The 56,478-nt window shown below is 65.0% G+C and carries 53 protein-coding genes and 1 pseudogene (1 of these 54 only partly in view); 19 read left to right on the top strand and 35 right to left on the bottom strand.

The features are described 5' to 3' along the window. Nucleotides 1-372: the beginning of a glycosyltransferase gene (locus tag DVH29_RS09170; protein ID WP_158541619.1), read on the bottom strand. The gene continues 1,467 nt to the left of window position 1, outside the view; only the first 372 of its 1,839 coding nucleotides appear in the window; it begins with the start codon at nt 370-372; its stop codon lies beyond the left edge, outside the window. A gap of 173 nt (nt 373-545) precedes the next feature. Here DVH29_RS09170 and DVH29_RS09165 point away from each other — a divergent pair, with 173 nt between their 5' ends. Beyond that, on the top strand, nt 546-1,325 hold the full coding sequence (locus DVH29_RS09165; RefSeq protein WP_114645876.1) for a transporter substrate-binding domain-containing protein: 780 nt from the start codon (nt 546-548) through the stop codon (nt 1,323-1,325). A gap of 15 nt (nt 1,326-1,340) precedes the next feature. Here DVH29_RS09165 and DVH29_RS09160 read toward each other — a convergent pair whose 3' ends face one another. Beyond that, nucleotides 1,341-1,739 (bottom strand): tellurite resistance TerB family protein, encoded by a 399-nt coding sequence (locus DVH29_RS09160; RefSeq protein WP_158541618.1) that lies wholly within the window; start codon nt 1,737-1,739, stop codon nt 1,341-1,343. A 158-nt stretch (nt 1,740-1,897) separates the two neighbouring features. On the opposite strand from DVH29_RS09160, the gene DVH29_RS09155 reads away from it, so the two are divergent. Both DVH29_RS09155 and DVH29_RS09150 read left to right on the top strand, forming a co-directional pair. Then, nucleotides 1,898-3,541 carry a lysine--tRNA ligase gene (locus DVH29_RS09155; protein WP_114645874.1) on the top strand — a complete coding sequence of 548 codons (1,644 nt, stop codon included), beginning with the start codon at nt 1,898-1,900 and terminating at the stop codon, nt 3,539-3,541. Between the two features lie 28 nt (nt 3,542-3,569). Beyond that, nucleotides 3,570-4,007, top strand: a complete 438-nt coding sequence (locus DVH29_RS09150; RefSeq protein ID WP_114645873.1) for an SRPBCC family protein — start codon at nt 3,570-3,572, stop codon at nt 4,005-4,007. 4 nt (nt 4,008-4,011) lie between these two features. Here DVH29_RS09150 and DVH29_RS09145 read toward each other — a convergent pair whose 3' ends face one another. After that, a complete protein-coding gene (locus tag DVH29_RS09145) occupies nt 4,012-4,653 on the bottom strand; it encodes a S24 family peptidase (protein ID WP_114645872.1) in 642 nt (213 codons plus the stop codon). A gap of 135 nt (nt 4,654-4,788) precedes the next feature. Here DVH29_RS09145 and DVH29_RS09140 point away from each other — a divergent pair, with 135 nt between their 5' ends. Both DVH29_RS09140 and DVH29_RS09135 read left to right on the top strand, forming a co-directional pair. Beyond that, nucleotides 4,789-5,133, top strand: a complete 345-nt coding sequence (locus tag DVH29_RS09140) for a DUF952 domain-containing protein (protein WP_114645871.1) — start codon at nt 4,789-4,791, stop codon at nt 5,131-5,133. After that, nucleotides 5,133-6,233: a quinone-dependent dihydroorotate dehydrogenase gene (locus DVH29_RS09135; RefSeq protein WP_114645870.1), complete on the top strand. Its 1,101-nt coding sequence runs from the start codon at nt 5,133-5,135 to the stop codon at nt 6,231-6,233. Before DVH29_RS09140 ends, DVH29_RS09135 begins: the two co-directional genes overlap by 1 nt. Here the strand turns inward: DVH29_RS09135 and DVH29_RS09130 are convergent. From DVH29_RS09130 to DVH29_RS09120, 3 genes are all read right to left on the bottom strand, one after another. After that, on the bottom strand, nt 6,230-7,564 hold the full coding sequence (locus tag DVH29_RS09130; protein WP_114645869.1) for an MATE family efflux transporter: 1,335 nt from the start codon (nt 7,562-7,564) through the stop codon (nt 6,230-6,232). The two genes, DVH29_RS09135 and DVH29_RS09130, sit on opposite strands and share 4 nt — an antisense overlap. A gap of 50 nt (nt 7,565-7,614) precedes the next feature. Then, nucleotides 7,615-8,382 carry an SDR family NAD(P)-dependent oxidoreductase gene (locus DVH29_RS09125; protein WP_114645868.1) on the bottom strand — a complete coding sequence of 256 codons (768 nt, stop codon included), beginning with the start codon at nt 8,380-8,382 and terminating at the stop codon, nt 7,615-7,617. Nucleotides 8,383-8,488: 106 nt separating this feature from the next. Next, entirely contained in the window at nt 8,489-8,785 is a 297-nt protein-coding gene (locus DVH29_RS09120; RefSeq protein WP_114645867.1) for a DUF6460 domain-containing protein, read from the bottom strand. A 92-nt stretch (nt 8,786-8,877) separates the two neighbouring features. Here DVH29_RS09120 and DVH29_RS09115 point away from each other — a divergent pair, with 92 nt between their 5' ends. The 4 genes from DVH29_RS09115 (at nt 8,878) to DVH29_RS09100 (ending at nt 14,054) form a co-directional block, all read left to right on the top strand. Further along, nucleotides 8,878-11,379 (top strand): ligase-associated DNA damage response DEXH box helicase, encoded by a 2,502-nt coding sequence (locus DVH29_RS09115; RefSeq protein ID WP_114645866.1) that lies wholly within the window; start codon nt 8,878-8,880, stop codon nt 11,377-11,379. Further along, complete coding sequence (gene pdeM / locus DVH29_RS09110; protein WP_158541617.1) at nt 11,354-12,061, top strand: ligase-associated DNA damage response endonuclease PdeM; 708 nt, start codon at nt 11,354-11,356, stop codon at nt 12,059-12,061. The genes DVH29_RS09115 and pdeM overlap by 26 nt, the downstream gene beginning before the upstream one ends. 178 nt (nt 12,062-12,239) lie before the next feature. Beyond that, on the top strand, nt 12,240-12,668 hold the full coding sequence (locus DVH29_RS09105; protein ID WP_114645864.1) for an FKBP-type peptidyl-prolyl cis-trans isomerase: 429 nt from the start codon (nt 12,240-12,242) through the stop codon (nt 12,666-12,668). A gap of 201 nt (nt 12,669-12,869) precedes the next feature. Then, nucleotides 12,870-14,054, top strand: a complete 1,185-nt coding sequence (locus DVH29_RS09100) for a GNAT family N-acetyltransferase (RefSeq protein WP_114645863.1) — start codon at nt 12,870-12,872, stop codon at nt 14,052-14,054. 9 nt (nt 14,055-14,063) lie between these two features. Here DVH29_RS09100 and DVH29_RS09095 read toward each other — a convergent pair whose 3' ends face one another. The 6 genes from DVH29_RS09095 to DVH29_RS09070 form a co-directional block, all read right to left on the bottom strand. Next, a complete protein-coding gene (locus DVH29_RS09095) occupies nt 14,064-15,215 on the bottom strand; it encodes a CaiB/BaiF CoA transferase family protein (RefSeq protein WP_114645862.1) in 1,152 nt (383 codons plus the stop codon). A gap of 5 nt (nt 15,216-15,220) precedes the next feature. After that, the gene (locus tag DVH29_RS09090; RefSeq protein WP_114645861.1) at nt 15,221-16,429 is read right to left on the bottom strand and encodes an acyl-CoA dehydrogenase; all 1,209 of its coding nucleotides are present in this window, start codon (nt 16,427-16,429) and stop codon (nt 15,221-15,223) included. A gap of 122 nt (nt 16,430-16,551) precedes the next feature. Then, the gene (locus DVH29_RS09085) at nt 16,552-17,655 is read right to left on the bottom strand and encodes an ABC transporter ATP-binding protein (protein ID WP_114645860.1); all 1,104 of its coding nucleotides are present in this window, start codon (nt 17,653-17,655) and stop codon (nt 16,552-16,554) included. A 5-nt stretch (nt 17,656-17,660) separates the two neighbouring features. After that, nucleotides 17,661-18,542 carry a carbohydrate ABC transporter permease gene (locus DVH29_RS09080; protein WP_114645859.1) on the bottom strand — a complete coding sequence of 294 codons (882 nt, stop codon included), beginning with the start codon at nt 18,540-18,542 and terminating at the stop codon, nt 17,661-17,663. Then, the gene (locus DVH29_RS09075; RefSeq protein ID WP_114645858.1) at nt 18,539-19,459 is read right to left on the bottom strand and encodes a carbohydrate ABC transporter permease; all 921 of its coding nucleotides are present in this window, start codon (nt 19,457-19,459) and stop codon (nt 18,539-18,541) included. The genes DVH29_RS09080 and DVH29_RS09075 overlap by 4 nt, the downstream gene beginning before the upstream one ends. A 61-nt stretch (nt 19,460-19,520) precedes the next feature. Beyond that, complete coding sequence (locus DVH29_RS09070; protein WP_199562559.1) at nt 19,521-20,774, bottom strand: ABC transporter substrate-binding protein; 1,254 nt, start codon at nt 20,772-20,774, stop codon at nt 19,521-19,523. 214 nt (nt 20,775-20,988) lie between these two features. Here DVH29_RS09070 and DVH29_RS09065 point away from each other — a divergent pair, with 214 nt between their 5' ends. The 4 genes from DVH29_RS09065 (at nt 20,989) to DVH29_RS09050 (ending at nt 25,277) form a co-directional block, all read left to right on the top strand. Further along, nucleotides 20,989-22,020: a LacI family transcriptional regulator gene (locus DVH29_RS09065; protein ID WP_114645856.1), complete on the top strand. Its 1,032-nt coding sequence runs from the start codon at nt 20,989-20,991 to the stop codon at nt 22,018-22,020. 77 nt (nt 22,021-22,097) lie between these two features. After that, nucleotides 22,098-22,706, top strand: a complete 609-nt coding sequence (locus tag DVH29_RS09060; RefSeq protein ID WP_114645909.1) for a uracil-DNA glycosylase family protein — start codon at nt 22,098-22,100, stop codon at nt 22,704-22,706. Nucleotides 22,707-22,796: 90 nt separating this feature from the next. Then, entirely contained in the window at nt 22,797-23,882 is a 1,086-nt protein-coding gene (locus DVH29_RS09055; protein WP_114645855.1) for a LacI family DNA-binding transcriptional regulator, read from the top strand. Between the two features lie 108 nt (nt 23,883-23,990). Then, entirely contained in the window at nt 23,991-25,277 is a 1,287-nt protein-coding gene (locus DVH29_RS09050) for an NAD(P)/FAD-dependent oxidoreductase (RefSeq protein WP_114645854.1), read from the top strand. Here the strand turns inward: DVH29_RS09050 and DVH29_RS09045 are convergent. After that, nucleotides 25,258-26,205: an ornithine cyclodeaminase gene (locus tag DVH29_RS09045; RefSeq protein ID WP_114645853.1), complete on the bottom strand. Its 948-nt coding sequence runs from the start codon at nt 26,203-26,205 to the stop codon at nt 25,258-25,260. The two genes, DVH29_RS09050 and DVH29_RS09045, sit on opposite strands and share 20 nt — an antisense overlap. Before the next feature lie 166 nt (nt 26,206-26,371). Here DVH29_RS09045 and DVH29_RS09040 point away from each other — a divergent pair, with 166 nt between their 5' ends. Next, nucleotides 26,372-26,887, top strand: coding sequence for a MarR family winged helix-turn-helix transcriptional regulator (locus DVH29_RS09040; protein WP_114645852.1), 516 nt, complete (start codon nt 26,372-26,374; stop codon nt 26,885-26,887). A 65-nt stretch (nt 26,888-26,952) separates the two neighbouring features. On the opposite strand, the gene DVH29_RS09035 is transcribed toward DVH29_RS09040, so the two are convergent. From DVH29_RS09035 to DVH29_RS08990, 11 genes are all read right to left on the bottom strand, one after another. Then, the gene (locus DVH29_RS09035) at nt 26,953-28,227 is read right to left on the bottom strand and encodes a TRAP transporter large permease (RefSeq protein WP_114645851.1); all 1,275 of its coding nucleotides are present in this window, start codon (nt 28,225-28,227) and stop codon (nt 26,953-26,955) included. Further along, entirely contained in the window at nt 28,224-28,700 is a 477-nt protein-coding gene (locus tag DVH29_RS09030; RefSeq protein ID WP_245944940.1) for a TRAP transporter small permease, read from the bottom strand. Before DVH29_RS09030 ends, DVH29_RS09035 begins: the two co-directional genes overlap by 4 nt. A 70-nt stretch (nt 28,701-28,770) precedes the next feature. Next, complete coding sequence (dctP, locus tag DVH29_RS09025; RefSeq protein WP_114645850.1) at nt 28,771-29,775, bottom strand: TRAP transporter substrate-binding protein DctP; 1,005 nt, start codon at nt 29,773-29,775, stop codon at nt 28,771-28,773. 450 nt (nt 29,776-30,225) lie between these two features. Further along, nucleotides 30,226-31,221, bottom strand: a complete 996-nt coding sequence (locus DVH29_RS09020) for an ABC transporter ATP-binding protein (protein ID WP_114645849.1) — start codon at nt 31,219-31,221, stop codon at nt 30,226-30,228. 2 nt (nt 31,222-31,223) lie between these two features. Continuing rightward, nucleotides 31,224-32,237, bottom strand: coding sequence for an ABC transporter ATP-binding protein (locus tag DVH29_RS09015; protein ID WP_114645848.1), 1,014 nt, complete (start codon nt 32,235-32,237; stop codon nt 31,224-31,226). Further along, nucleotides 32,234-33,202 carry an ABC transporter permease gene (locus tag DVH29_RS09010; RefSeq protein WP_114645847.1) on the bottom strand — a complete coding sequence of 323 codons (969 nt, stop codon included), beginning with the start codon at nt 33,200-33,202 and terminating at the stop codon, nt 32,234-32,236. The genes DVH29_RS09015 and DVH29_RS09010 overlap by 4 nt, the downstream gene beginning before the upstream one ends. After that, nucleotides 33,202-34,122 (bottom strand): ABC transporter permease, encoded by a 921-nt coding sequence (locus DVH29_RS09005; protein ID WP_114645846.1) that lies wholly within the window; start codon nt 34,120-34,122, stop codon nt 33,202-33,204. The genes DVH29_RS09010 and DVH29_RS09005 overlap by 1 nt, the downstream gene beginning before the upstream one ends. Before the next feature lie 19 nt (nt 34,123-34,141). Further along, nucleotides 34,142-35,629 carry an ABC transporter substrate-binding protein gene (locus DVH29_RS09000; protein WP_245944939.1) on the bottom strand — a complete coding sequence of 496 codons (1,488 nt, stop codon included), beginning with the start codon at nt 35,627-35,629 and terminating at the stop codon, nt 34,142-34,144. A 138-nt stretch (nt 35,630-35,767) separates the two neighbouring features. Further along, nucleotides 35,768-37,165 carry an amidase gene (locus DVH29_RS08995; RefSeq protein WP_114645845.1) on the bottom strand — a complete coding sequence of 466 codons (1,398 nt, stop codon included), beginning with the start codon at nt 37,163-37,165 and terminating at the stop codon, nt 35,768-35,770. Then, nucleotides 37,162-37,344 carry a hypothetical protein gene (locus tag DVH29_RS16190; RefSeq protein ID WP_147276046.1) on the bottom strand — a complete coding sequence of 61 codons (183 nt, stop codon included), beginning with the start codon at nt 37,342-37,344 and terminating at the stop codon, nt 37,162-37,164. The genes DVH29_RS08995 and DVH29_RS16190 overlap by 4 nt, the downstream gene beginning before the upstream one ends. A 53-nt stretch (nt 37,345-37,397) precedes the next feature. Continuing rightward, nucleotides 37,398-38,882 (bottom strand): ABC transporter substrate-binding protein, encoded by a 1,485-nt coding sequence (locus DVH29_RS08990; RefSeq protein ID WP_114645844.1) that lies wholly within the window; start codon nt 38,880-38,882, stop codon nt 37,398-37,400. 285 nt (nt 38,883-39,167) lie between these two features. On the opposite strand from DVH29_RS08990, the gene DVH29_RS08985 reads away from it, so the two are divergent. Further along, nucleotides 39,168-39,905 (top strand): sulfite exporter TauE/SafE family protein, encoded by a 738-nt coding sequence (locus DVH29_RS08985; protein WP_245944938.1) that lies wholly within the window; start codon nt 39,168-39,170, stop codon nt 39,903-39,905. A gap of 19 nt (nt 39,906-39,924) precedes the next feature. Next, the gene (locus DVH29_RS08980) at nt 39,925-40,692 is read left to right on the top strand and encodes an SDR family NAD(P)-dependent oxidoreductase (RefSeq protein WP_114645843.1); all 768 of its coding nucleotides are present in this window, start codon (nt 39,925-39,927) and stop codon (nt 40,690-40,692) included. Here the strand turns inward: DVH29_RS08980 and DVH29_RS08975 are convergent. The 3 genes from DVH29_RS08975 to DVH29_RS08965 form a co-directional block, all read right to left on the bottom strand. Continuing rightward, nucleotides 40,689-41,936 (bottom strand): NAD(P)/FAD-dependent oxidoreductase, encoded by a 1,248-nt coding sequence (locus tag DVH29_RS08975; RefSeq protein ID WP_158541616.1) that lies wholly within the window; start codon nt 41,934-41,936, stop codon nt 40,689-40,691. The two genes, DVH29_RS08980 and DVH29_RS08975, sit on opposite strands and share 4 nt — an antisense overlap. Continuing rightward, the gene (dapB, locus tag DVH29_RS08970; protein WP_114645841.1) at nt 41,933-42,733 is read right to left on the bottom strand and encodes a 4-hydroxy-tetrahydrodipicolinate reductase; all 801 of its coding nucleotides are present in this window, start codon (nt 42,731-42,733) and stop codon (nt 41,933-41,935) included. The genes DVH29_RS08975 and dapB overlap by 4 nt, the downstream gene beginning before the upstream one ends. Before the next feature lie 437 nt (nt 42,734-43,170). Next, on the bottom strand, nt 43,171-44,943 hold the full coding sequence (locus DVH29_RS08965; RefSeq protein WP_245944937.1) for a thiamine pyrophosphate-binding protein: 1,773 nt from the start codon (nt 44,941-44,943) through the stop codon (nt 43,171-43,173). A 220-nt stretch (nt 44,944-45,163) separates the two neighbouring features. Here DVH29_RS08965 and DVH29_RS08960 point away from each other — a divergent pair, with 220 nt between their 5' ends. Then, a complete protein-coding gene (locus tag DVH29_RS08960; protein ID WP_114645840.1) occupies nt 45,164-45,652 on the top strand; it encodes an Lrp/AsnC family transcriptional regulator in 489 nt (162 codons plus the stop codon). Between the two features lie 4 nt (nt 45,653-45,656). Here DVH29_RS08960 and DVH29_RS08955 read toward each other — a convergent pair whose 3' ends face one another. The 5 genes from DVH29_RS08955 to DVH29_RS08935 all read right to left on the bottom strand — a co-directional run bounded on the left by DVH29_RS08955 (nt 45,657) and on the right by DVH29_RS08935 (nt 51,751). Beyond that, nucleotides 45,657-46,544, bottom strand: a complete 888-nt coding sequence (locus tag DVH29_RS08955; RefSeq protein ID WP_114645839.1) for a LysR family transcriptional regulator — start codon at nt 46,542-46,544, stop codon at nt 45,657-45,659. Nucleotides 46,545-46,625: 81 nt separating this feature from the next. Further along, the gene (gene hglS / locus DVH29_RS08950; RefSeq protein ID WP_114645838.1) at nt 46,626-48,029 is read right to left on the bottom strand and encodes a 2-oxoadipate dioxygenase/decarboxylase HglS; all 1,404 of its coding nucleotides are present in this window, start codon (nt 48,027-48,029) and stop codon (nt 46,626-46,628) included. Continuing rightward, on the bottom strand, nt 48,026-49,534 hold the full coding sequence (gene amaB / locus DVH29_RS08945; protein WP_114645837.1) for an L-piperidine-6-carboxylate dehydrogenase: 1,509 nt from the start codon (nt 49,532-49,534) through the stop codon (nt 48,026-48,028). Before amaB ends, hglS begins: the two co-directional genes overlap by 4 nt. Before the next feature lie 18 nt (nt 49,535-49,552). After that, nucleotides 49,553-50,779 (bottom strand): pyridoxal phosphate-dependent aminotransferase, encoded by a 1,227-nt coding sequence (locus tag DVH29_RS08940; protein ID WP_199562558.1) that lies wholly within the window; start codon nt 50,777-50,779, stop codon nt 49,553-49,555. Nucleotides 50,780-50,911: 132 nt separating this feature from the next. Continuing rightward, nucleotides 50,912-51,751, bottom strand: a complete 840-nt coding sequence (locus tag DVH29_RS08935; RefSeq protein ID WP_114645835.1) for a PfkB family carbohydrate kinase — start codon at nt 51,749-51,751, stop codon at nt 50,912-50,914. 166 nt (nt 51,752-51,917) lie between these two features. Here DVH29_RS08935 and DVH29_RS08930 point away from each other — a divergent pair, with 166 nt between their 5' ends. After that, entirely contained in the window at nt 51,918-52,919 is a 1,002-nt protein-coding gene (locus DVH29_RS08930) for an SIS domain-containing protein (protein ID WP_114645834.1), read from the top strand. A 59-nt stretch (nt 52,920-52,978) separates the two neighbouring features. On the opposite strand, the gene DVH29_RS08925 is transcribed toward DVH29_RS08930, so the two are convergent. From DVH29_RS08925 to DVH29_RS08915, 3 genes are all read right to left on the bottom strand, one after another. Further along, a complete protein-coding gene (locus tag DVH29_RS08925) occupies nt 52,979-53,821 on the bottom strand; it encodes a sugar phosphate isomerase/epimerase family protein (protein WP_114645833.1) in 843 nt (280 codons plus the stop codon). A gap of 603 nt (nt 53,822-54,424) precedes the next feature. Beyond that, complete coding sequence (locus DVH29_RS08920; protein WP_114645832.1) at nt 54,425-54,874, bottom strand: RidA family protein; 450 nt, start codon at nt 54,872-54,874, stop codon at nt 54,425-54,427. Nucleotides 54,875-54,878: 4 nt separating this feature from the next. Continuing rightward, nucleotides 54,879-56,219, bottom strand: coding sequence for a pyridoxal phosphate-dependent aminotransferase (locus DVH29_RS08915; protein WP_245944936.1), 1,341 nt, complete (start codon nt 56,217-56,219; stop codon nt 54,879-54,881). Between the two features lie 26 nt (nt 56,220-56,245). On the opposite strand from DVH29_RS08915, the pseudogene DVH29_RS08910 reads away from it, so the two are divergent. Next, nucleotides 56,246-56,392, top strand: a pseudogene (locus DVH29_RS08910) (transposase); the annotation flags it as partial. Between the last annotated feature and the right edge of the window lie 86 nt (nt 56,393-56,478).

Below are 56,478 nucleotides of genomic sequence, written 5' to 3'. Positions count from 1 at the left end.
TCCCTCGCGCAGGGCGCGCGGCGGGACGACGCACAGCCTTTGGCGCCAGCGCGGATGGCTGCCCATGCCGGCCCGCAGGGCCATGACCTGGTCGAGCCTTGGCGTGAAGAACAGCACCTCGCGCCCGCCGCGCACTCCCCGGCAGCTCGCGATCTGCCCGAGCCGGTCGGTATCGGCGGTCTCCTCGAGCGTCAGCAGCTTGTCGGCCAGTTCGTCCTCGAAGGCGAGGCCGAGCACGGCGGCGGCACGGCGATAGATGAGATCGGGGGCGTCCAGGGCGAGATGGGCGGCGACGGCCAGCGGGTCGACCCGCAATCGTTCTGCCCGTGCCATGATCTCATCGCCGCGGTCGGCCAGGGAGGTCGGTGCCACGAGCCCGTCCAGAAATTCGGCCCTATCCTTGCGAGATATTGCACCCATCCTGCCCCCCAAACGGGACAAGTCTATCAATTGCCGGACGAATAGGCCATAAACACCACTTCTGCTCCCCGGCCCCGGACATCCCCGTGCCTCGACACCTGGCCCTTCTCCCTGCCCTCTTGATAATGCTCGTCATTTCGGCGGCAGGCTGGGCGCAGGACCTGCCGGTGCATGTGGACCCCGATGCCCGCGACGACGTTTTCGATCCGGCCGAAATCCCGGCGCTGCGGTTTCTGACCACCGACGATTTCCCTCCCTTCAACTATGCCGACGCCAATGGGCGGCTGGTCGGGTTCCATGTCGATCTCGCCAATGCTATCTGCCTGCGGCTGGGGGCGCGGTGCACCATCCAGGCCTGGCCCTGGAACCAGGCGCAGGATGCGCTGGCCGACAATCAGGGCGATGCGCTGATCGCCGGGCTCGACATCACCCGGGATGCGGCGGAACGGTTCGATTTCACCCGTATCTATCTGCAATTGCCGGCCCGCTTCGTCGCCCCGAAGGACAGCGCGCAGGATTTCCGCCCTGGCGCCATCGGCGGCAGGGTGGGCGTCTTGGCCGGCTCGCCGCACGCGGAGCTTGCCGAAACCAGCCTGCCCCAGGCCGAAATCGTCGGCTTCGAGAGCGATTTCGCGGCGCTGGAGGCACTGGAGGCAGGCGAGATCGGCTATTATTTCGGCGATGCGGTGCGGGCCTCGTTCTGGCTCAACGAGAATCCCGACTGCTGCGGCTTTGCCGGCGAGGCCTATTTCCGGCCCGACCTGTTCGGGGCAGGCTTTGCCATGGCCGTCCCCTCCGGGCTCGACAATGTGCGCCTGGCGCTCAACTGGGCCCTGATCCGCCTGCAGCGCGAGGGCCGGCTGGACGAATTGTACCTGCGCTGGTTCCCGGTGAGCTTTTACTGAGCGCTTCCGAGCCGCCTAGAGCTTGCGGTGGCGGATACGGGCCGAGGTCTCGATGGCGGCGGTGGTCAGCCTGTCGATGGAGAAGGCGTCGCGGATCATCTCGAGCATGCGCAATTCCTCCTGGTTGAGCGTGAGGTCCACCGTGGCGATCTCCACCGCGATGGCATAGGCGGTTTCCTGCAGGCGCGGCTCGAGGGTTTCGGCGATCTGGTTGAGCAGGGCATCGAGCCCGGCCCGGTTGATGGTCTCGACGCAGGCGCTCGCCACCTCGGACAGGCGGGCGATGTCGAACTCCTCGAAGATCGGCCAGCGCCCGATCAGCGCGGCGAAGCGATCCATCTCCCGCTCCGTCACGTCCTTGTCCGAGACAGCGGTCATGACCATGATATGGACGAGCGCGTCCGTTACCGACATCTGCATCACATCACCCTCGGTGCTGGTGGTCCGGAGACGATTCTAGGAATAGCCGTTGGCCGACGCAAGGGCGCCGTCATCGGCATTGACGTTTGCCCGGCGTTGGTGCAACACCGGCTGGTTTTCTCCACACCCCTTGCCAAAGGACGGGCCTTTTCGTGTCCCAGACCCTGCCCCCGCTCGACCCTTCCGCCATCGAAGCCGCGACCGGCGCCCGCGCCTGGCCGTTCGAGGAAGCGCGCAAGGTGGTGGCGCGGGCCGAAAGGCTCGGCAAATCCGAAGTGATCTTCGAGACTGGCTACGGTCCGTCGGGCAAGCCCCATATCGGCACCTTCGGGGAGGTGATGCGCACCACCATGGTGCGCACCGCGTTCCGGCTCCTGACAGGCGACGCCATCAAGACGCGGCTGATCTGCTTTTCCGACGACATGGACGGCATGCGCAAGATCCCCGACAACGTGCCGTCCCGCGAGGCGCTCGAGCCCTATCTGCAAAAGCCGCTGACGGCGGTGCCCGATCCCTGGACCAATGAATATCCCAGCTTCGGCGCGCACAACAACGCCATGCTGCGGCGTTTCCTCGACACTTTCGGGTTCGACTACGAATTCGCCTCGGCCACCGAATACTATACGTCCGGCAAGTTCGACGCCATGCTGCTGCGGGCGCTGGAGCGCTATGACGCCATCATGGAGGTGATGCTGCCCACGCTCGGCGCCGAGCGGCAGGCGACCTATTCGCCCATCCTGCCGATCTCCCCGGTCTCGGGGCGGGTGCTCTATGTGCCGATGAAGGAGGTCAACGCCAAGGACGGCACGGTGACCTTCGCAGACGAGGACGGGCGCGACGTGACGCTGCCGGTCACCGGCGGCAACGTCAAGCTGCAATGGAAGCCCGATTTCGGCATGCGCTGGGCGGCGCTGGGGGTCGATTTCGAGATGTTCGGCAAGGACCACCAGACCAATCAGGCGATCTATGACCGCATCTGCTCCATTCTCGGCGGCACCCCGCCCGAGCATTACGTCTACGAGCTGTTCCTCGACGAGGAAGGCCAGAAGATCTCCAAGTCCAAGGGCAACGGCATCACCATCGACGAATGGCTGACCTATGCCTCCTCGGAGAGCCTGGCGCTGTTCATGTTCCAGAAGCCCCGGACAGCCAAGCGGCTCTATTTCGACGTCATCCCCAAGGCGGTGGACGAATATTACAGCTTCGCCGCCAAGGCGCAGGCCGAGGATGCGGCCCAGCTGCTGGAAAACCCCACCTTCCACATCCATTCGGGCCGGCCGCCGGCCGTCGACATGCCGGTGAGCTTTGCGCTGCTGCTCAACCTCGCCACCGCCTCCAATCCCGAGAGCGCGGACGTCATGTGGGGCTATATCTCGGCCTATGCGCCGGGGACGACGCCCCAGAGCCACCCGCATCTCGACGTGCTGGTCGGCTATGCCATGCGCTATTTCCGCGATTTCGTCAAAAAGTCCTATCGCGCCCCCGACGCGGTGGAGCGCCAGGCGCTCGAGGCGCTGTCGGACGCCTTCGGCCAGCTGCCGGCCGACGCCGATGGCGAGGCCATCCAGAACGCGGCGCTCGACGTGGCGCGCGAGATCGAGCGCTATCAGGACCACAAGCGCCTCGGCCCGAGCGGTGGGCCGGGGGTGTCCGGCGCCTTTTTCCAGATGCTCTACCAGGTGCTGATCGGGCAGGAGCGCGGACCGCGCTTCGGCTCCTTCGCCGCGCTCTACGGCATCGAAAACACCCGCAAGCTCATCGAGCGGGCGCTCAGCGGCGAGTTGGCCAAGGCATAATACGTCCCCCGGCAGGAGGAGAGCCAAAATGAGCAACAACCATTCGGTGTCGATCGTGCGGACCTTCGAGGCCCCCGCAGAGGATGTCTATGCGGCCTGGACCGATCCGGACCGGCTGGGCACCTGGGTGGGGCAGGTCGAGCGGGCCGATGTGCGAGTGGGCGGTTCCTATCGGTTTGTCAATGACGACGGAGAGGGCGGCACATTCGTCCATGAAGGACGCTATCTCGAACTGATTGCCGACCGGAAAATCGTCATGACCTTCGGGGCCGCCCAGATAGCGCCGCAGGACAATCCCTATACGAACGAGACCATCACCATCCAGCTGCGCCCGCTCGATGCCAACCGCACCGAACTCACCTTCACCAATGCGTGGGAAGGGGAAGCCATGGATGACGAGGGGATCGAAGCGACCCGGCAGGGCTGGACCGCCTGGCTCGATCTGCTGGCCGAGGCGCTGGCCTGACCGCCTACTGGCTGGCCCACAGGATGCGGGCGATCCAGTCGATCTCCTGGGGCTGGAACAGGCGGGGCGGGTGCTCGGGATTGATCGAATGCAGCTCGATCTGCTTTTCCGTGCGGCGATAGAGGATCTTGGCCATCACCTCCCCCTCGGCGGTGCGCGCCACGACCCGGTCCCCGCGCCGCAATTGCTCGGTGGGCGAGACGATGATGATGTCGCCGTCGCGATAGAGCGGCTGCATGGAATCCCCGGTGACTTCAAGGGCATAGGCCGACCCATCCCCCAGGCCGGGGAACTTCACCTCGTCCCAGCCCTGCCCGGCCGGAAAGCCCGCCGCGTCGAAATAGCCGCCCGACCCGGCCTGGGCGAAGCCGAGCAGCGGCACCGTCCGACCCGGCGCCGTTCCGGATGCCTGCGCATAGGGCACGGCGGAGGACAGAAACGTATCGAAGGATTCCTGGGTGGCCTGCAAGACCTTGGCGATCGACTCCGTCGAGGGCCAGCGCTCGCGCCCGTCCTTGCTGATCCGCTTGGAGGGATTGAACGCCGTGGCGTCCAGCCCGGCCAGCTTGGCCAGTCCCGATGTCGACAGGCCATGCCGCTCCGCAAGGGCGTCAAGGGCTTCCCATATGGCGAGGTGAGAGAGCATCGGCGCGTCCGAAAGGAAAGAAGTCTTTTCTTATGGAAACAAGTCCTATTACACGATCACGTGATTGTAAAGTCATTTCCGCCCTTGGCAGCGGGGCCGTTCCGATCTAGACCCGCACCGGCGAAAGGATCGGTCATGGCCCCCCTCATTTACAAAATTGCCTCGCGTGCCGATTGGGACCGGGCCCGGGAGGACGGGCAATTGCTCGGCACTTCGGTCGATCTGGCCGATGGCTACATCCATTTTTCGACCGCCGCACAATTGGCCGAAACGCTCGACAAACACTATCGGGGACAATCCGGACTGGTGCTGGCCACCGTCGATCCCGCCTTGCTGCCGCAGGAGCTCGCCTGGGAACCCTCGCGCGGCGGGCAGCTCTTCCCCCATCTCTATGCGCCGCTGCCGCTTTCGGCGGTGATCGCCGAACATGTCCTCAATGCCCGCGCCGATGGCGGCTTCGACCTGCCGGAGCTTGTCTGATGGCGCTGGGCGATCTCCTCCGTCACGCCACGCTGCAGAAATTTGCCCGCGACTCCCTTTTGAGGATGGAAGCCGAGACGGCCCACAAGGCGACGCTCAACGCGCTCAAATTCGGCCTGGTGCCGGCCGGCGCCGCCGATCCGGCCAATCTCGCCACCCGTTTCCTCGGCCTCGACCTCTCCAATCCCATCGGCATGGCGGCGGGCTTCGACAAGAATGCCGAGGTCCCCGATCCCCTGATGCGGATGGGCCTGGGATGTGTCGAGATCGGCACGGTCACGCCCTTGCCGCAACGGGGCAATCCGGCACCACGGGTCTTCCGGCTCCCCCAGTCCATGGGCGTCATCAACCGGATGGGCTTCAACAATGACGGCCATGACGCGGTGGCCCGTCGCCTGGCCGGGCGGGCGCCGGGCGGCGTGGTGGGCGTCAATATCGGCGCCAACCGGGACAGCGCCGATTTCGTCGCCGATTTCGTCAAGGGCGTCGTCGCCTTCTCCCCCCTGGCCGATTATCTCACCGTCAACGTCTCCTCGCCCAATACGCCGGGCCTGCGCAATTTCCAGGCCGAGGACGCGCTGCGGCGCCTGCTCGGCGCGGTGACCGAGGCCCGCGCCGGCCAAGGGCGGCAGACGCCCATCCTGCTCAAGATCGCCCCCGACCTCGACGAACCCCAGATGGACGATATCGCCCGCATCGTCCTGGCCAGCGGCATCGACGGCCTGATCGTTTCCAACACCACCATCGCGCGCGACGCGGTGGCGGGCCAGGAAAACGCAACGGAAGCCGGCGGGCTGTCGGGCCGCCCGCTCTTTGCCCTCGCCACCCGGCGCCTCGCGCAGATGCGCCTGCGGCTGGGGCCCGATTTCCCCATCATCGGGGTGGGTGGCGTCCATTCGGCCCGAAGCGCCATCGCCAAGTTCGAGGCCGGCGCCAATGTGGTCCAGCTCTATTCGGCGCTGGTGTTCGGCGGACTGGAAATGATCGAGGAGATCAAGTCCGGGCTCAGCCAGGCGATCGCCGCACAGGGGCTCGGATCGGTCTCCGGCCTCACCGGCACGGCGGTCGCCGACTGGGCCGAGGGCCGCGGCGCGCTCTAAGCGAAGATCTCATCCTTGCGCCGCCCGATGGCCCAGGCATAGATGCCGGCCCGGGTCAGCAGCAGGACATGCATGGCGATCCAGAGGCCCCACAGGCCCAATAGCGGCTGGAGGATCATCGCCGTGGCGAGGAAAGCGGCCAGCGAGATCAGCATGCCGTTGCGCATGGTGACGTTGAGCGTCGCGCCGATCATGATCCCGTCATAGACGAAGGCCGGCATGCCGCTGAGCGGGGTCAGGGCCGCCATGACCAGATAGACCCGCGCCATGTCGCGCACGGGTTCGCTGGTGGTCATCAGATCGATGGCCAGCCCGCCGAAGACGAACAGCAGGAGGCTCAGCGTGCCGGCGATCACAAAGCCCCAGCCAAGCCCGAGCCGCGTAGCCTGCTCGAAGGCGGGGCGCCAGCGGGCCCCCACCGCCCTGCCGCACAATTGTTCCACCGCCGTGGCAATGCCGTCGAGAAAGAAGGCCGAAACCGAAAAGAGCTGCAACAGGATGGCGTTGGCCGCCAGTTCCACCTCGCCCACCCTTGCGCTCTGCGCCGCGAAATAGGCAAAGCCCCCCATCAGGGCCGCCGAGCGGATGATGAGGTCGCGGCTGATCCCCATCATGCGGCGCAGGGCGGTGACATCGGCCATAGCCGCCATGCTGGTATTGGCCCTGATGGCGTTGAGCCCGCCATAATGGCGCAGGACGATGGCCAGCCCGGCAATGGCGGCGGTGCTCTGCCCGATGACCGTCGCCCAGGCCACCCCCGGCACGCCCCAGCCCAGCCCCTGCACGAACCATATGCTGAGCACGACATTGGTGACGTTGACCATGATTTGCAGCCACATGCCGGTGCGGGCCTTGGCCCGACCGTAGAACCAGCCCAGCAGCACGTAGTTGACCAGCACGAAGGGCACCGACCACATGCGCACGCCCATATAGCCGTCAAAGGCCCCGGCCGCATTGGGGGGCGGGGCCATGGCGACGGCAAAGCCGAGCCGAATGGGATAGGAGAGCGCCAGCAGCACGACACTCATGCCGGCGGCGACCAGCATGGCCCGCGCCATGTGCAGGAGCCCGTCGAGCGGATCGCGGGCGCCCACCGATTGCGCCGTCAGCCCCGCCGTGCCGAAGCGCAGGAAGAAGGCCAGCGCGAAGATGACGCTGAAGGCCGAGGCGCCGAGCGACACGCCGCCCAGAAGGCCCGCATCGCCCAATTGCCCGATAACGGCGATATCGATGATGCCGGCCACCGGCTCGGTGATGAAGGCCACCGACGCGGGCACGGCAATGCCCCAGACGTCGCGATTGCGCACTTGGAAGGGATGGACGGTGGTCATTGCAGGATCGGCCCGGTGGAGAACGCTTTGTTTACCCGATTGCAGGGCCCCTAGCTCTGGAAATCGCTGTTCTTGAGGATCACCGGGCGCGTGGGGACCTGGCAGACGGGCATGATCTCGATGGAATTGACGTTGACGTGCGGCGGCAGGTTGGCCAGCCACCAGACGGTCTCGGCGATGTCCTCGGGCAGCAGCGGCTCGTTGTCCACATACATCCGCTCATTGGCCTCGAAATCGCCTCCGGTGCGCACGGCGGTGAATTCCGATTTCGCGTGGCCGGGTTCGAGTGAGGTGACGCGGATGCCGGTGCCCATGGTGTCGGTGCGCAGGTTCATCGAGAACTGGTGCACGAAGGCCTTGGTGGCGCCATAGACATTGCCGCCCGTATAAGGGAATCGCCCGGCGATCGAGCCGACATTGATGATCGAGGACCCGCGTCCCACCTCTTTGACGAGGGGCAGCACTTCCAGCGTCGTGTGCAGGAGCCCCGTGATATTGGTGTCGATCATCGTCTGCCACTGGTCGGTATCGACATCGGGGATGGCCCCGGTCCCCAGCGCCAGCCCGCCATTGTTGAACAGGCAGGTGATGGGGCGGAAGTTTTCCGGGATGGCCGCGACGGCGCGCTTGATCGAGGCCGGGTCGGTCAGATCCATCTCAATGCCGTGCACGATCTCGGGGAATTCGGCCTCCAGTTCAGCCAGCCGCTCGCGCCTGCGCCCGGTGGCGACGACCTTCCAGCCATTATGGGCGAAATGGCGCGCCGTGGCGGCGCCAAAACCGGAGGTGGCGCCGGTGATGAAGATGATCGGGGACATGAGCGAGGAACCTTGAGGCGAGAGAAAGAGGAATATGGCCGGAGCCGATGACGCCATCCTATTGCGCCCGGGGAGCCTGCTCAACCTCCCCCGGCACTTATCCCGCCTATCTGCGCCGGCCCGCCGCCAGAAGGCGTCCCACGAACCACAGCGGCAGGACGATCGCCGCGCCCGTCAGCACATAGGCGAAGGCGTCGCGGAACACCTCGAACCCGTTGTCGAAGATCGAATTGACGAAGCCCTGGAACGAGCGGAAGATCGCCTCGGGGCTGATACCGAACACACTCATCAGGAAACCCACCACGAGGCTCATGATGATCAGCCGCACGATGACGCGGCCCGGCGTGCCGCCAAGGAAATTTTCCAGCCATCCCGGCCTTTGATTTGTATCGCGGTTGTCCATAATTGCGGGCGCCGGCTTTCCTGGGAATTGCGATTCTGTCCAATGATGCCACATAGGCGCCAACCATGGCCAATTAAAGAGACACCGACCGATTGACCTCCCTCTCTCCCATCGTGTCGGACTGGTTCGCGTCGCGGGGGTGGCAGGCCCGGGCGCACCAATTGGCGGTCCTCGCGGCCGAGCGGGCCGGCAATTCGGTGCTGCTCATCGCCCCCACCGGGGCGGGCAAGACCCTGGCCGGGTTCCTCCCCTCCATCGAGGACCTGATCGCCAACCCGATCGACGGGCTGCACACCCTCTATATCTCCCCGCTCAAGGCGCTGGCCGTGGACGTCGCTCGCAATCTGGGCGATCCGGTGCGCCAGATGGGGCTGGGGATCAGGATCGAGACGCGGACCGGGGATACCCCCGCCTCGCGTCGCCAGCGCCAGCGCTTCGCCCCACCCCATATCCTCATGACCACGCCCGAGCAGCTCGCCCTGCTGCTCAGCCATCCCGACAGCGTCAGGCTGTTCGGTTCGCTCCGCCGCATCGTGCTCGACGAATTGCACGCCCTCGTCACCTCCAAGCGCGGCGACCTGCTGAGCCTGGGGGTGGCGCGCCTCGCAAAGCTGGCGCCGCAGGTGACCATCACCGCGCTCTCGGCCACCGTGGCCCAGCCGGAGGTCCTGCGCGACTGGATCGCCGCCCCCATCGCCCCGCGTCCGGCGGTGCTGGTCGAGGCGCCGGGGGGCGCGGCGCCGCAACTGGGCATCCTCAAGACCGAGGAAAGGCTGCCCTGGGCCGGCCATTCGGCCGCCTATGCGGTGCCCGACCTCTATGAAACCATCAAGCACAACGGCACGACGCTGCTGTTCGTCAACACGCGCTCCCAGGCCGAGGCGCTGTTCCAGAACCTGTGGGCCATCAACGAGGACGGCCTGCCCATCGCGCTCCATCATGGCTCTCTCTCGGTCGAGCAGCGCCGCAAGGTGGAGAGCGCCATGGTCGACAACCGGCTGCGGGCCGTGGTCTGCACCTCGACGCTCGACCTGGGCATCGACTGGGGCGATGTGGACCTGGTGATCCAGATCGGCGCACCCAAGGGCGCCTCGCGCATGCTGCAGCGCATCGGCCGCGCCAATCACCGGCTCGACGAACCCTCGCGCGCCCTGTTCGTGCCCGCCAATCGCTTCGAGGTGCTCGAATGCGAGGCGGCGCTCGAGGCGGTGGCCGGGGGGGCGCAGGACAGCGAGACCCCGCTGCCCGGCGGGCTCGACGTTCTCGCCCAGCACATTCTGGGCCTCGCCTGCGCCGATCCGCTCGATGCGGACGCGACCTATGCCGAGATCACAAGCGCCTGGCCCTACAAGGATCTGCCGCGGCCCAAATTCGACCGGGTGCTCGACTTCGTCTCCACCGGCGGCTACGCCCTCAGGGCCTATGAGCGCTTCGCCAAGCTGCGCAAGACGGCGGACGGGCTGTGGCGCATCGCCAATCCGCAGATCGCCCAGCAATACCGGCTCAATGTGGGCACCATCGTGGAAGAGCCCATGCTCAAGGTGCGGCTGGTGCGGGCGCGCGGCAACCGCCAGGGCGCCACCACCGGTCCCATCGGCCGCGGCGGAAGGGTGCTGGGGGAGATCGAGGAATATTTCATCGACCAGTTGGTCCGGGGCGATACCTTCATGTTCGGCGGCGAGATCGTCGCCTTCGAGGGCGTCGTGGAGACCGAGGCCTATGTCTCGCGGTCGTTTTCCGACAATCCCAAGATTCCCGCCTATATGGGCGGCCGCTTCCCACTCTCGACCTTCCTCGCGGAAAAGGTGCGCAAGATCCTCGCCGATCCGGCCGGCTGGCACGTTTTGCCCGACCAGGTGCGCGAATGGCTCGACCTGCAGAACTACGCCTCGGTGCTGCCCGACAGCGACAGCCTCCTGGTCGAGACCTTCCCGCGCGCCGACAAGCACTACATGGTCTGCTACCCCTTCGAGGGGCGACTGGCCCATCAGACGCTGGGCATGCTCCTGACCCGGCGGCTGGAACGGGCCCGCGCCCAGCCCCTGGGCTTCGTCGCCTCCGACTATTCGCTGGCCATCTGGTGCGCGTCCGACCTCGGAGCGCTGATCGAATCGGGGCGCCTCTCCCTCGACCATTTGTTCGACGAGGACATGCTGGGCGACGATCTCGAGACCTGGCTCGATGAATCGGCGCTGATGAAGCGCACCTTCCGCAATTGCGCCATCATCTCGGGGCTGATCGAGCGCCGCCATCCGGGCAAGGAAAAGAGCGGGCGCCAGATCACCATGAGCTCGGACATCATCTATGACGTGCTCTACCAGCACGAGCCCGACCATATCCTCATCGAGGCCACGCGGCGCGACGCGGCAAGGGGGCTGCTCGATATCGAGCGCCTGGGTGCGGCCCTGCGGCGCATCCGCCGCCATATCCGCCACAAGCGACTGGACCGAATCTCGCCTCTTGCGGTACCTGTCTTGCTCGACATCGGCAAGGAGCCGATCTTTGGCGAAGCGCGTGAAGCCGTCCTTCGGGAAGCCGCAGAAGACCTTATCGCAGAGGCAATGGACTTTGGCCCACATCCTTCCCGTCGCTGACACGACCCCCGAACCGGTGATCCGGTTCCACGGGCAGGATTTCGTGCCGCTGCTCTCGGGCGCCCTGTTCTGGCCCGAGGCCGATGCGCTGCTCGTCGCCGACCTGCATCTCGAAAAGCATTCCAGCTTCGCCCGCTCCGGCCAACTCCTACCCCCTTACGACACCGGGCTCACCCTCGCCCGCCTGGCGCGCGATCTCGACGAGACCGCGGCGAAGACGGTCATCGCACTGGGCGACAGCTTCCACCGCGACGAGGGCAGCTCGACCCTGCTCGAGGCCGACCGTACCCGCCTCGCCGCCATGCTGGAGGCGCTCGAATGGTACTGGATCGCCGGCAACCACGATCCGGCGCCGCATAGGCTGGGCGGCCTGTGCTGCGCGGAAATCTCCATCGCGGGCTGTTCGCTGCGGCACGAGCCGCGCCGCGGCACGCCGGGGCTGATCGCGGGGCATCTGCATCCCGCCGCGCGGATCGCCCTCAATGGCCGCTCCACCCGCCGGCCCTGCTTTGCCTGGGACGACGAGATGCTGATCCTGCCCGCCTATGGCGCCTCGACCGGCAGCCTCAACATCCTCTCCCCCGCCTTTGCCGGGCTGTTCGACCGCACCCGCCTCCGGGTCGCCATGCTGGGCCGCGACCGCATCTACCCGGTCGGCGCCCATCTGCTGGTCCACGGATAATCGTCCCCGCCGGCACGGTTTTCCGCCCCGCATCGGTTTACATCCACGCCCGGCACCCTAAATTGGTGACGGTAGACGCGCCGCAGCGATTGGCGCGCCCCTCGCCGGGTCCGTCTCCCTGGCATCGACCAGCCTTCTCGACGGCCCAGAGCAAACACAAGCTGAAAAAGGACACAGCATGACCCAGGCCACACACGGGGACACTGTGCGCATCCACTATACGGGCCGCCTCACCGACGGCACGCAATTCGATTCCTCGTCCGGCCGCGAGCCGCTGGAATTCCAGCTCGGATCGGGCCAGATCATCAAGGGGCTCGACGCCAGAATCCAGGGCATGAGCGTCGGCGACAAGGATACCGTCACCATCCCGGCCGAGGACGCCTATGGCCCGCACCGCCCCGAAGGGGTGCAGACCGTTCCCCGCTCGCAAATCCCCGACGAGGTCGACACCTCCATCGGCGCCCGGCTGCAGGCCACCGGCGGCGATGGCCGCACCATGACCCTCACCGTCGTCGATGCGTCCGAGACCGAGATCACCGTCGATGCCAACCACCCGCTGGCCGGCAAGGATCTGGTGTTCGACGTCGAGCTGGTGGAAGTCGTCTAGGCCTTGCCTGCAACGGCAGCGCCCAGCCATGGCCCGGATGCCGATCCGGGCCATTTTCATGTCTGCATTAACCCCCGTCTTACCACGATGGCAGATGGCCGGAGCCGCGGCACGGAACCGCCCCATTGTTCAGGGTTTTCTAGGGGCCATAGCGATAAGGTTGCAAACAACCCGTCGCGCCAGATCATTGGATAGTCCCCCATGTCCATGCCCCTTCCCGCCCAGGCCCCCGCTCCGACAAGCGTCGGCGAGCTTGCGTCGGATTTCGATATCGACATCTTCGACAGCCTCGACGCGGCAACCCCGGCCTGGCGCTGGCTGGAGGCCCGGGGCGTCCTGACCCCCTATCAGCGCCGCGACTGGATCGCCGCCTATCTCGCCGCCTTTTCCCCGGCCGGGCGTGTGCAGGTCCTGTTGCTGTCGCACAATGGCGCGCCGGCCGCGCTGTTTCCCTTTCACATCGTCAACCGTTTCGGCGTGCGCATCGCGCAGACGATCGGCATGCCGATCTCCAATGGCGACGCGCCGGTTTTCGATCCCGGCTTTTCCGACCGGCTCGGCGTCGAGGCGCTGCGGGCCGCCTTTCGGCGCCTGCCGGCCGATCTGGTCAATTTCCATTGCGTCGCGCCCCGGATCGGCGGGCGCGACAATCCCCTACTCGGCTTCGCGCACGCGCCGGCCCCCGACCATTTCTATTTCAACGAACTGGCGCCGGGCGATATCCCCTATATCGAGCAGGCCCTGCCCCATAAGCGGCGCACCAATATCAAGCGCTCGCAGCGCCGGCTGAGCGAGGGGTTCGGGGAGGTCAGGCTCAAGGCCGCGCAATCGGAACAGGAGGTGCGCGATCTCCTCGCTATCTTCCTCGACCAGCGCGGACGGCGCTTTGCCGCCATGGGTGTTGAGAATATTTTCGCGCAGGCCGAATTCCGGGCCTTTTTCGAACGCCTCGCCGTCGAAAGCCTGTCCCAGCCCCGCCCCGCCCTGCGCATCCATGCGCTCTATGCCGGCGAGCGCGTCATCGCCACGAGCCTGGGGGCCTATGGCCCCTCGCATTATTCGCAATATATCAATTCGACCGATGATGGCGAGCCGTCGCGCTTTTCGCTGATGGGGGTGACCCTCTCCCTGCTGGTCGACGAATTGCGCCGGGAGGGCATTGTCGGGCTCGACATGGGCCTGGGGGATTTCGACTACAAGCTCGACTGGACGCACAAGACGGTCGTCTACGATATCGTCATCGCCAATTCCGCCCTCGGCCTTTTCGCCCGCCCGGTGCTGATCGGCCTGCGTCGTGGCAAGCGGGCCATCAAGCAGACCCCTGCCCTCTGGCGCGCCGCCCGGGCCGTGCAGGGCCTGAAGCTCAAGCTCAAGCGGCAGAAATAGCCGGGCTTTTCAGCCCTCGGCCCAGTTCCACGCCCCATCGTCCAGCCTTGGCGCCGGACGGTCGAGATCGAGCGCGCTGCGCGAGAAGAACAGTGGCGTCCGCAACCCCGGCACGCCGCCGGGGGCGATCTCCATGCCGCGCGCCTTGACCTGCGGTTCGGCCAGGGCTTCGGAAACCGTGTTGATCGGCCCGCAGGGCACGCCGGCCGCTTCCAGCGCCGCGATGATCTCGGCCTTGGTCCGGCGCACCGTGGCGGCGGCGATCTCGGCGCACACCCAGTCACGATGCTGGACGCGGTCGGGATTGGTCGCCGCGCGGACGTCTCTAGCCAGGACATCGAGGCCGAGCGCGCCGCACAGGGCCGCGAACTGGCGGTCATTGCCGCAGGCGATGATCACATGGCCGTCCCGGGCCGGGAACAATTGATAGGGCACGATATTGGGATGGGCATTGCCCAGCCGGCGCGGGTCGGTGCCCGAGACGAGATAGTTCATCCCCTGATTGGCCAGCACCGCGATGCCCACATCGAGCAGGGCGAGATCGATATGCTGGCCCAGCCCGGATCTCTCGCGCTCGGCGAGGGCGGCCTGCACGCCGATCGTGCCGTAAAGGCCGGTGAAAATATCGATCCAGGCGACGCCGACCTTTTGCGGTTCGCCATCGGGCTCCCCGGTGAGGTCCATGATCCCGCTCATGCCCTGGATGAGGAAGTCGTAGCCCGGCTGGCTGGCGCGGGGGCCGGTCTGACCGAAGCCGGTGATCGAGAGATAGACGAGGCGGGGATTGAGGCGGGCCAGCGCGGGATAGTCGAGCCCGTATTTGACCAGCCCGCCGACCTTGAAGTTCTCGATCACCACATCGGCCCCGGCGATCAGGTCCTTGAGGCGATCGAGATCGGCGGTGCTGCGGAAATCGCAGACGATGGAGCGCTTGGAGCGGTTGGTGGCGTGGAAATAGGCGGCGACCTTTTCCGTGCCGCCCTTGCCGTCCGTCCGCTCGACGAAGGGCGGGCCCCAGCGTCGGGTGTCGTCGCCATCCGGGCTCTCGACCTTGATGACCTCGGCCCCCAGATCGGCGAGGGTCTGGCCGAGCCAGGGCCCGGCGAGGATGCGGGCCAATTCGACCACGCGCAGCCCGGCAAGGGGAGATTTTCCCGCCATGGCGCTCAGAAGAACGCCTGCAGCCCGGTCTGGGCCCGCCCGAGGATCAGGGCATGCACGTCATGGGTGCCTTCATAGGTGTTGACGGTCTCCAGGTTCTGCGCGTGGCGCATCACGTGATATTCGATCTGGATGCCGTTGCCACCATGCATGTCGCGCGCCTGCCGCGCGATATCGAGCGCCTTGCCGCAATTGTTGCGTTTGATGAGGGAGATCATCTCGGGTGCGAACCTTCCCTCGTCCATCAGCCGCCCCACCCGCAGCGAGGCCTGGAGGCCCAGCGCAATCTCTGTCTGCATGTCGGCGAGCTTTTTCTGGAACAGTTGCGTGCCGGCCAGCGGGCGGTTGAACTGCTTGCGGTCGAGCCCGTACTGGCGCGCCCGGCGCCAGCAATCCTCGGCCGCCCCCATGGCGCCCCAGGAAATGCCGTAGCGCGCCCGGTTGAGGCAGCCGAACGGGCCGCTCATCCCCTCCGCATGGGGCAGCAGCGCGTCTTCCCCCACCTCTACGTCCTCCATGACGATCTCGCCGGTCGCCGAGGTGCGCAGCGACAGCTTGCCGCCGATCTTGGGGGCCGAGAGGCCCTTCATGCCCTTTTCGAGCACGAAGCCGCGCACCTTGCCCCCATGGGCGTCGGACTTGGCCCAGACCACGAAGACATCGGCAAAGGGCGAGTTGGAGATCCAGGTCTTGGCGCCGGTGAGGCGATAGCCGCCGTCGATCTTCGTGGCCCGGGTCTTCATCGAGCCCGGGTCCGAGCCCGCATCGGGTTCGGTAAGCCCAAAACACCCGACCCATTCGCCACTGGCCAGCTTGGGCAGATATTTGCGCCGCTGCTCTTCGGAGCCATAGGCCATGATCGGATACATGACGAGGGAGGACTGCACGCTCATCATGGAGCGATAGCCGGAATCGACGCGCTCGATCTCGCGGGCCACCAGCCCATAGGCCACATAGGAGGCGCCCAGCCCGCCATACTCCTCGGGGATGGTGACGCCCAGCAGGCCGGAGGCGCCGAAATCGGCGAAGATGGAGGGGTCGACCGGCTCGGTGAGATAGTCCTCCTCGACCCGCGGCGCCAGCTTGTCGGCGGCAAAGGCCGCCGCCGATTCGGCGATCATGCGCTCTTCCGAGGTGAGCTGGTCGGCGAGCAGGAACGGGTCGTCCCACATGAAGGGATGGCTGTTGTCCTTGTGCGAAGTCTGGGCCGTCATCTTTTGCAAATTCCACGCATGCTGGCTGGCTTTGGGTGATGATACAGGCTGGGCGCCCCTTCGCCAGCGCTATTTTGGCACGAGAACATGCATGGAGCGCATGAACGGCGGGCTGGGCCGGATCAGTCGATGCGCTGGGTGGTCTCGGGCTCGAAGACCACCGCCTTGTCGAGATTGAACACGAACCCGAAGGACCGCCCCGGCGCCACGCCGGATTGGGCGCGCATGCGGGCGGTGATCTCGGTGCCGGCCAGCGGCGCCACCACATAGGTGTCCGAGCCGGTCGGCTCGACCAGGTCGACCGGCAGTTCGAGCGTGGTCACCACCCCCGCCGCCGGGTCCCGGAGGCTCTCGTCGGTGATCGCCTCGGGCCGGATGCCGAGGATGACGTTCTGGCCCCCGGCCAGTTTCTCGCGCGACACCGTGGGCGGCAGCGCCAGGCGCACCGGCTCGCTGCCGTCGAGCTCTATGGCAGAGCGGTCGGCCGACACCGTGCCACGCAACAGGTTCATGGCCGGCGAGCCCATGAAATCGGCGACGAACAGATTGGCCGGCACGCGATAGATCTCGTCGGGGGTGCCGACCTGCTGCAGCACTCCGTCCTTGAGCACGGCGATCTTGGTCGCCATGGTCATCGCCTCGATCTGGTCATGGGTGACATAAACGATGGTCGCGCCGGTATCGCGGTGCAGGCGCTTGATCTCGGCCCGCATCTCGACGCGCAATTTGGCATCGAGATTGGACAGGGGTTCGTCGAAGAGGAACACCAGCGGGTCGCGCACCAGGGCCCGCCCCATCGCCACGCGCTGGCGCTGCCCGCCCGAAAGCTGGCTGGGGCGGCGCTTGAGCAGATGCTCGATCTGGAGGGTCCGCGCCGCCTTGGCCACCGCGGCCTCGCGCTCCGGCCTGGGCACGCCGCGCATCTCGAGCGCGAAGGCGATGTTCCCCTCCACGGTCATGTTGGGATAGAGCGCGTAGGACTGGAACACCATGGCGATGTCGCGCTTGGAGGGATGCAGGTCGTTGACGATCTCTCCGTCGATGACGATCTCGCCGCTGGTCACCGGGGTCAGCCCGGCCACCGTGTTGAGCAAAGTGGACTTGCCGCAGCCGGAGGGACCGACCAGAACCAGGAAACCGCCCTTTTCCAGCGTGATGTCGATGCCCTTGAGGATATCGAGGCCGCCGATGGACTTGTGGAGGTCGCGCAGTTCGAGAAAGGCCATATTTCTTATCCCTTGACCGCGCCGGCCATCAGCCCGCGCACGAAATAGCGTCCGGCGACGACATAGACGAACAGCGTCGGCAGCGCCGCATAGACCGCCGCCGCCATGTCCACATTGTATTCCTTCACCCCCGTCGAGGACGACACGAGGTTGTTGAGCGCCACGGTCATGGGCGCCCTCTCCCCCGAGGCGAAGGAGACCCCGAACAGGAAGTCGTTCCAGATATTGGTGAACTGGTAGATGACCGTCACCACGATGATCGGCCCCGAGCTGGGCAGGAGAATGCGCCAGAAGATCTGGAAGAATCCCGCCCCGTCCATCTGGGCGGCCCGGATCAGTTCGTCGGGAAAGGCCTCATAGTAATTGCGGAAGAACAGCGTCGTGAAGCCCAGCCCATAGACCACATGCACGAGCACCAGCCCGGCGGTGCTGTTGGAGAGCCCGAGCATGCCCAGCACCCGCGCCATGGGGATCAGCACCGCCTGGAACGGGATGAAGCAGGCGAACAGCATCAGCCCGAACACCAGCTTGTGGCCGGGAAAACGCCATTTGGTCAGCACATAGCCGTTGAGCGCCCCCAATATGGTGGAGATGGTCACCGCCGGCACCACCAGCTGGATCGAATTCCAGAAATAACCCTTGATGCCGGCGCAGGTGACCCCGATGCAGGCCGAGCCCCAGGCCTTGCCCCAGGCGTCGAGGGAGGGGTTTTGCGGCAAGGCCAGCATGTTGCCGCTGCGGATCTCCGCCAGGGGCTTGAGCGAGGTGATCAGCATGACGAAGAAGGGCAGCAGATAGACGATGGCCAGCAGGATCAGCAGGCCATAGATGACGAAGCGGGCGATGCGGGCCGAGGCCGGGGAGACGGTTGGCGATGCGGCGCTCATTTCTCGCGCTCCCGCAGTTCGGAATAGAGATAGGGGATCATGATCGCCGCTACGCCCATCAGCATCATCACCGCGCTGGCCGAACCGACCGCCATCTGGCTGCGGGTGAAGGTGTAGGAATACATGAAGGTCGAGGGCAGTTCGGTGGCGTTGCCCGGCCCGCCCCCGGTCAGCGCGATGACCAGGTCATAGGACTTGATCGCCATGTGCGAGAGGACGATCACCGCCGAGAGAAAGGCCGGCCGCAGCAGGGGAATGATGATGCGGCGATAGATGGAGAAGGTCGAGGCCCCGTCGATCTGGGCCGCCTTGATGATCTCGCCATCGATGCCGCGCAGCCCGGCGAGGAACATGGCCATGACGAAGCCCGAAGCCTGCCACACCCCGGCAATCACCACCGTGTAGATCGCCATGTCGGTGCTGATCAGCCAGTCGAACTTGAAGCTGGTCCAGCCGAGTTGGTGCATGGCCCGCTCCAGCCCCAGACCGGGGTTGAGGAACCATTTCCACGCCGTGCCGGTGACGATGAAGGAGAGCGCCATGGGATAAAGGAAGATGGGCCGCAAGACGCCCTCACCGCGGATGCGCTGGTCGAGCAGGATGGCCAGCAGCAGGCCTAGCGCGATGCAGAAGAAGATATAGAGCGAGCCGAAAATGGCGAGGTTCTTGATCGCCATGTGCCAGTTGGGTTGCGACCACAGCCGGACATAGGAATCGAACCCCACCAGTTCGTAGATCGGCAGGATGCGCGAATTGGTGAAGGAGAGATAGAGCGTCCAGAGAATGAAGCCGTAGACGAAGAACAGGATCAGCGCGAAGGACGGCGCCAGGACGATCTTGGGCAGGAAGGCCCTCGCCCGGTCGGCGAGGCTCGCGTGACGCCGCACCGGCGTGCTTGGCTCCACGGTGAGCGTCATCAAGCCTTCCCCTCGAGCTTGAAGCGTGGCCGGGACTTGTCCCCCGGCCACGCCGATTGCCTTACTGCGCGGCGGCGATGGCCTGCGGCAGGCGTTCCAGCGCTTCGTCGGTGCTGATCTGGCCATTGAGGTGCTGGGTCACCACGTCGAAGAAGGCCTCCTGCACGGCGGCGGGCTGGGCGTGGCCATGGGCCAGCGAGCCGGCCAGCGTGTCGTTGGCGGCCGCCTCGGCCAGTTCGGCCATGCCCTGCTTGCCGCAGGCGTCGAACTCGGTATCATCGATATCGGTCCGGGCCGGAACCGAGCCCTTCACCGTGTTGAAGGCGACCTGGAAGGCCGGGTCCATCACGGCGGAGGCCATGGCGAGTTGGGCGTCGCGCGCCCCTTCACCCACTTCGAACATCACGAACTGGTCGGAGTTGAACAGCACATTGCCCTGGGTGCCGGGGAAGCGCATGCACATGAAGTCTTCGCCGGGGGTGAGGTCGGCCCGCAGGAATTCGCCCTTGGCCCAATCGCCCATCTGCTGGGCGCCGGCATCGCCTTCGATGACCATGGCCGAGGCCAGGTTCCAGTCGCGTCCCGAGAAATTGGGGTCGAAATAGCCAGCGAGGCGGGTCATGTGGTCGAAGACCTCGCGCATGGTGTCGCTGGACAGCGCATCGGCGTTAGCATCGATGATCGCGTCGCGATAGAAGTCGATGCCGCCCACCGCGAGCACCACGTTCTCCCACATTGTGGTGTCCTGCCAGGCCTGGCCGCCATGGGCGAGCGGGGTGATGCCCTGCTCCTCGAAGGCGTCCAGCATGGCATAGAGTTCGTCGAGGCTCTGCGGCTCGCCCCCGCCATAGGCCTGGAAGGCGTCGCCATTGATCCATAGCCAGTTGGTCGAGTGGACGTTGACCGGGGCGGCGATCCACTGCCCGTCATAGCGGGAGAAATCCTGCAAGGCGGCCGGAATCACCGCCTCCCAGCCTTCTTCCTCGGCCAGGTCGTTGAGATTGCCCACGACCCCGAGTTCGGCCCAGTCGCGGATGTCGAAGCCGAGCATCTGGACCGCGGTCGGCGAATCGCCGGCCGTGACCCTGGCCCGCAGCGCGGTCATGGCATTGCCGCCCGCGCCGCCAGCCACCGGCATGTCGTTCCAGGTGATGCCCTGGGCCTCGAGATTTTCCTTGAGCACGTTGAGCGCCGCGGCCTCGCCGCCTGCGGTCCACCAGTGCAGCACTTCCACACTGTTGTCCTGAGCGATCGCATGGCCCGCAGCCAAGGATGCCAGCGCCGTTCCGGCAGCCAGCTTCGCTATCATGCGTATTGTCATAAAATCCTCCCTTGGTGACCGGCTCCTCCAGCCATGGATCAATTTATAACGTTGCATATCGGGTGGCTGTCAACCTCCTAATACGTTTGTCCACTTGCGCGCTCAAAACCGGAAACACTATTCACGGGGCCGGGCAGCGTGTCACATAAGGCCGTTTGCAACGATATAAATCTGTTATAAGAGCTAAGGGCGATGAGGAGATTATGACGTGACCCGAGCCGGACAGCGGGACCCCGGCGCCGGCCGCCCCGCCAGCGAAAAGCCGACCTTGCGCACCATTGCCGATATTACCGGGCTGGCGGTGACCACGGTTTCCCGCGCCCTGGGCGATGCGCCCCAGATCGCCCGCGAGACCCGCCAAAGGGTGCAGCAGGTGGCGCGCGACATCGGCTATCTCCCCGACCGCGCCGCCCAGCGGCTGCGGACCGGGCGCACCAATGTGATCAGCCTGATCCTCGATCCGCATGAGGAGATCATCAATTTCGGCACCTCGCTGATGAAGGGTCTGACCGCCGCCTTGCGCGATACGCCCTATCATCTGGTGATCACGCCGCATTTCCGCGACGAGCCGGCGCTGGACCCGGTGCGCTACATCCTGCGCAACCGCATGGCCGACGGGCTCATCTTCTCGCGCACCGAATTGTTCGACCCGCGCGTCAAGCTGCTGCTGGAGGAGGACTTCCCCTTCGTCTGCCATGGACGCACCGAGCTTTCGACGCCGCACCCCTATGTGGACTATGACAACGAGGCCTTCGCCTATCAGGCCACCCGGCGGCTGATCGCCCAGGGGCGGACCCGGCTGGCCATCCTGCTGCCGCCGGAACGGTTCACCTTCCACCAGCATATGCGCTACGGGTTTCTCCGGGCGGTGCGCGAGGCGGGCGTCGCCTATGAATTCTTCGACGGCGTCACCCTCGACAGCCCGGCCGAGGCGGTGACCGCCGCCGCCGCACGGCGCCTCCTCGAACCCGAGCCGCCAGACGGCTATATCCTGGGCGGCGAGGTCTCGGCGCTGGCCGTCATGGCCGCCCTTACCGACCATGGTTTCACCCCCGGGCGCGAAGCGGGCATCGTCGCCAAGAAGACCTCCGACCTCTTCACCCCGATCCGGCCGCGCATCGATACGATCGACGAGGACCTGGTGGCGGCGGGCGAAGAAATGGGGCGCCTGCTGTTGCAGCGGATTTCGGGCGCACAACCATCGCAACTCTGCACATTGTACCGCCCAAACCCCGCATAAACTGCGTCCAAAAGCCCCACGATCACCGAACAAGCGTGCGAAAACCGCTCGATTGGTCCTATGTAGGGCGGATGGACATGTCCGAACAGAGCCTGAAACTGGACGCGCTGCGATCGCGGATCGCGGCCTGTCGCCTCTGCGCCGAGGCCCTGCCGCACCCGCCGCGCCCGGTGGTTCAGGCGGGAAGCGGGGCCCGGATTCTCGTTATCGGCCAAGCACCTGGGCGCAAGGTCCATCTCAGCGGCATGCCCTGGGACGACGCCAGCGGCGACCGCCTCCGCGCCTGGATGGGCCTTGCCAAGCCGGCCTTCTACGACCCCCAGCGCCTGGCCATCATGCCCATGGGCTTCTGCTATCCAGGCGTCGGCGCCAAGGGAAATGGCGACAATCCGCCCATGCGCCTCTGCGCGCCCACCTGGCATTCCGAGCTCATTTCCCTCCTCCCCGAGGTGCGGCTGACCCTGCTGATCGGGCACCATGCGCAGGCCTATTATCTGCCCAAGCCCTTGAAATCGATGACTGAAGCCGTGCGGTCCTTCGACGGCTCCTCGCCGCTCATGCCCCTGCCCCACCCGAGCTGGCGCGTGGTGCGATGGATGCGGGACAATCCCTGGTTCGAGGCGCACACGCTGCCCCTGCTGCGCCGGAGGGTGGCCGATGCGATCGGAGAGAACGCTCTCAGATAATGGGTATCGCGGTCTGGACAAGCTCCCTTAGCTTGGGCACAAATCCGCTTGCGGTCAGCACAGGCTGGATTGAATCGGGAGAGCGGGCTTTTGAGCAAGCGTAAAAGCGGCGCCACCATCGCCGATGTCGCGCGCCTGGCGGGGGTCAGCACGGCGACGGCCGGCCGCGTATTGGGCGATTACGGCTATTCGAGCGGCGAGAAGCGCGAGAAGGTGCTCGCGGCTGCCAAGTCGCTCGGCTATCGCCCCAATCTCCTCGCCCGCAGCCTCATCACCGGCCGCACCCGGACGATCGGGGTGGTCGCCGGCGATATCCAGAGCCCGTTTTACGCCAGCATCCTGCGCGGCATTTCCGACGTCGCCGAACGTCACGGCATTGGTCTCATCATCACCAATAGCGACGAAAACCTCGATCACGAGGTGCGCTCAGTGCAGTTGCTGCTGGAAAAACAGGTCGACGGTATGATCCTCTCTCCCTGCCGCCCGGATGGCGGAGAGCATCTGAATTCGGCGCTGGCCCTGGGGATTCCCATCGTCCAGATCGACCGGCAGGTGACCGATCTCGAAGCCGATTTCGTGGGCGTCGACAACCGTGCCGGCGCAAGGGAAGCCATTGCCCGCCTGCTGCATCTGGGGCATCGCCGCATCGGCATGATCGGCGAACTCGAGCATCCCGAATGGACGATCGCCGATTTCGTTGCGCAAACCGCTGCGGGCCATATGGCCTCCGAAGCGCTGTTCCCCAGCTGGCAGCGCCTGCATGGCTATATCGAAGCCCATATGGAGGCCGGCCTTGCGGTCGATCCGCTCCTCGTCCGCCAGGCCGGCAGCTATTCGGCCGAGGCCGCCGAACGCCAGATACAGATTCTCCTCTCGGCCGAGCGCCCGACCGCCATTTTCACCGCCGACGGCCTGATGACCGCCGGCACCATGGCCGCGCTCGGCGCGGCGCGCATTTCCATCCCGGCCGAGCTGTCGATCATCTGCTTCGACGATCTCGACTGGATGGGCTTTACCCAGCCGGGGATCGACGCAGTGGTCCAGCCGCGCGGAGCCATGGGCGAAGCCGCCGCCCAACTGCTTCTCGACCGGATCGGCGGCAAGTCCGAACCGGCGCGGCGCATCATCCTCGGGACGCGGATCATCAGCCGCGGTTCGGTGGTCGCGCTGGGCTGACGGGCGGGGAAGACTGCACAACCATTCGGCATAGCCTTGTGACATATCCACGATTGCTTGCCGCACCCAGCCCGCTAGACAATCGCGACACAACTCGGATCGTCACCCATGCTCAGCGATAAAAATCACAACAATCTCTGGTCCGCCACCGCGCGGCCCGCCCCGGCCACCCACCCGCTCCAGGGCGATGCGACGGCCGATGTCGTCATCATCGGCGCCGGCTATACCGGCCTTTCATCCGCCCTGCACCTTGCCGAAGCCGGCAAGCGGGCCGTGGTCCTCGAAGCCAAGTCGATCGGCCATGGCGGCTCCGGCCGCAATGTGGGCCTGGTCAATGCCGGCATGTGGGTCATGCCCAATGACCTCATCAAGACACAGGGCGAGAAATGGGGCATGACGCTGATCACAGCGCTCGGCCAGGGACCTGCGCGGGTGTTCGAACTGGCCGAACGCTTCGGCATGGATTGCGAGGCGATCCATAACGGCACGCTGCATCTGGGGGTCGGTGCCTCCGGTTATGAGGAACTGGGCGAACGGGCCCGCCAATGGCAGGCGCTGGGAGCACCGGTCGAGCGCCTCGACAAGGACCAAACCGCGAAGCTGACCGGCACTAACGCCCCAAGCGGCGCACTGCTCGACAAACGCGCCGGCACCATCCAGCCCCTGGGCTATGTCCGCGGACTGGCCGAAGCCGCGCTTTCACTGGGCGCGGAAATCTACACGGTGTCTCCGGTCACCGCCGCCGTGCACGAAGACGGCCTGTGGCGCATTTCGACGCCCGGCGGCACCGTGACCGCCCCATGGGTTATCGTCGCCACCAATGCCTATACCGGGCTGGTTCCCGACTTTCCTTTCGCCTCCCAGCGGGAGGAATTGACCATCCTGCCCTATTTCCAGTTCGCGACCCAGCCGCTGCCCGAAGCGATGGCCAACCGCATCCTGCCGCAGCGCCAGGGGTGCTGGGACACGCGGACCGTGATGACATCATTGCGGATGGACAAGGCCGGGCGGCTGGTGTTCGGCAGCGTCGGGGCTCTCGAACCGATCTCCGTGGGCACCCAGCGCGCGTTCGCCCGGCGCACCCTCGCAAGTCTCTTTCCCTTCCTGCCCGAGATCACGCTCGATCATTTCTGGCACGGCCAGATCGGCATGACCGACAATGCCCTCCCCAAATTCCACCGCTACGGGCCCAACGCCATCGGGGTCAACGGCTTCAATGGGCGCGGTATCGCGACGGGCACCGTCTTCGGCCAGGCCATGGCCCGCCATATCGCCGAGGGCGAAGCGATGATCCTGCCGGAAACCAAGATCGGCGCGGCCCCGCTGGGCCGCACTAAGACACGGTTCTACAAGCTCGGCAGCCAGATGCTGCACTTCATATCGTCGCGGATCTGACCCGCGCGGCAAGATGGCGGGCGGTGAAGAGGTCGAGATGCCCGCCGCCCACATTCTTGTAGATGGTGATCTCATCGTCCGAGCCGCGTCCGGCATGCTGGCCCTGGCACAGGGCGAAAGCATCGGCAATCACCGCATTCCAGCCGATGACGCCCGCCGCGACCGGCTGGCATAGATCGCCCGCGCCTTCCATGCCGTTGCGGGTATCGACAAATATCCTGCCCCGCGCCATGGCCGCGTCGTCGGCCTCGCGCATGGTCGGCAGATAGGCGCCCACAAGGTCGAGATGGGCGCCGGGCTTCAGGCACTCGCCCTTGACCAGCGGCCGGTCCGACATGGTGACGCAACTGACGATATCGGCCACCGCCACGGCATCGTCGAGGTTTTCGACCACCTCGACCGCCCGCTCGCCGGCCAAACGATCGACCAGGGCCTCGGCGCGCTCCCGGGTGCGATTCCACACCATCACCCGCTCGATGCCCGGACGGGCCGCCGTGTGCGCGGCGATCATGTGCGGCGCCAATCCGCCGGCTCCGACCACCAGCAGCGTACTGGCATCCTGGCGGGCCAGCAGCTTGCTGCCCATCCCGGAATCCGCCGCGGTCTTGCGAAAGGTCATCTCCGCCCCATCGGCGACGAAGCGCGGCGCACCGGTGTCGGCATCGAACACCGCGACCAGTCCCTGCACCGAAGCCTCTGGGGGCTGGCGCTTGAGATTGCCCGGAAACACGCCCACCATCTTGACGGCGACGATCTCGGCCCTGGCCCAGCCCACCAGGGCGACGAACTTGTTTTCGCCCCCTTCGGGCTCGTCCTGAACCATATGCTGCGCCTCGGGGACACCGCCCCGATGCGCTTCTTCCAGCGCGGCGATCAGGCCGGGATAATCCAGTAACGCATCGATGGCGGCCGCGTCGAAGCTCTGCATATCGTCTCTCCAAACCGGGAATTGAGGCCGTCCCGATCCAGCCGGATCGGAAGCGCCATAGCCCTGCCTTACTAGTTCCATATGGAACCTTGTCAAGCCTCCGGGCTGGTACTTTGCCGGCGATTGCGTTAGGGGAGGTCGGAACGTCAGCAACGGACCCACTCTCATGAACGACCGATTTGACGATACGGCGGAGAGCCATGTGGCAACGCCCAAGGAAATCCTCGACAAGGTGTTGTTATATCCGAATATCGACCGCGACGGCCTGCGTCTCAGCCTCTGGTCGGGTTTCTATACGGGTCCCGTGTTCGCCCAGATCGAGCAGCGCTTCGGGCTCTATCGCGATGAGAACAACGTGCTTTTTGCACTGGCCACCTATGGCCAGCTGACGGCCAAGTCGATCTGCGAGTTTCTCGGGCGGCCGAAGAATTCGATCAGCCGGGCCATCGATCGGCTACTCAAGAAGGGCCTGATCCATACGGAGGTCGATCCCGGCGACCGCCGCCGCGTGCTGCTCACCATCGAACCCGCAGGGCGCGACCTGCACGAACAGACCCTCAAAATCCACAAGGAGCGTGAGGCGCATATGCTGAGATCGCTCACTCCGGTCGAGCGTACCGCTCTCGACTCGATCCTTTCTAAGCTGATCGACGATGCCGATAGCTGGATCGAAACCTTCTGATCCCACCGGATCGGTTCCATATGGCCCCAATATCGAAAAGGCGCCCGGAGGCGCCTTTTCTCATTTCAGAACATCAGATCGGGCAGGAAGGTGACCAGCGGGGGAACGAAGGTCAGCAGCAACAGGACGCCAATCAGCACCGCCAGGTAAGGCAGGAACTCCTTGGTGAAGTCCTCGATGGAGCAGCGGGTGATCGAGCAGACGGTGAACATCACCGTGCCCACGGGCGGGGTCAGCGATCCGATCGCCGTGTTGAACACCAGCACCACGCCCAGATGCACCGGGTCGATGCCCAGAGCGTTGGCGACCTGGATGAGCAGCGGCCCGAGGATGACGACCAGCGCCAGCCCTTCGAAAACCGTTCCCAGCACCAGAAGTAGCAGGTTGATCACCAGGAGGACGACATATTTGTTCTCGGAGATGGCCAACAGGGCGCCGATCAGCATCTGCGGAATCTGCTCGAGGCTGAGGATCAGCGAGAACACGGCGGCGGCCGCGACGATGAACATCACGCTTGCCGTGGTATGGGCCGACTCCCGCAGCAGATCATAGGTGTCACGCCAGCTGATGCCGCGATAGATGAAGACGCCGACGAGAAAGGCGTAGAGCGCGGCGACGGCCCCGAGTTCGGTGGGGGTGAACCAGCCCACCCGGAGGCCCAGGAGCAACATGACCGGCATGGCCAGGGCCCAGGAAGCGATCCAGCCGCTGCGGGCAATCTCACCCATGGAGGCACGCTCTTCGCGCGAGGGCGCATAATTGCGTCGCACCGCCGTCCAGCGCACGGTCAGCATCAGGGCGATGGCGATGATTATGGCCGGGACCACGCCCCCCATGAACAACCGCCCGATCGAGGTGTCGGTAAGAAGGCCGTAGACGATCAGCGCGATCGAGGGTGGCATGATCGGCGCGATAAGGGATGAGGCAGCGCTGATCACCGAGCCATAGGCGTTGGAATAGCCGCGGCGGCGCATTACCGGCACGATGGTGCGGGCGTCGATGGCCGCATCGGCGTTGGCCGAGCCGGACATGGCGCCCATGAACACCGAGTTCAACACGGCGATCTGCGCCAATCCGCCCTTCCAGTGACCGACGAGACTTTCAGCGAAGCTGTAGAGCTTTTCCGCGATCCCGCCGCGCGCCATGGCGCATCCGGCCACCACGAACAGGGGAATGGCCAAAAGGGGGAAGGATTCCATGCTCGAGCCCATGCGCTGGGCCACGATGCTCGCCATCATCGGATTGACGGAGAAATAGGCCATGGACGAGCCGAGCATGACAAAGCCGATTGGGACCCGCAGGACGATGAGGACGACGAAAGCGATAGCGGCTAGAATCATGCGTCGGCCCCTTCCCCGCGAAAGATTTCGACGATGGCGACAAGTTGCACGATGATGATGCCCCCCATGCCGACGGCGAGGATGGCCGCGACGATCCATTTGGGCCAGCCCAATGCAAGGAAGGTCGTGAACCGAGCCGTGGTGATTTGTGCTATCGCGGCCTGGATCACGGCGACGGCAATGATGATGACGATGATATGGGACAGGACGACGACGACGCGCCGCAGCCTTTCGGGCAGCAATTCGACGAAAAAGCCGATCCCGAACAATTGCCCGTAAAGAGCCGCGCCGATCAGCCCCAGCCAGACGCTGGCCGAAAAGGCGAGGATGGCGAGGTCATGGGCAGCATAGAAAGGAACGCGCAGAATATTGCGCGCAAAGACGTCGGCGGCAACGACCAGCACGAGGAATGCGATCAAAAATACCGGCAGGACCGAACCCACCAGTTCCAGCAGGCGCCTGATCATCACCATGGGGTGATCCTTTCCCAAAAAGGCACGACGCCGCCCGGCCAATGGCGGGCGGCGTCAAATTTGCTTTGTGTTATTCGCCGGTGGCGGCAGCACGGATCTGGTCGTAGAGACCGTCCGGCCAGGCGGGGAAGCTGGTGTAGAAGCTCGCGGTCTTTTCGCGATAGGCCTCGACATCGGCTTCGTGGAAAGTGACGCCCTGGGCTTCGAACTCGGTCCGGATCTCGTTTTCGAGATCGGCCGAAAGCGCGGTCAGTTCCTGGCCGCCGGTGCGGAATTCTTCCATGAGGATGGCGCGGTCCTCATCGCTCAGCGCCTGATAGGTCGCCTCGCTCATCACCCAGCCGGTGAAGAGATTGAAATGGCCGGTTAAGGTGATGTGCTTGACCACTTCCTGCCACCCGCTGGCACGCAGGCCGGTCAGCGGGCTTTCGGCGGCAGCGACGACGCCCTGGGACAGCGCGGAATAAACCTCGGCCGCCTCGACGGTGGTCGGGATAACCCCGAGCGGTTCAAAGGTCTTGATCCAGGTCTCGACCGGCGGAACGCGCATGCGAACGCCTTCGAGGCTGACGGGATCGGTATAGCCCGCGGTGCCGATCATGTGGCGGGGACCGTCGAACCAGTTGAGCGCAACGGCGCGGATGCCCGCGGTTTCGGCCAGCTGGTCGTAAAAGCCGTTCATGATTTCGGAAAAGGCGAGCCGCTCGGCTTCATCGGTGTTCTCGACGATGAAGGGCCCCTCCACAATGGCCAGTTCCGGAACGCCGAAGCCGGCCAAGAACGAGGCTGAGGTGAAGGTCATGACCGGCTGGCCCTGGCTGGCCTGCTCGATCGAATCCGTGGTCGATCCCAACTGGGCAGAGGGGAACATCTGGAACTGCACCCGGCCCTCGGTGCGCTCGGTCACGCGCGCGGCGGCTTCCTCGGCCTTTAGGAAGGATTCGGACGTGGGCGAGTTCACGGTCGCGAGGCGAATCGTCACCTCCTGGGCGATGGCCGGCATGCCCATTAGGGCAACGACCGACGTCGCGGCAAGCAGCTTGCCCATGGTCCGGCGAGTCAATGAATAAGACATCAATCTACATCCCGTTGTAACTGCACTTCTCCCCGGCGTTGATCGGGGTCGCGCAGTTCCGGCCCCTCGCCGTCTCCTCCCCACCGGGTCAGAGGTTGATGGTAATGCGGCATTAAAGGAATGCCGCAGCAAGAAATTTTTGAGCGGGATGCGGTTATGCCGATATGTTCCATATGGAACAACAAGGACCCATCTCCCGCCGCAGCCCGCACCCCGGCACCTTCGCGAAGGTGCCGGGAAATCTCGTCTGGCTGGCGAAACCTGCTGTGGCAGATCCGGAAGCCCAGCACGCGATCGTCCGTGGCGCGGCGATATTAGTTCCCTTTGGAACGATGTCAACTGCGCGTGTGACGCCATGATGACGGCCGGCCCGCCGGCTCTATGGCCATGCACGACAGCGAGCCCCGCGCGACACGCAGGGCTCGATGATCGGCTTGAAACAAGGTCAGCTCAGCTGCGATGCCAGCAGGCGACGGAGTGCCCGGAGGCAACTTCTATCAGCGGCGGCGACTCCCCGCGGCACAATTCGGTGACCAGCGGACACCGCGAGGCAAAGCGGCAACCGGGCCTCGGATTGGCGATATCGGGCACCTCGCCCTGGCAGGCAATGCGTTCGCGCTTGCGTTGCAGGGCCGGATTGGCCACCGGAACGGCCGAAAGCAGCGCCTCGGTATAGGGGTGCCTGGGGCGATCGTAGATCGAATCCCGATCGGCGATCTCGACCATGCGGCCGGCATAGAGAATGGCGACGCGGTGCGAGATGTGCCGCACGATGGAGAGATCGTGGGCGATGAAGACATAGCTGAGTTTCAGCTGCTCCTGCAGGCGCTGCATGAGATTGACCACCTGCGCCCGCACCGACACGTCGAGCGCAGAGACGGGCTCGTCGGCGACCACCAGATCGGGCTTCAGCGCCAGTGCGCGGGCAATACCGATGCGCTGGCGCTGACCGCCGGAAAAAGCATGGGGAAAACGCGTCGCCGCATCGGCCGGAAGGCCGACGAGGTCGAGCAGTTCGACCACCTGGTCCCGCGCGGCCTCAGGCGATTTGACCAGCCCGTGCACGATGAGCGGTTCGGCCACCGCGTCGAGAATGCGCATGCGCGGATTGAGGCTGGCATAGGGGTCCTGGAGCACGAGCTGCATGCCCGAGCGCAGCCGGCGCAGCTTTTCCCCGCGCAGATTGGTGATGTCGGTGCCCTTGAAGATGATCTGGCCCGATGCCGCCTCGATACGGCGCAATATGGCCCGGCCAGCCGTGGTCTTGCCCGATCCGGATTCGCCGACCAGTCCTAGTGTTTCGCCGGGCCGGACATCGAAGGAGATGTTGTCCAGCGCGCTGATCGGGCGCGGCCGCGCCCAGAACCCCCGCGACCGGGTGAGATAGTTGACGCCGAGACCCTTGACCTGCAGCGTGGGAAGAACCGTGGAGGGGGAGTGAAACATCGTCATAGTCCTGCAGCCGGCTCCAGCATGACGCCGGGTAGCCAGGCATTGGTTCCCGCCTTCCAGCACCGCACCACGCTGCCGTTCCAGTCTTGCATGGGCGGAGCCTTGCGGCAGTGGTCGGTTCCAATCGGGCAGCGCGGAAGAAAGGCGCACCCCGGAGGGGGATTGATGAGGCTGGGCGGCATACCCTCGATGGACAGCAGCGTCTCGTCGGTGCCCTCGAGGCTCGGGGTCGAGCGCAGCAACCCTTGCGTATAGGGATGGCCGGGCGTCTCGAAGATGGTATCGACATCGCCCGTTTCGACAATCCGTCCCGCATACATCACCGCCACCCGGGCGCACAGGCCGGCGACCACGCCCAGATCATGGGTGATGAGGATGATCGCCAGTCCCAATTGCTGCTGCAGGCTGGCGAGCAGTTCGAGAATCTGGGCCTGTATGGTCACGTCGAGCGCCGTTGTCGGCTCGTCGGCAATCAGCAGTTCGGGCTCGCAGGAAATGGCCATAGCGATCATGACGCGCTGGCGCATGCCGCCGGAGAGCTCGTGCGGATATTGATCGAGGCGCCGCGCCGGCGCGGACAGCCCAACGGCCCCCAGGAGCTCCTCGGCCCGCTTGCGCGCCTGGGCGTGCGAATAGCCCAGATGATAGCGCATGCCCTCGCCCAACTGGTTGCCGATGGTCATCAGCGGGTTCAGCGAGGTCATGGGGTCCTGGAAGATCATGGCGATGTTCTTGCCCCGCACGCTGCGCGCGTAGCGCTCGCCCTTGCGCCCCAGCAGCGATTGCCCGCGCCAGCGAATGTCGCCGCCGGTGATCGTACCCGGTGAGGAGATCAAGCCCGCCACCGCCTGGGCCGAGACGCTCTTGCCCGATCCCGATTCGCCCACGAGGCCCAGGGTTTCGCCCTTGTGCACGGTGAGGGAAACATCGCTGATCGCCTGCACCAGCCCGGCGCGCGACGCAAAGTCCACCTTGAGATGATCGACCTCGAGCAGAATTTCCCGGGTCATTGGGTCACCGCCTTTTCCGATGCGGCGCGCATCATGCGCCGCGCGGTCTTGGAGTAGGCGAACCGCTTCTCACGCTCCTGCGGATCGGTGGTCACCCGCACCCAATTGGCAAAGAGATTGATCGAAAGCACCGTCAGGACGATGCCGAGCCCGGGAAAGGTGATGAGCCACCAGGCCATGAAGATGTAGTCGCGGCCCGATGCCACGTCGAGGCCCCAGCTGGTCGCCGGAGGCTGGACGCCCAGCCCGAGAAAGGAGACCGCGGCCTCGGCCAGAACGATATTGGTGAATTCGAGAATGCCCACGGTCAGCAAGGGCGTGATGAGGTTGGGCAGGATGTGCCGGAAGATGATCCGCCGCGGCGGACAGCCCATCACTTCGGCCGCCTCCACATAGGGTACCTGGCGCACCGACATCACGATCGAGCGCACCTGCCGTGCGTAGATCATCCAGTTGGTGATCGAGAGCACGATGATCATGGTCAAGGTGCTCGGGCCAAGCACCGAGACGATGAGGAGGATCATCAGAATGCCGGGAAAGGAGACCTGGATATCGACGATGCGCATGAGCACGCTGTCGACCCGCCCGCCTGCATAGCCGGCACAGAGCCCCACGATCACCCCGATCGTGCCGGAAAACAGCACCACCGACGCGCCGATCAGCAATGTCGAGCGCGCGCCCCAGATCACCCGCGAAAGCACGTCGCGCCCCAGATGGTCGGTGCCGAAGATATGGTTCCAGTCCCCGTTGGGGAGCCAGGCGGGCGGGCGGAGCCGCGCAATCACATTCTGGGCGGCCGGGTCGTGCGGCGCGATCCAGGGGGCCAGAAGGGCCATGGCGACAATGAGAAGGATGACGACGAAGCCGACAAAGCCGGCCTTGTCATGCCACAGCTCGCCCAAAAGGCCGCGAAGGACGGCCAGTCTGGTGGGGTTGCGCGGCTTGCTGGAGACAATGGCGGACATCAGTTGAGGTCGATCCTTGGGTCGATCATCTTGAAGATGATGTCGAGCACGATGTTGATGAGCACGATCAGCAGGGCGATGACGAAGACGATGGCCTGCATCAGGAAGAGGTCGCCGCGCTGGATCGCCTGGACGGCGGTCAGCCCGAGCCCGGGCCAGGCAAACACTGTTTCCACCACCACCGTATAGCCGGCCAGCGTCGAAATCAGCTCCCACCCGGTCAGGGTCAGAAACGAAATAAGGATGTTGCGCAGCGTATGAACGCGCAGGATATGGCTGAACGGCAGGCCCTTGGCCTTCACGGTGCGCACATATTGCTGGTTGAGCTCGTCGATCATCGACGAGCGCACCAGCATGGTCAACCGCGCCAGCGGGGTCAGGGCCAGGGTGACCGCCGGCAGGATGAGATGCATCGGCGTACCCATGCCCGAAGTCGGCAACAGCCTGAGCTGGACGGCAAAGACCATGATCAGCAGCAACCCCACCCAGAACTGGGGCATGGACAGTCCCAGCAAGCCGGTGCTGACGATGATCCGGTCGACGAGGCCGCCCGGCCGCAGGGCCGCGATCATCCCCAATGGAATGGAGAGGACGATCGCGGTCCCGAGCCCGGCCCCGATCAGCATCAGGGTCATGGGCAGGCGCTCGAATACCACTTCGATCGCCGGCCGGCGTTGCCAAAGGCTCTGGCCGAAATCGAACGTGGCGAGATCGCCGAGAAAGCGCAGGAACTGTACGAACAAGGGCTGGTCGAGTCCGATCTGCTGTGCAAAGGCCAGCCTTTGCTCGGCGCTGGCCGAGAGCGGCAGCATGAGGCTGACCGGGTCCCCGAACAGGCGCGTCACAACAAACACGGTGAGGCTAACACCGAACACGACCAAGAGACCGTGCCACAGCCTTCGAACGATGAAAGAACCCACGCTACTCCTCTCTCGGCCGCTATTGGTTGACCGACATTTCGTTGATGATCAGCTTGGCGTCCGTCCGCGGCTGCCAGATCATCCTTTCCGACATGCCATAGATGTCCTGATGGTTGAACAGGGGAACATCATAGGCCTGTTCGTGCACCATCGTGGTAATCTCGTCGTAGAGTTCAGCCCTGCGTTCGAGATCGGCCTCGCTGCGGGCCTCGACGATCATCGCCGTCAGGTCCGCGTCGGAATTCGATGCGCCACCCAGACCCGCCTCGTAAGCAAAGGACATCTCGCGGTCGGCGTCCAGCAATTCGTTCGAGTTGAGGACGAAATAGGCGTCCGGACGCGTGTTCATATCGAAGAGACGCCGCAGATAGGCGGAGAATTCCTCGATCTGGACATCGACATTGAGGCCGATTTCTGACCAGTAGGCGCCGATGGCCTCGACCAGTTCACGATCCTTGAGCCAGCGACCGGACGTGCCCATCAGCTCGATGGTCGTGCCTTCCGCCCCGGCTTCGGCGATCAGCTCCCGCGCCCGCTCGGGATCGTAGGGATAGGATTCGAGGCTGGTGTTGTAGCCAAAGGCCTCGGGATGGATGAGTTGGCCCTTCGCCACATCGGCAAAGCCCAGGAACAGGCTGTCGGCGAGGGTCTGCCGGTCGATGGCGTAGTTCAGCGCCTGCCGCACGCGCGGGTCCGAGGTGGCGTCATTGTCGGTGGCCAGGATGATCACCGAGGTCTCGAGGCCGCCCACCACCGCATGCTGGGGCACCGATGCCGCAAATTCTGGCAGAAGGTAGACGATGACATCGAGCTCGCCGGCCATAAGGCCGGACAGGCGGGTGCCCGGCTCGACGATGAATCGGATGGTCACATCCTCGATATCGGGTGCCCCGTCCCAATAGTCCTCATTGGCTTCGAGCGTGATCGTGCTGCCGCGATCCCAGGACACGAATTTGTAGGGCCCCGTCCCCACTGGTTCCTCGGCGATATCGCCCTCGGCCGCATGGACCGGCGGCACCATTTTCATCCAGTACATGCGCGAGGGCAGCGCCGGATCGGGACCGTCCGTGAACACCCGAACGGTGAAATCGTCGACCTTCTCGGCTCCCGTAACGGTTCCGAAATAGGCCAGTTGCTCGGAAGCGTTCTCCGGATCGACGGCCCGCTCGATGCTGGCCACCACGGCGTCGGCGTTGAAGGGCTCGCCATTGTGGAAGCTGATCCCCTCGCGCAGCGCAAATTCCCAGGTGGTATCGTCGATCTGGGTGGGCAGGTCGAGGGCCAGGCCCGGCACGATGTCGCCCTGGGGCGTACGCGCCAGCAAGGCCTCGTAGATATTGTCATTGACCTGGCGCTCGCCGCCGTCGTCGCGCAATTGCGGATCGAGTGTGGACGGCTCGGACCCGATGCCGATGGCGATGGATTGCGCCTGGGCATATCCGGTGACGACGCCGAAAACCCCGACAAAGGCCGTGGTTGCGAGCAAGGCACGCATTATGGTGTTCATAGATGTCCTCCCAAGGTGCGGGTCGTTTTTACAACGATGTCACTGCGCACCCACGAGAAGTCTTGATCCCGCCACATCGATTGTCAACGCGGCGATTTTCGCCATTCCGTCAATCCGTCACCATGCGACGACGATTTGTCATATATGGTCCCGGCGCGGTTCATGCTGTGCGGAGAAATATTCAGCCGGCCGCGGCGTCCAGACGGGATGTGCGCCCACGAGGGAAGCGGCCACATCCATGATCGCCCTGTCACGCCCCATGGCGCCCATGAGTTGCAGGCCAATTGGGAGCCCAGCCGCCGACAGGCCGGCCGGAAAGGCGAGGGAAGGATGCCCCGTGAAATTGGCGACGATGTTGGGAATGGGGTCCTTCATGAAGTAGTATTTGTTGACGGCGCCCAGCATGCCGGCCGGGGCCAGGGCACCGGGAAGCAGCATGGCATCGACGCTCCCCAAAGCCGCTTCGAGCACTCCCGACATCTGCGCGCGCAACCGCAGCGCCAGAGCGAGATCGTCCTCCCTTATGGCCTCACCGACCAGCACGCGCCCGCGGAAGATTTCCCCATAGCGGTCGAAGCAGGCCCGCACATCGGCGGCATGGACGCCGGCGACCTCGTGCATCATGACCACGGTGGCCGCCGCATGGATATCGGGCAGCGGGGGAAGATCGAGCTCGACAACCGTTCCGCCCGCCGCCGAGACCGCGGCCAGCGCAGTTTCCCAGGCGGCGGCGACATCGCCATCGAGACGATCGACTATGCCCCAGCGACCCGCGGGGACGCCGATGGACAATTTGCCCAGCGCCTTGGGCGTGGCCGGTCTGGGAACCGGCTCCCCGCTCATCACCGCAAAGAGAATGGCGCAATCCTCGACCGTCGCGGCGATCGGCCCGGCATTGTCCATCGACGGCGCCAAGTCCGCGACACCCTCCAGCGGCACCGCTCCTCGGGTGGGCTTGAGGCCAAAAACGCCGCACATGGTGGCCGGCAGCCTGATGGAGCCGGCGGTATCGGTGGCCAGCGAACCGAGACAGAGCCCGGCCCCCACGGTCACGCCGGACCCGCTCGACGACCCACCCGGAAAATGCCCCGCCTTCCACGGATTGCTCGCCGGCGGGAAAGGCAGATCGTAGGATGGCCCGCCAAAAGCCAACTCATGGCAATTGGCCTTGCCCAGGATGATCGCTCCTGCCCCGCGAAGGCGCACCACGGCCGGCGCGTCCCTTTCGGCGATGCGCCCTTGACGCGAGGCCGAGGCTCCAGTGGCCGGGAGACCCGCCACATCGGCAATGTCCTTGATCGACAACGGAACACCGCAAAGCGGGCCCGGGACCAGGCCGTCGGCCAGCGCTTTATCGAGCGCTCGGGCCGCGTCCATGGCGCCCTGCGCATCGACATGATTGTACCCATGAAGGTCGCCATCGAAACGCGTAATACGCTCGAGAAAATGCGCCGTGACCACTTCGGCACTGACCGCCCCGGCCCTCACCGCCTCCGCGAGTTCGCGAATACTCAGGGTTTCCCAGGCGCGGCTCATGATGCGTGCTCGTCGGCCTGCCGCGCCTGCTTCCCGCCGGGATCAAGCAGCCGGAGGCGCGCGACGATGTCGTCGATGATCGCGAGCCCTGCCTGGAATTCCTCCGCTTCGCGCGGAGACATTTCAGGCGGCGGCGTTACGGCGCGCAGGCGCGGGCCGAAATCGGTATCTGAAGTCATTGATCGAACCCCGAGCCGCCTGCCCGTGGGCAGGCGGCATGATGGCGTCAGGACTATTCGCTGACCGTCATTTCCTTGATCAGCATTTTGGCGTCCGTCCGGGGCTGCCATTCCATGCGCGTGGACATGCCGTAAATGTCCTGCAGGTTGAACAGCGGCACCGTGTAGTTGAGATCGTGCGCGTGCTGGAAGACCTCGTCATAAAGCGCCTGACGGGCCTCCACATCGGTCGTCTCGCGTGCCTCGTCGATCAGGGCCGCCATCTCCGCGTCGGAGTTCGACGATGCGGCGCCGTCCATGTGGTAGATGTAGGAGCCTTCACGATCGGCATCGAGCAACTCGTTCGAGTTGGCGATGAAGATCGAGTCCGGCCGCGGGCCATCGCCCATCAGGCTGTCGAGGTATTGCGAGAATTCCTGGATCTGCACGTCCACCGCAAGCCCAGTCTGCGACCAATAGCCGGCCACGGTTTCGATCTGCTCGCGATCCTTGAGCCAGCGGCCGGATTCGCCGATCACCTGCAGAGTCTTCCCGGTCGCCCCGGCCTCCTCGATCAACTGCCGCGCCCGCTCCGGATCGTAAGCATAGCTCTCGAGCGAATCGTTGAACCCGAAGGCGCGCGGATTGATGTGATGGCCCTGCGCGATGGTTGCGTAGCCGGCGAACAGGCTTTCGACCATGGCCTCCCTGTCGATGGCAAGATTGAGCGCCTCGCGCACCAGTGGGTCGGAGGTGAGCTCGTTATCGATGCCGAGCACGAAGACCGAGGTCTCCAGCCCTTCGACGGCGGCGAATTTGGGAACCGCCGTGGTGAATTCGGGCAGCAGGTTGGTGATGATGTCGAATTCGCCCGCCATGAGGCCCGAGAGCCGGGTGCCCGCTTCGCCCACGAAGCGATAGGTCACGTCGTCGATCTGCGGGGCGCCGTCCCAATAGTCCTCGTTGGCCTCCAGCGCGATGGTGTCGCCGCGGTTCCAGGATACGAACTTGTAGGGCCCGGTTCCGACCGGAGCAGCCGCCAGATCGCCTTCCTGCGCATAGACCGGCGGAATCATCTTCAGCCAGTACATGCGCGAGGGCAGGATCGGATCAGGACCGGTGGTGAGAATGTGGACGGTATAGTCATCGACCTTTTCCGCCCCGGCGATGGTGCCGAAATAGGCCATCTGTTCGGAATTGGTGGCGGGATCGATCATCCGCTCCACGCTGGCGACCACCGAATCCGCGTTGAACGGCTCGCCATTGTGGAAGGTGATGCCCTCGCGCAGCTTGATTTCCCATGTCGTCTCGTCGACCTGGGTCGGCTCGGCAGCGGCGAGGCCGGGCACGAGCTCGGCGTCGGGCGTGCGCGCCATCAGCGTTTCATAGATGTTGTCGTTGACCTGCCGCTCGCCGCCATCGTCGCGCAGATGCGGGTCGAGTGTCGACGGTTCCGAGCCGATGGCAATGGTGATGGATTGCGCAAATGCCGGTGCCGCCACGCCGAGCGAAAGGCTGAGCGCCGTTCCCGCCAGCAAGAGTGCGAACTTGGTGTTCATATCCTGACCTACCCCTTTGTTGAGCGATTTTTGTTTTCGGTGCCGGACGCCCGGTCCGGCACACCTCGCCCCGTAGTCTTTGCAAGGGTCGGAAAATTGTCAACGGCGCTGGGCCGGCATTCGACCCCGGTTGCGCTCCACGCCGCCACAGACCGAACATTTCGCGCCCCCGCGCCGCCATAATGTCGAATTGACGCGTGGTTTCGTCGAGATGACACCTTTCAATCCGGGGCCCGGCCCGCAATGATGGCGGTTGGAATCACCTGTCTCGCCGAGTTGCCCGCAGTGTTTATTTTCTCCGCCCTCGAATGGCCATTGATCGGGCTGGCCATTGTCACCGTCATCGCGGCCGGAACGATCCAGGGCTCCACCGGCTTCGGCTTCAACATGGTGGCGGCGCCCATATTGGCGCTGATCGATCCGGCCTTCGTGCCGGTGCCCATGCTGTTGCTGGCCGTGGCGGTGTGCATCGTGGGCGCCATTCGCGAGCGCGACGAAATCGACCGCAAGGGGCTGACGGCGGCGCTTGTCGGCCGCACCATCGCCTCGGGCCTCGCGGTATTCTGCCTCGGACTTCTCGATCAGGGAACCTATTCCACGCTGTTTGCCGGATTGGTCCTGCTCGCCGTGGCGCTGAGTCTCCTGGGTCTCAAGATAGAGGCCAATCCCAGAACGCTGTTCGTGGCGGGCAGCGTTTCGGGTTTCATGGGCACGCTGACCTCCATCGGCGCGCCGCCGATGACCATTCCCTACCAGCATTCCAAGGGCCCGGTCATGCGCGCGACCCTGAGCGCCTTCTTCGTCTTCGGCTCGTTCATTTCCGTCCTGGCGCTGGCCGCCGGCGGCATGGTCAGCTGGTCGGCAATCCTGCTGGGCCTGCTGCTGCTGCCATTCGCCATGATCGGCTTCGTCTTTTCCAATTGGGGGCGGATGCTGGTCGACAAGGGCAAGGTCAGGGTGGTGGTCCTCACCGTTTCCACCGCGAGCGCACTGTTGCTGGTCGCCCGCGAATTCCTGTTCTGATCGCAAAAAGGGGGTGCGCATGCCGGCCTCGAGGTCCCGCAAAGTCATCGTCATCACCGGAGCCGGCAGCGGCATCGGGGCCGCCACGGCCCGGCGCCTCGCCGCGGAAAATACGGCCCTTCTGCTCCACACGCGCGGAAACCGGCATGGTCTCGAAGCCGTGGCGGCGGAATGCCGGGCCCTGGGCGCGGAGGTCGCGCTGCATCTGGGCGATCTGGCGGCACCCGAGACGGCGGCTTCGGTCATCGACGCGGCGCGGGACAGCTTCGGAGCGGTGGACGTTCTGGTCAGCAATGCCGGCGTGGCCCACAAATCCCGCTTCGGGGAGATGACCGAGGCCGAGCTGCGGGCGGCGTTCGAGATCATTCCGCTGGCTTTCTTCCGGCTGGTCGAGGCCGCCCTGCCCGACCTGCTGGCCAGTCCTGGCGGGCGGGTGATCGCCATCAGTTCCTTCGTTGCCCATGCCTATGGCACCGGCGACATGCTGTTCCCCGCCTCCTCGGCCGCCAAGGCGGCGCTGGAGGCGCTGGCCAAAGCGCTGGCGGTGCAGCTCGGCCCCGATGACGTCACCGTCAATTGCGTCGCGCCGGGCTTTACCCGCAAGGATACGGGCGGCCATACGGCCACTTCGCCCAAGGCGATGGATCGCACCGCGGCCATCACCCCGACCGGCCGGGTCGCCGAGCCGATCGACATCGCGGAGGCCGTGGCCTATCTGGCGAGCCCCGGCGCGCGGCAGGTCACAGGCCAGATCCTGCATGTGGACGGGGGTCTGCTGCTGCCCTAAAAACGCTGTGGCGAGAAGGGCTTAATCGGAAAGTCCGGCGTCTCGCCGGCAAGCAGAGCGGCGACAGCGAGGCCGGTGGCGGGGCCGTTGGCGAAGCCGATATGGCCGTGCCCGAAGGCGTAAACCACCGAGCGGCTGGCGCGGGAGAAGCCGATGACCGGCAGGCTGTCGGGGGTGGAGGGGCGGCTGCCCATCCAGACCGGCCCGGCGGCATCGGCGTCGACGGGGAGGCTCCGGGCGGCGTCGGCGAGGACCGTCGCGATCTGGCTTTCGTCGGCCGGGGCGTCGGGCAGAGCGAGCTCGACACCCGAGAGAATCCGGGCCCCTCCGGCCATGGGCGAGGCGACGAAACCCCCGGAAACATCATAGATCGGGCGGGTCAGCCGGGCATTGCCGGTCCAGGGCGCGAGGCGGTGATATCCCCGCTCCCCGACCAGGGGAATGCGGTCGCCGAGGGCGCGGGCGAGGCTGGCCGAATGGACGCCCGCCGCCACCACCACCTGGGCGAAGCGATGGGTTTCCCCCCCGATGGTGAGCTCAACATCGTCGTTTGTTGGCCTAATATCGGTGACGTGCGCGGCTATGTGCCCTGCACTTGCGGTGAATGCCGCATATAGTGCGGCGACGATGGCGCCGGGATCGTCCACCGAGGCGGATTGGGTGAAATGCAACCCCTCCGCATAGCGGTCGGCGAGGCCCGGCTCCAAGGCGGCGATGCCGGCCGCGTCGAGCGGCTCAGCCTCGATCCCGAACCGCGCCAGGACCGAACGTTCGCGCTTTGCGGAGGCGAGCGAACCCGACTGGCGATAGAGGCGCAGGAAGCCGGTCTGGCGATAGTGATGCCGCGTGCCCAGTTCGTCCGCCAGCGCCATGTGATGGTCGAGCGCGGTGCGCACCAGCGGGTCGAGGGCTTCGGCGGCGGCGAGCCATGAAGCTTCGTTGCAGGCGGCGAGGAAATGCCGGACCCAGCCGGCCATGCGCGGCAGGGAGCGATAGTTGACCCGCACGGCGACGCTGCGGCCGAGGCCGTAGCCGGGGAGCTTGGAGATCAGCCCGGGGCCGGCGACGGGAAAGATCGAGCCCCGGCTGATGACGCCGGCATTGCCATAGGAGGCGCGGCCCAGGGGATCGCCGGGATCGATGAGGGTGACGGTTCTCCCCCGCCGCTGCAATTGGAGCGCGGAGGCCAGCCCGACCATGCCGCCGCCGATGACCGCGACATCCCCGCGCGCGGCCGGTGTCACAGCAGGTGATCCAGTCCGCGCCTGAGGCCGGTCCATTCCCTGACCCGGCGCGCCGCCAGAAGCGTTCCGGCCACATAGGGCGCGGTGGAGGCACCGGCATCGTGGCGGATGGTCAGCCGCTCATTGTCGGCGCCGAAGATCGCCTCGCAGGAGAGGGCATAGGAGGGAACGCGCACCGAATGCACCTGAACTGGCCGGGGCCCGCCCAGAGCAGCGCCGCGCGTGGCAGGCGCGCCGGTCAATTGGGCGATGGGCACCGCAGATGACGGCCCGGCCACCGCGCCGAGCATTTCGGCCAGCTCGCGCGCCGTGCCGGTGGGAACGTCGGTCTTGGCCGCCGGTCCGTAGTCGATGATCTCGACATCGTCCACATAGCGCGCCGCCTCGACGGCGAAGCGCCGCAACAGGGTGGCGGTGATGGAGAAATTGCCCGCCGCAAGAACGCCCCGGCCCGCCGCCCGCGCCGCCGCGTCGATCTCGTCGTAATCGGCGGCGGTCAGCCCGGAGGTGCCGATCACCACATGGCGGCCGGCGGAAAGGGCGGAGAGCACATTGGCCTTGACCGCGTCGGGCTTGGTGTAGTCGATCACCACATCGCTCGGCGCGGCGAGCGCGGCGTCGACATCGGCGACGACCTCTATCCCAAGCGCGTCACCGCCGAGCAGCGTGCCGTAATCCCCGCCCGCATGGCGTTTTCCCAATATGCCGGCCAGCGCCAGATCGTCGGCCGCAAGGATCGCGCTCCCCAGCGCCCGCCCGACGCGGCCCGTGCCGCCGAACAAAGTAATGGCAACCATTCTTGCTAACTCCCCTATCGCAATTCCTGATCTGATTGAATCAGATCAGGAGCTCTAGTTTTTTGTTTTTCGCGTTTCCGAACCGGAAAACCGCTGCGCACTTTTCCTGGAAACGCTGCAATTCCTTGTTTCATCGCATTTCCGAACCGAAAAACCGCTGCGCACTTTTTCTGGAAACGCTGCAATTCCTTGTTTCATCGCGTTTCCGAACCGGAAAACCGCTGCGCACTTTTCCTGGAAACGCTGCAATTCCTTGTTTCATCGCGTTTCCGAACCGGAAAACCGCTGCGCACTTTTCCTGGAAACGCTGCAATTCCTTGTTTCATCGCGTTTCCGAACCGGAAAACCGCTGCGCACTTTTCCTGGAAACGCTGCAATTCCTTGTTTCATCGCGTTTCCGAACCGGAAAACCGCTGCGCACTTTTCCTGGAAACGCTCTATCGTGTCTGCCCATCGGCCAGAGACACCCCATCGGTGGGGCCCATCTGCATCGGATCGCGCCCCATCCTTTTCAGCCAGGAATAGACCGGGGGCGCCATATCGGCAATGGATTCGACCTCCACATCGATGAACACCAGACCGTCATGGGCAAAGGCGGCGTCGAAGGCCGCATCGAGCTCGTCGGGGGTGGTCACATGGAAGGCGCGGGCGCCGAACACTTCGGCGATGGCCGCGCCGTCGACTCGGTTGAAATCCACCGAATAGGTGGCGTTGTGGCCATGCAGGCGCTGCAACGCCTTGATCCAGCCAAAGCAGCCATTGGAGAAATGAACGAGGATGGCGGGCACGTCGAGACGGACCAGGGTTTCCAGCTCTCCCATGCTCATGGCGAAGGAGCCGTCACCGAACAGGCCAATGGGCCGGGTATGGGGCCGGGCCAGATACGCCCCGACCACGGCCGGCAGGGCATAGCCGAGACCGCCAAAGGCGCGCGGGATGATGAAGCTCGATTCGGGGTCCACGAGTCTCAGCAATTGCGTCATGTGCGGGGTCGGGGTGCCGGGATCGGAAAGGATCGAGCAGGGCCGCCCGACAAGGCGATCGTTGAGGGCCTTGACGATGCGCTGGGGGGCCAGCGGCACGGCGTCGGACTCCATCTTGGCGCTGGCCTTGTGCCAGAATTCGGCCCGCATGGCGTTGAGATGGGCCGGCCAGGCCGGATCGACGGCGAGGCCCTGCGGCAGCCTGTCGTGGAGCGCTTCGAGGGCGAGCCGGATATCGGCGCAGATCGAGAGCGCATTGTCGGTATTGTTGCCCAGCACCGTGGCCTCGATGTCGATCTGGACGATCTTGCGCTCCACCCTGTCGCTCGGGAAGGTCCAGCCGATGGTCACCACGGAGCCGATCTTTGAGCCGAGATAGACGATGAGATCGGCCTCCTCCATTGCCCGGTTGGCGTGGGGGTGAAAGCCGTTGTCGCCGACGACGCCGATGGCCAGCGGGTGATCGTCGACGAGGGTCGACTGCCCGGTGATGGTCTGGACGACCGGCATGCCCAGCGCTTCGGCCACCGCTTGCAGCGCCTTGCCGGCCAAGGAGCGGCTGGCGCCACCGCCGGCCACGAAAAGCGGGCGCCGGGCCTCGGCGATGAGGCCGATCAGGGCGTCGATATCCTTCTCGCCGGGCGAGGCGGGATAGCTGGGGAAGCGGGTGCAGGCGGCCTCGGCGTGCAGCGAGATCGCATCGGCGGCGACGGTTTCGGCCAGAACGTCCTCGGGCACCACCAGATGGACCGCGCCAGGCCGTCCGCCTGTGGCGTAGCGGAAGGCGCGGCGCACCATTTCGGGGATCTTGCGCGCCGACTTCACCTGCCATGAGGCTTTGGTCACCGGCTCGAACAGCTTGGCGCATTCGAGCTCGGTGATCACCCCCTGGCCTTCCATGCGCAGCGGCGTGTCCGAGGTGATGAGAATCATCGGCACCGAGGAAAAATGCGCCTCGGCCACGGCGGGAAGGACATACATGGCCCCGGCCCCGGACGGCACCTCCATCACGGCGGGCTTGTTGGAGAGCCGCGCATAGGCATCGGCCATGAAGCCGCCGCAGCGCTCATCGCGCACCATGATGTGGCGGATACGGTCCTGCGCCAGCCGCATGGCGTCGTAGAGCGGCACATTGGTGTCTCCCGGCACGCCGAAAATATGGTCCACCTCATAGCGCACCAGCATTTCCACCAGAATGTCAGCACCGCGCAGTTCCCGATCAGCCATGGACAGCCCTCCCTTTCGTTCGCCACAGCTTATTGCGGCTGGCATTCGGGGAAACCTGACAGAGTGTCCGCCAGAAAAGGCCCGACCGTCATTTCATCGGGCGCGCGGACGGGGAAACCCGCATGATCATGACTTCATGCACAAATGAAACTTGCTGACTGCCATCTTTGTGTGCACAATGTGAGAATGCACACCATGTGCGCAGGGAGAATGCGGGCGAATGGCAGATGGGCGTGATACTATCGACAGACAGTTGATCGGTCTCCTGCTCGTCAACGCGCGCCAGTCCATCACCGAACTCGCCCGGCAACTCGGCGTAGGCCGCACCACCGTGCACGAACGCATCGCGCGGCTGGAAAAGAGCGGCTTGATCACGGGCTATTCGGCGATCCTCTCGGAAGACCCCTTCGACGACTATGTGCAGGCCTTCGTCACGCTTTCCATCGTGCAGAAGCGCCAGAAGGACGTGCTGGCCCATCTGCAATCGCTGCCCGAAGTGATCAGCTGCTATACGATCAGCGGCGATTTCGACCTCTTGGCGGTCATCCAGGCGCCGCGCCTCGAAGATATCGACGCGGTGCTCGACGAAATCCTCGGCTATCCCGGCGTCGAGCGCTGCCGTTCGTCCATGGTCCTGACCCGCGCCTTCCAGCGCGGCGGCGCGCTGGTCAACGACACCCGCCAGGCCTATGGCGTGGCGGCGGAATAAACGCCTAACCCATTTCGGACACGATCCAGTCGCGAAACAGCTTTAGCGGCCCCTGCGCCCCCTGCCCCATCGGCCAGATGAGGAAATAGCGCTGCTCGCTGAGCATGGGCGCGTCCAGCACCGCCACCAGATCGCCGCGCTTGAGGTCGCCTTCGATGAGGAAGGCCGGCAGGAGGGCGAGGCCCAGCCCCGATCCCGCCGCCTGGGCGGCGGTCGCAAACTGGTCGAACAGCATGCCGCGCAGCCGCCCCACCTCCACATGCTGGGCGGCGAACCACCGCTCCCATTGATCGGGCCGGCTGGCCAGATGCAGCAGGGGGAGCTGCACCATATCGGCGGCCGATTCGATCCTGTGGCGTTCGAGGAATGCGGGCGAGGCGACCGGCACCACGGTCTCGGCCATGAGCTCCACCCCTTCGGTGCCGGCCCAGGGCTTGTCGCCGAAATGGATCGCCGCGTCGAAGGGATCGGTGCGGAAATCGAAGGCCGAGAGGCGGGTGGAGAGATTGATGGTTATGCCCGGATGCCGGTCGAGAAAGCGCGACAGGCGCGGGGCGAGCCAGCGGGTGCCGAAGGTGGGCAGGATGGCGAGGTTGAAGGTGCCGCCATGGGGATTGGCGCGCAGGTTGAGCGAGGCATTGGCCACCCGGTTGAGCGCCTCGCGGATTTCCCGCGCGTAGGCGGCTCCGGCCTCGGACAGCCGCACGGTCTGCTTTTCGCGCACGAAGAGCTGGCTGCCGATCTGCTCTTCGAGGAGGCGGATCTGCCGCGAGACTGCGCTTTGGGAGATGGACAGCTCCTCGGCCGCCATGGTGAAGCTCTCATGGCGGGCCGCCGCCTCGAAGGCGGTGAGCAGCGACATGGAGGGCAGGAAGCGACGGGGTATGGCCATGGGCGGACGATGCGACAGGGGTGGAGAAGCCTCCCCATATAGCAGCATCCGCCCGGCCCCGTCACGCATGGGCGCGCGGCCTCAGCTCGCCTTGGCCCGCACGATGGCCAGTTCGGCCAACACCGCCGCGATGGAGGCATCCTCGAGCGCCTGATACATGGCGAACTCGTCGGCCACGGGGCCCCCGAGCGCGCTTTCGAAGACGTCGCGGTTGGACTTGACGAGGCGGTCATGGGCGGCGTTGTCGCCCAGATTGGACTGGAAGATGCCCGCCGCGGAGACCGGCAGGAAGTCTTCATAGACGATCGGGTCGAAGCCCACATAGCCCTCGGCCACCAGCGTCGCGATATCGCCGCTCACTTCCAGCCCAACGGCGCGGCGGCCCTTGTCGGTCAGGAAGTAGTGGAAATAGGCGAGGTCCTGGGCCCGAAGCTCGGCGTAGCTGTCGGGCATGGGCGCGAACACCTCGCGCAGGGCCCGCATATAGTCCGCGGTGTTGGAGCCGTCCGCCTTGGGCTGGGCGAGCCCGCGCGCCGCGTCGAGCAGTTCGTCATAGAGCTGACGCCCCTTGGGCTTGAGGGCGACGCCCCGCTGCTCGATCTCGCCGAAGCGCGCCGTATGGCGTCCGGCGACCCGGCCGTCTTCCGCGTCGCCGAGGAAGGCGATCTGCTCCTCGAGCGCCTTGAAACTGGTCTGGCGCAGGAGGATGGGGCATTGGCGCGGCGGGGGGCCCTCGATCACCGCCTTGGGGGTGATGCCGCGCTCGGGCATCAGACGCTGCACCGCGTCGATATCGAGGGTGCGCGGGGTCAGGTGGTTGATGTGCGGACCCTTGAAGCTCACCACGTCGGCGATCAGCCGGTGCGCGTCGTGCAGGCGCTGATAGGTCGCCTCGGACACGGTGGCGTCCGAATGCCAGCGGAAGGTTTCCAGCGCCTCGGTGATGAAGGTCGCGGCGTCGGCTTCATCGAGCCCGCCATCGGCCTCGGACTTCTCGATCAGCGCGCGGGCCCGGGGCGTGAAGATGTCGCGCCGGGCGAGGATCGCCTCGGCCTCCTGGCGCAGGGCGTCGTCCTCGATCAGCTCGAGCCGCAGCAGCGAGGTGAAGACGCGGAACGGGCTGCGCTTGAGGGCTTCGCCATCGGTGGGACGGAAGGCGGTCGAATGCACCGGGATGCCGGCGACCGAGAGGTCGTAATAGCCCACCGGCTCCATGCCCATCACCGCGAACAGGCGGCGGATGGTGAACAGCTCCTCGGGCTTGCCCAGCCGGATGGCGCCGTGGCGCTCCTCGGAGATGCGATCAAGATTGTCGAGCGCTTCGAGGCGGGCTTTCAGCTCGGGGTTCTTGTCCATGACATCGGCATTGACGTCGCGGACCAGCTCCATGAGGTCCCCATAGAGGGGGACCTCGTCGCGGTACATGTCCGACATGGCCCGGCAGAAGCGGGCGCGGATTTCACTTTTGGAGAGAAAGTCACTCATGGCATGGCCTTGATTTCGAACTTGATGCCCTGTGCCAACGGCAATTCGCGGGAATAGTTCACCGTGTTGGTCTGGCGGCGCATATAGGCGCGCCAGGCGTCCGACCCGCTCTCGCGGCCGCCGCCGGTCTCCTTCTCACCGCCGAACGCGCCGCCGATCTCAGCACCCGAGGGGCCGATATTGACGTTGGCGATGCCGCAATCGGACCCGGCAGCCGACAGGAACAGCTCGGTCTCGCGCACATCGGTGGAGAAGATGCAGCTCGACAGGCCCTGGGGCACGCCGTTCTGCAAGGCGATGGCCTCGTCGAGGGTCTTGTAGGTGAGGACATAGAGGATCGGCGCGAAGGTCTCGTGCTTGACGATGTCGCTCTGCTCGATCATCTCGGCGATGGCCGGCTGCACGTAATAGCCGCCCGCGACCGCCTCGACCTTCTCGCCGCCGGTGATCTTGCCGCCCTCGGCGCGCGCCTTTTCCAAAGCGGTCTGCATGGCGTCATAGGCCTGCTTGTCGATCAGCGGCCCGACCAGCACGCCCTGTTCGAGCGGGCTGCCGATGGGCAGTCCCTCGTAGGCGCTCTTGATCCGCGCGACCAGTTCGTCACGCACATCCTCATGCACGATCACCCGGCGCAGGCTGGTGCAGCGCTGGCCGCAGGTGCCCACGGCCGAGAACACGATGGCCCGCACGGCGTTTTCCAGATCGGCGGACGGCGCGACGATCATCGCATTGTTGCCGCCCAGTTCGAGAATGGTCTTGCCGAAGCGCTCGGCCACCTTGGGGCCGACGATGCGGCCCATGCGGGTGGAGCCGGTCGCCGAGATCAGCGGCACGTCTTTCGAAGCGGTCAGCGCCTCGCCGATATCGGCGCCGCCGATCGCCACCTGCAACAGCCCGTCCGGCGCATCCGAACCGAAGCGCGCCAGGGCCTTCTTGAAAATCTTTTCCACCGCCAGAGCCGAGAGCGGGGTCTTTTCCGAGGGCTTCCAGATGGTGGAATTGCCGCAGACGGCGGCAAGAGCGAAGTTCCAGGCAAAGACGGCGACGGGGAAGTTGAAGGCGGAGATGACGCCCACCACGCCCAGCGGATGCCAGGTTTCGCGCATGGAGTGACCCGGGCGCTCGGAGGCGATGGTCAGGCCGAACAACTGGCGCGCTTGGCCGACCGCCAGATCGCAGATGTCGATCATCTCCTGAACCTCGCCCAGACCCTCCTGCAGGATCTTGCCCACTTCGAGCGAGACCAGGGCGCCCAGCTCCTGTTTGGCGGCGCGCAATTCCTCGCCGAACAGGCGGATCAGCTCGCCCCGGCGCGGGGCCGGCACCAGCTTCCACGCCTCGAAGGCGCTCTTCGCCCTGGCGATCATCGCCTCCATGTCGGCGTCGCTATGGGTCGCCACGCTGCCGAGCAGGGCGCCGTCGACGGGGCTGTGGACCTTGAGCGAACCGCCGGAGAGGTCAGCATCGGTGAGAAGGGCCGCAGCGAGAATGTCCTTATGTGCCATCAGCAATTGATCCTGTTCTTACGGTTTGACGAGGGCGGCGCTGGCCGCCGCGATGCGTTCGAGTGCCTTTTCGAGCGCAACCTGCGCATAGGCATATGAGATTCGGAAATGGCCAGGCGACCCGAATGCGGTGCCGGGCACCACCGCCACGCCGGCCTGTTCGAGATAGTATTCGCAGAGATCGGCGTCGGTCTCCACAATTGTGCCCTGCGGCGTCCTGCGGCCCAGAAGGCCGGTGCAGTCGGGGAACACATAGAAGGCCCCGCGCGGGCTGTCACAGACAAGGCCTTCTACGGCATTGAGGCCGGCGACGACAAGATCGCGCCGCCGCCAGAAGTCCTCGCGCCGCTCGGCCACCACGTCGCGCGGGCCGTTGAGGGCGGCGGCGGCGGCGGCCTGCGAGATCGAGGAGGGCGCGGACGTGGCCTGCCCCTGCACCACGGCCATCGCATCGATGAGCGCCCTGGGGCCCACGCCATAGCCCAGACGCCAGCCGGTCATGGCATAGGATTTGGACACCCCGTTGACGACCAGAACGCGCTCGGCCATCTCGGGCAGCGCCTTGAGCGCCGAGACGAAGGCGAAATCGTCATAGACCAGATGCTCGTAGATCTCGTCCGACATCAGGCCCACATGCGGATGGCGCGCCAGCACCGGCAGCAGGGCGCGCAGCTGGCCGGCATCGTAAGCCCCGCCGGTGGGGTTGGAGGGCGAATTGAACAGCAGCCATTTGGTGCGCGGGGTGATGGCGCGCTCCAGCGCCTCGGGCGCGAGGACGAAGCCGTCCTCGCCACGGGTCGGCACGGTCACCGGCACGCCACCGCAGATCGAGACCATATCCACATAGCTGGTCCAGTAGGGGGCCGGAATGACCACCTCGTCGCCCGGATCGAGCGTCGCCATGAAGGCGTTGAACAGGACCTGCTTGGCGCCGGCCGAGGCGATCACATTGGCCGGGGCGATGGTGACGCCCTGACGCGCATATTCGGCGACGATAGCCTGTTTGAGCTCGGCGGTGCCGGTATTGGCGGTGTATTTGGTTTCGCCCCGGTCCATGGCGGTTTTGGCCGCCGCCTTGACGAAATCGGGCGTATCGAAATCGGGCTCGCCGGTGCCGAGCGAGATGATGTCCTCGCCGGCCTTCTTGCGCGCCGCGGCCAGCTCGCTGATGCGCACGATGAGCGAAACCTCGATATCGCTGACGCGCCGCGCCAGCCCGATACCGCCCTCCGCCGCCAAACTCATGACTGCAGCCATTGCAAGACCCATGTGCTCTCTTCCACTGGGGGCGGACACTAGGCGGTTCGGGCGCTCACGGAAAACGTCGATTGGTGATGTAATGATAACCAAATGTCATGAACTACCCGGGCAACGGCCTCAGGCCTGCGCCAGTTCGGGCACCTCGGCCCCGATGTCGATGGGCGCGCCATGGCCCACGGCGCCGTAATAGCGGCAGGTATTGGCGGCCGCCTGCGCCGCCTCGCGCAACACCAGATCCGGCGCCTCGCCCCTAAGCAGGCCATAAAGGGTGCGCGCGGTAAAAGTGTCCCCGGCCCCCAGCGTATCGACGACCTCGGTGGGGACGGCGGCGACGCTGTGAACGGCGCTGCCGTCCGAGAGGATCGCCCCGGCCCGGCCACGGGTCACCAGCGCCCATTGCGCCCCGGCGTCCAGCATCTGGCGCTGCAGGGCCAGCGCCTCGGCCTCGGGCGCCTCGCCGGCCGAAGCGGCGGTCAGCAGGCATAGCGGGGCCACGGCCGCGATATGGCCGGGATCGCGCCCGGTGGAAAAATCATAGGAGAGCCGCGTGCGCTGCGCCACATCGGCCAGATGCGCATCGAGCCCGCTGGAGCGGCCGATATGGGCGGCATCGAATCCGGCGATGAAGGCGAGATCGGCCTCGACCGGCGTGAACATCGACACCCCGAGGTCATAGGTGATGAAGATGCGGTCGCCATCCTCATGGCCGATGACGCAATAGGCCGTCATGCCCTCGTCGAGCACGCGCAGATGCGAGACATCGACCCCTTCGGCCATCAGCGCCGCCCGGATATGCCGGCCGGCCGCGTCGTCGGCGACGGCGCCGACATAGGCCGACTGCCCGCCGAACCGGCGCACGAACACCGCCGCGTTGAGGGTATTGCCCCCCGGATACATCATTGCGTTGGCGGCATAGCAGTCCACCACATTGTCGCCCACGGCAACGATTCTGACCATTGAACCCATCGATCGAAAATACGAGTTGACTTGATGTGAGAACGTTCGCACTTTATAGGGGACATTGTCAACGCGAAGGCTCGTCTTCCGCGTCGCCAAGCCCTGTTTTCCCCAAACGCACTGGCCGGGCCGTCCATGGCCGGACGTCTCAACCCCGAGAGGCATCATGAAGACTGAACTGAACCCGGACATTTCCCAAGCTCTTTCCGCCATTGCCGGGCGCGAATTCGGAAATGTCTTTCTCGTCGCCTGCGGCGGATCGCTCTCGATCATGCATCCAGGCAAGTATTTCCTCGACCGTCACTCCAAGGTGCTCAATTCCGACGTCTACAACGCCGACGAGTTCATCGCGCGCAGCCCGCAAAAGCTCGACGACAAGGCGCTGGTGATCCTGTGCTCGCAGACCGGCACCACCAAGGAAACCGCGCGCGCCGCCGAATTCGCCCGCGCCAAGGGCGCCGCGACCATCGCGATGACCCTCGATTCGGCCTCCCCGCTCGCCAATGCCGCCGAGAACGTGGTCAACTACCAGGCCTTCTATACGACCGGGGTTCCCATCGACGCGGCCGAATCCAATTACGGTGTGCTCTACATGCTGCTGGCCGGCCTCGTGAAGCAGACCGACGGCATCGACGTGGTGCCCTCGCTGCTCAAGAGCCTGAGCAATCTGCAACCCGCCATCGACAAGGCGCATGACGTCTTCGCGCCCCTGTTCGAGGACTATGCCCCGCGCCTCGCCAAGAAGGACGTGATCTACACGCTGGCCAGCGGCGCCAATTACGGCGCGGCCTATTCCTTCTCCATCTGCGTCTTGATGGAGATGCAGTGGATCAACTCCCAGGCCATCCATGCCAACGAATATTTCCACGGCCCGTTCGAGGTGACCGACAAGGACGCCAGCTTCATCGTCATGGTCGGCCTCGACGAGACGCGGCGGCTGGAAGAACGGGCCCGCGATTTCGCCCTGCGCTTCGGCTCGGAGGACAATGTCATGGTGCTCGACGCCGAAAAGCTCGACCTCACCGGCATCGACGACGCCTTCCGCGGCTATCTGGTGCCGCTGGTGTTCTTCGACACGCTGTGGCGCTTCGCCTACAAGATCGCCGACCTGCGCGGCCAGCCCATGCTGGAAGGCCGCCGCTACATGAAAAAGATCAGCGACTATTGAGAACGCGACGGGGGCCGGAAACGGCCCCCTCCTTTTTTGTATAGCGATTGGGATTGGGCTCAGGCCGCGCGGGCGATGGCCGCGGCGAGCGCTTCGACGCTTTTGCGCATGGCCGGCATGGGATCGAGATAATAGCGCGCATTGGTGATTTCGAGCGACAGCGCCCCGTCATATCCGGCGGCATTGAGATCGGCGATATAGGCATCGAGATCGAGAATGCCGTCGCCCCAGGCCAGATGCGCGCCCCCGTCATCGGCGTCGGTCATGTGCATATGGGCCAGATCGGCGCCGAGCGCCCGGGCGAAATCGCCCACGTCCTCACGGGTCAAACGGGCGGCGGAGGTGTCCATCATGCCCTTGAGGGCGGGGGAAGCGACCGCATCGAGCATGCGCCGCACATCGGGCGCCGTGACCGCGATATTGCTCCAGGCCGGCGGCAGGGCCTCGAAAAACAGCGTGATGCCCAGCCGCTCGGCGCGGTCGGCGAGAAGGGCGAGCGAGGCGACGCAGCGCGCCCAGGCCTCCTCGGCCGGCTGGTTGGCATAGCCCGAACCCGGGGTCACCAACAGGGCCGGGCTGCCCATCTCGACGCACATTTCGAGGCATTCGAGGAAATAGCGCTGGCTGCGGTCGCGCAGGACGGGCTCGGAACTCCCCAGATTGATGGGATAGACGCATTGCTCGGGGGTGAAGCAGGCCAGCGCCATGCCCCGCGCGCGCACCTCGCGGCCCAGCTCGCGCGCGGCGGCGAGGGAATTGTCGCCGATATAGAAATGCGGCGCGGCGCCCCAGATCTCCACCCGGGTCAGCCCCAGCGCGGCGGCATCGTCGAGAAAGCTGCGGAGCGGGTGCCGCATATAGTGAAAATTCATCCCGCAGACATTGCTCAACGACAGCGCCATTGCCTTTTCCCTTGCTCAGCCGGTCAATGCGATAACGTTCTCACATCTACCCGCGCCGGGCAATGGCCGGATGCGCGGAGGCGGGATTTCAGCAGGGATGGAGGGGAGATGGAGCGGGTGAAGGGAATCGAACCCTCGTCGTAAGCTTGGAACAATATGCTTTTTTGGCCCGGCCCGCGTAGTCTGTGCCACATTTTATGGTCACTATTGTATCACAAACAAAAGCGCCACATTTAGGGTCCGTATCCGACCTGCTGCTATGAAGAGTATTGTGTCTGCAGTGGCATACGGCCGAAGCAATACGAGGCGTAACGGGTTACTTTGACGACTGTCGAGTTGCCGCTCGTATGAACGCTCCGATGCGAAGCAGGTCAATATCCGACCTGTTGCCTTCGTTTAGACTATTCTGAACTCGGACTTACCAATTATGACCCACGTCGTCGGGAGATGGAGAATGCTCATGAAAAGTTAGCCGAGGTAGAGAGCCGCTCTTCTTGGCGGTCAGAACCACTTTGTCCGCATCACGCCCCACCATTGCACCCTCTCCCCCGACTACTCCAGTCAATAATACGAATGACATTTCGAGATGACAGGAGTCAGCGGTTAGGCGGGATGAAACTTTGGCACGTGGTCAACAACGACACTCAGTTGAATTTCGATCGTCGCATTGCCGGGTAGCGAATTCACGCCGACCGCGGCCCGCGCACCAACGCCATTGGCACCAAACCGTTCATAGAGATAGGTGGAGGCAAAGTCGGCGATGCGGGGATGATCGGTAAACTCAGGCTCTGCCGCGACAAATACGGTGAGAACAAGCACCTCGCAAATGCGTTCACCGGCCTCGAGCAATTGTAAAGCCGCCTTCACCGCGTTGGCAGTGGCCATCACTGCGGCATCGCGATAGTCCTCGACGGGACAGCCCGGTTTTACCGCGCCGGTATAAACCAGTACGCCGCTGCGCCTGGGCGTCATACCGGATGTGTATATGACGTCCTTATGACGTTTTGCGATGACGTAACGCCCGTTCGGAACGGGACTAGAAACAACCTCCATCACATCACTCTCTGTAGCGCCCGATAAGCTCTATCATGCGCTCGACCGCCCGGACCGCCGCTTCATGGTCTTGAGAAAAATTCAGTCGTACGCCCTGATGTGAAGTTGGCCCGAATTCGCTGCCGGGCGTAACGATGACGTTTCCCTGGTGCCGCAGAATCCGAGCAAAATCCTCGATTGATACAGACAGATCGGGCAGTTCGGGAAACAGGTAGCTGCCACCGTCGGGTACGCGAACTCTTAGATCGTTCACCCTACCGAAAAGCTCAAGCAGATCGTCGCGGATGGCCTGGTGGAGACGCGTACGTTCGTTTATCCATCCAGAGGGTTCGGTGAACCAAGCCTCAAGCACAGCCTGGCTGTAACCGGCCGCGCGTAGCGATACGATGGCTTGCAACTGTTCCATGCGGCGGATCAATTGAGGCGACCCGAACGCGATACCCAGCCGGAAACCGCTAAGGGACTCGGTCTTTGACGGTCCCATGATGGTAATCAGGTTGGCAGGAACGGTTCGCACCGCACGCAAATGGGTATAGGTTCCGCTGTCATAGACAAGTCTCGAATAGAGTTGGTCAACGATGACCGTGGCATCGTAGCGCGCCGCCAGATCGGCAATCGAAGTGATTTCCTCAGCCGAATAGATCACGCCCGTTGGATTGTTCGGGTTCGAAAAGACGAATACTTGCGCACCCGCCTTCAACGCATCCTCCAGTTGTCCTAGGTCAAGGCCAGCCATGCCGGCTTTGCCGGCGTAGTCAAGCGCGATTGGCATCAACTCCGCGCCAAAGAAATGCACTAACTTCCGGTTTGCGAAATAATCTGGCTCAATGACCGCTACCTTGGTTCCGGCATTCACCGTTGCGGCAATGGCCAAAAACAGCGCGCCCTGCGTTCCTGGTGTGATGATCATCTCGTCATCGCCGTCCACCGGGGCACCGGTAAAGGCGGCCAGATTTTGCGCTACGCGCGTGCGGATCGCAGCGTTGCCCCGGTACTCGGTGTAGGCCTGCGCGCCGCCACGGCGAAAGCCGCTCTTGAACGCCTCGTACGCTCCGGGCGAAGGTAAGAAAGCATCGACGTCACCGTGCGAAAAATCGACCATGCGCCCGGGAAGAACATCGCCGCGCAAAAGCGACCGGAAGTCCTGCCTCATCTGCTGACCTTCCTGGCCCGGCGCGTTTTCGGTCGAAAGTTTCAAAAACTTGGAGTCGAGAGTGTTCATGATGGCCCTTTGAAAAGGTAATGAAATTAAGCGGCCCTGCCTCGTGCTCCAGAGCGTTTCCAGCAGCGGCATCCACTTCTGCGGTTCGGAAGAACAATAGTTCAGGACTTGGAGCATCAGCATCTGCGTGAAACGCCGAACTAGGCTGTGGTATTATCTTCGTGATCAGAAACGGCTTGCGATGGCGCGATGTGCCCTCCGAATATGGCCCACCCAAGACGATCTACAATCGTTTCATCCGGTGGAGCCGGCTCGGCGTGTTCAACAAGATCTTCTCCGCCCTTTCGGCGAACGGCGGCAAACCCTGACGTTGCCCCTTGGAGCTAATCCAGTTTGAAATAGACTCTGGCCCATCGAAAAGGACCAGAGATGAAGCGCAACA

It is taken from the genome of Pelagibacterium lacus (assembly GCF_003345525.1).
Taxonomy (GTDB): Bacteria; Pseudomonadota; Alphaproteobacteria; order Rhizobiales; family Devosiaceae; genus Pelagibacterium; species Pelagibacterium lacus.
The sequence above is the reverse complement of the archived record's forward strand: the minus strand, read 5'-3'. Positions and strand labels throughout refer to the sequence as shown.

Coding starts and splice junctions, on each gene's coding strand:
- DVH29_RS09165 (WP_114645876.1), top strand. CDS start 546: ATGCTCGTCATTTCGGCGGCAGGCTGGGCGCAGGACCTGCCGGTGCAT.
- DVH29_RS09160 (WP_158541618.1), bottom strand. CDS start 1,739: ATGTCGGTAACGGACGCGCTCGTCCATATCATGGTCATGACCGCTGTC.
- DVH29_RS09150 (WP_114645873.1), top strand. CDS start 3,570: ATGAGCAACAACCATTCGGTGTCGATCGTGCGGACCTTCGAGGCCCCC.
- DVH29_RS09145 (WP_114645872.1), bottom strand. CDS start 4,653: ATGCTCTCTCACCTCGCCATATGGGAAGCCCTTGACGCCCTTGCGGAG.
- DVH29_RS09140 (WP_114645871.1), top strand. CDS start 4,789: ATGGCCCCCCTCATTTACAAAATTGCCTCGCGTGCCGATTGGGACCGG.
- DVH29_RS09135 (WP_114645870.1), top strand. CDS start 5,133: ATGGCGCTGGGCGATCTCCTCCGTCACGCCACGCTGCAGAAATTTGCC.
- DVH29_RS09130 (WP_114645869.1), bottom strand. CDS start 7,564: ATGACCACCGTCCATCCCTTCCAAGTGCGCAATCGCGACGTCTGGGGC.
- DVH29_RS09125 (WP_114645868.1), bottom strand. CDS start 8,382: ATGTCCCCGATCATCTTCATCACCGGCGCCACCTCCGGTTTTGGCGCC.
- DVH29_RS09120 (WP_114645867.1), bottom strand. CDS start 8,785: ATGGACAACCGCGATACAAATCAAAGGCCGGGATGGCTGGAAAATTTC.
- DVH29_RS09105 (WP_114645864.1), top strand. CDS start 12,240: ATGACCCAGGCCACACACGGGGACACTGTGCGCATCCACTATACGGGC.
- DVH29_RS09100 (WP_114645863.1), top strand. CDS start 12,870: ATGTCCATGCCCCTTCCCGCCCAGGCCCCCGCTCCGACAAGCGTCGGC.
- DVH29_RS09095 (WP_114645862.1), bottom strand. CDS start 15,215: ATGGCGGGAAAATCTCCCCTTGCCGGGCTGCGCGTGGTCGAATTGGCC.
- DVH29_RS09090 (WP_114645861.1), bottom strand. CDS start 16,429: ATGACGGCCCAGACTTCGCACAAGGACAACAGCCATCCCTTCATGTGG.
- DVH29_RS09085 (WP_114645860.1), bottom strand. CDS start 17,655: ATGGCCTTTCTCGAACTGCGCGACCTCCACAAGTCCATCGGCGGCCTC.
- DVH29_RS09080 (WP_114645859.1), bottom strand. CDS start 18,542: ATGAGCGCCGCATCGCCAACCGTCTCCCCGGCCTCGGCCCGCATCGCC.
- DVH29_RS09075 (WP_114645858.1), bottom strand. CDS start 19,459: ATGACGCTCACCGTGGAGCCAAGCACGCCGGTGCGGCGTCACGCGAGC.
- DVH29_RS09060 (WP_114645909.1), top strand. CDS start 22,098: ATGTCCGAACAGAGCCTGAAACTGGACGCGCTGCGATCGCGGATCGCG.
- DVH29_RS09050 (WP_114645854.1), top strand. CDS start 23,991: ATGCTCAGCGATAAAAATCACAACAATCTCTGGTCCGCCACCGCGCGG.
- DVH29_RS09045 (WP_114645853.1), bottom strand. CDS start 26,205: ATGCAGAGCTTCGACGCGGCCGCCATCGATGCGTTACTGGATTATCCC.
- DVH29_RS09040 (WP_114645852.1), top strand. CDS start 26,372: ATGAACGACCGATTTGACGATACGGCGGAGAGCCATGTGGCAACGCCC.
- DVH29_RS09035 (WP_114645851.1), bottom strand. CDS start 28,227: ATGATTCTAGCCGCTATCGCTTTCGTCGTCCTCATCGTCCTGCGGGTC.
- DVH29_RS09030 (WP_245944940.1), bottom strand. CDS start 28,700: ATGGTGATGATCAGGCGCCTGCTGGAACTGGTGGGTTCGGTCCTGCCG.
- dctP (WP_114645850.1), bottom strand. CDS start 29,775: ATGTCTTATTCATTGACTCGCCGGACCATGGGCAAGCTGCTTGCCGCG.
- DVH29_RS09020 (WP_114645849.1), bottom strand. CDS start 31,221: ATGTTTCACTCCCCCTCCACGGTTCTTCCCACGCTGCAGGTCAAGGGT.
- DVH29_RS09015 (WP_114645848.1), bottom strand. CDS start 32,237: ATGACCCGGGAAATTCTGCTCGAGGTCGATCATCTCAAGGTGGACTTT.
- DVH29_RS09010 (WP_114645847.1), bottom strand. CDS start 33,202: ATGTCCGCCATTGTCTCCAGCAAGCCGCGCAACCCCACCAGACTGGCC.
- DVH29_RS09000 (WP_245944939.1), bottom strand. CDS start 35,629: ATGAACACCATAATGCGTGCCTTGCTCGCAACCACGGCCTTTGTCGGG.
- DVH29_RS08995 (WP_114645845.1), bottom strand. CDS start 37,165: ATGAGCCGCGCCTGGGAAACCCTGAGTATTCGCGAACTCGCGGAGGCG.
- DVH29_RS16190 (WP_147276046.1), bottom strand. CDS start 37,344: ATGACTTCAGATACCGATTTCGGCCCGCGCCTGCGCGCCGTAACGCCG.
- DVH29_RS08990 (WP_114645844.1), bottom strand. CDS start 38,882: ATGAACACCAAGTTCGCACTCTTGCTGGCGGGAACGGCGCTCAGCCTT.
- DVH29_RS08980 (WP_114645843.1), top strand. CDS start 39,925: ATGCCGGCCTCGAGGTCCCGCAAAGTCATCGTCATCACCGGAGCCGGC.
- dapB (WP_114645841.1), bottom strand. CDS start 42,733: ATGGTTGCCATTACTTTGTTCGGCGGCACGGGCCGCGTCGGGCGGGCG.
- DVH29_RS08965 (WP_245944937.1), bottom strand. CDS start 44,943: ATGGCTGATCGGGAACTGCGCGGTGCTGACATTCTGGTGGAAATGCTG.
- DVH29_RS08960 (WP_114645840.1), top strand. CDS start 45,164: ATGGCAGATGGGCGTGATACTATCGACAGACAGTTGATCGGTCTCCTG.
- DVH29_RS08955 (WP_114645839.1), bottom strand. CDS start 46,544: ATGGCCATACCCCGTCGCTTCCTGCCCTCCATGTCGCTGCTCACCGCC.
- hglS (WP_114645838.1), bottom strand. CDS start 48,029: ATGAGTGACTTTCTCTCCAAAAGTGAAATCCGCGCCCGCTTCTGCCGG.
- amaB (WP_114645837.1), bottom strand. CDS start 49,534: ATGGCACATAAGGACATTCTCGCTGCGGCCCTTCTCACCGATGCTGAC.
- DVH29_RS08940 (WP_199562558.1), bottom strand. CDS start 50,779: ATGAGTTTGGCGGCGGAGGGCGGTATCGGGCTGGCGCGGCGCGTCAGC.
- DVH29_RS08935 (WP_114645835.1), bottom strand. CDS start 51,751: ATGGTCAGAATCGTTGCCGTGGGCGACAATGTGGTGGACTGCTATGCC.
- DVH29_RS08930 (WP_114645834.1), top strand. CDS start 51,918: ATGAAGACTGAACTGAACCCGGACATTTCCCAAGCTCTTTCCGCCATT.
- DVH29_RS08925 (WP_114645833.1), bottom strand. CDS start 53,821: ATGGCGCTGTCGTTGAGCAATGTCTGCGGGATGAATTTTCACTATATG.
- DVH29_RS08920 (WP_114645832.1), bottom strand. CDS start 54,874: ATGGAGGTTGTTTCTAGTCCCGTTCCGAACGGGCGTTACGTCATCGCA.
- DVH29_RS08915 (WP_245944936.1), bottom strand. CDS start 56,219: ATGCTGATGCTCCAAGTCCTGAACTATTGTTCTTCCGAACCGCAGAAG.